The organism is Nakamurella alba (assembly GCF_009707545.1).
Taxonomy (GTDB): domain Bacteria; phylum Actinomycetota; class Actinomycetes; order Mycobacteriales; family Nakamurellaceae; genus Nakamurella; species Nakamurella alba.
The window spans coordinates 575,495-632,527 of record NZ_WLYK01000001.1 but is presented as its reverse complement, the minus strand read 5'-3'; the positions used below and the strand labels follow the sequence as shown (position 1 = coordinate 632,527).

54 protein-coding genes, 1 tRNA gene and 2 pseudogenes (2 of these 57 only partly in view) are annotated in these 57,033 nt (G+C 71.0%); 24 read left to right on the top strand and 33 right to left on the bottom strand.

Translation table 11 applies throughout. From position 1 onward, the window contains the following. Both GIS00_RS02760 and GIS00_RS02755 read left to right on the top strand, forming a co-directional pair. Positions 1-194: the final stretch of a DNA recombination protein RmuC gene (locus tag GIS00_RS02760; protein ID WP_154766852.1), read on the top strand. The gene continues 838 nt to the left of window position 1, outside the view; 194 of the gene's 1,032 nt are visible here — the last part of the coding sequence; its start codon lies beyond the left edge, outside the window; it ends in the stop codon at positions 192-194. 60 nt (positions 195-254) lie between these two features. Then, positions 255-722, top strand: a complete 468-nt coding sequence (locus GIS00_RS02755) for a DUF6542 domain-containing protein (RefSeq protein ID WP_154766851.1) — start codon at positions 255-257, stop codon at positions 720-722. Positions 723-813: 91 nt separating this feature from the next. Here GIS00_RS02755 and GIS00_RS02750 read toward each other — a convergent pair whose 3' ends face one another. After that, positions 814-1,806 (bottom strand): 4-hydroxy-3-methylbut-2-enyl diphosphate reductase, encoded by a 993-nt coding sequence (locus GIS00_RS02750; protein WP_154766850.1) that lies wholly within the window; start codon positions 1,804-1,806, stop codon positions 814-816. Between the two features lie 81 nt (positions 1,807-1,887). On the opposite strand from GIS00_RS02750, the gene GIS00_RS02745 reads away from it, so the two are divergent. The 3 genes from GIS00_RS02745 to GIS00_RS02735 are packed head-to-tail and all read left to right on the top strand — an operon-like array spanning position 1,888 to position 4,059. Continuing rightward, positions 1,888-2,469, top strand: a complete 582-nt coding sequence (locus tag GIS00_RS02745) for a lipid droplet-associated protein (RefSeq protein WP_154766849.1) — start codon at positions 1,888-1,890, stop codon at positions 2,467-2,469. A 10-nt stretch (positions 2,470-2,479) separates the two neighbouring features. Further along, positions 2,480-3,805: an exodeoxyribonuclease VII large subunit gene (gene xseA, locus GIS00_RS02740; RefSeq protein ID WP_322097392.1), complete on the top strand. Its 1,326-nt coding sequence runs from the start codon at positions 2,480-2,482 to the stop codon at positions 3,803-3,805. Further along, entirely contained in the window at positions 3,802-4,059 is a 258-nt protein-coding gene (locus GIS00_RS02735) for an exodeoxyribonuclease VII small subunit (protein ID WP_154766848.1), read from the top strand. Before xseA ends, GIS00_RS02735 begins: the two co-directional genes overlap by 4 nt. Positions 4,060-4,070: 11 nt before the next feature. Here GIS00_RS02735 and GIS00_RS02730 read toward each other — a convergent pair whose 3' ends face one another. Next, positions 4,071-4,628, bottom strand: coding sequence for a DUF4245 domain-containing protein (locus GIS00_RS02730; RefSeq protein ID WP_154766847.1), 558 nt, complete (start codon positions 4,626-4,628; stop codon positions 4,071-4,073). A gap of 81 nt (positions 4,629-4,709) precedes the next feature. Between GIS00_RS02730 and GIS00_RS02725 the strand changes: the two genes are divergently transcribed. Then, the gene (locus GIS00_RS02725; protein ID WP_154766846.1) at positions 4,710-6,119 is read left to right on the top strand and encodes a class II fumarate hydratase; all 1,410 of its coding nucleotides are present in this window, start codon (positions 4,710-4,712) and stop codon (positions 6,117-6,119) included. A 413-nt stretch (positions 6,120-6,532) separates the two neighbouring features. Here the strand turns inward: GIS00_RS02725 and GIS00_RS02720 are convergent, their stop codons facing one another. The 8 genes from GIS00_RS02720 to GIS00_RS02685 all read right to left on the bottom strand — a co-directional run bounded on the left by GIS00_RS02720 (position 6,533) and on the right by GIS00_RS02685 (position 16,522). Next, complete coding sequence (locus tag GIS00_RS02720; RefSeq protein ID WP_154766845.1) at positions 6,533-8,515, bottom strand: hypothetical protein; 1,983 nt, start codon at positions 8,513-8,515, stop codon at positions 6,533-6,535. A gap of 92 nt (positions 8,516-8,607) precedes the next feature. Continuing rightward, entirely contained in the window at positions 8,608-9,939 is a 1,332-nt protein-coding gene (locus GIS00_RS02715) for a PhoH family protein (protein ID WP_322097391.1), read from the bottom strand. Between the two features lie 246 nt (positions 9,940-10,185). Then, positions 10,186-11,670, bottom strand: a complete 1,485-nt coding sequence (locus GIS00_RS28265) for a sensor histidine kinase (protein ID WP_154766843.1) — start codon at positions 11,668-11,670, stop codon at positions 10,186-10,188. 47 nt (positions 11,671-11,717) lie between these two features. Continuing rightward, complete coding sequence (locus GIS00_RS02705; RefSeq protein ID WP_154766842.1) at positions 11,718-12,428, bottom strand: response regulator transcription factor; 711 nt, start codon at positions 12,426-12,428, stop codon at positions 11,718-11,720. A gap of 109 nt (positions 12,429-12,537) precedes the next feature. Next, complete coding sequence (locus GIS00_RS02700; protein WP_322097390.1) at positions 12,538-13,257, bottom strand: class I SAM-dependent methyltransferase; 720 nt, start codon at positions 13,255-13,257, stop codon at positions 12,538-12,540. A gap of 68 nt (positions 13,258-13,325) precedes the next feature. Next, complete coding sequence (locus GIS00_RS02695; RefSeq protein ID WP_154766841.1) at positions 13,326-14,405, bottom strand: lysylphosphatidylglycerol synthase transmembrane domain-containing protein; 1,080 nt, start codon at positions 14,403-14,405, stop codon at positions 13,326-13,328. 115 nt (positions 14,406-14,520) lie between these two features. After that, the gene (locus tag GIS00_RS02690) at positions 14,521-15,729 is read right to left on the bottom strand and encodes a DUF885 domain-containing protein (RefSeq protein WP_154766840.1); all 1,209 of its coding nucleotides are present in this window, start codon (positions 15,727-15,729) and stop codon (positions 14,521-14,523) included. A gap of 25 nt (positions 15,730-15,754) precedes the next feature. Then, on the bottom strand, positions 15,755-16,522 hold the full coding sequence (locus GIS00_RS02685; RefSeq protein ID WP_322097389.1) for an isoprenyl transferase: 768 nt from the start codon (positions 16,520-16,522) through the stop codon (positions 15,755-15,757). A 156-nt stretch (positions 16,523-16,678) separates the two neighbouring features. On the opposite strand from GIS00_RS02685, the gene trhA reads away from it, so the two are divergent. Then, a complete protein-coding gene (gene trhA / locus GIS00_RS02680; RefSeq protein ID WP_154766839.1) occupies positions 16,679-17,353 on the top strand; it encodes a PAQR family membrane homeostasis protein TrhA in 675 nt (224 codons plus the stop codon). A gap of 67 nt (positions 17,354-17,420) precedes the next feature. On the opposite strand, the pseudogene GIS00_RS02675 reads toward trhA, so the two are convergent. Beyond that, positions 17,421-17,963 (bottom strand): annotated as a pseudogene (locus GIS00_RS02675) (hypothetical protein); the annotation flags it as partial. A gap of 753 nt (positions 17,964-18,716) precedes the next feature. Here GIS00_RS02675 and GIS00_RS02670 point away from each other — a divergent pair. Next, positions 18,717-19,037, top strand: coding sequence for a hypothetical protein (locus GIS00_RS02670; RefSeq protein WP_154766838.1), 321 nt, complete (start codon positions 18,717-18,719; stop codon positions 19,035-19,037). A gap of 113 nt (positions 19,038-19,150) precedes the next feature. Here the strand turns inward: GIS00_RS02670 and GIS00_RS02665 are convergent, their stop codons facing one another. The 3 genes from GIS00_RS02665 to GIS00_RS02655 all read right to left on the bottom strand — a co-directional run bounded on the left by GIS00_RS02665 (position 19,151) and on the right by GIS00_RS02655 (position 20,341). Then, on the bottom strand, positions 19,151-19,477 hold the full coding sequence (locus GIS00_RS02665; protein ID WP_154766837.1) for a hypothetical protein: 327 nt from the start codon (positions 19,475-19,477) through the stop codon (positions 19,151-19,153). 6 nt (positions 19,478-19,483) lie between these two features. Next, the gene (locus tag GIS00_RS02660) at positions 19,484-19,816 is read right to left on the bottom strand and encodes a DUF3140 domain-containing protein (RefSeq protein ID WP_154766836.1); all 333 of its coding nucleotides are present in this window, start codon (positions 19,814-19,816) and stop codon (positions 19,484-19,486) included. Between the two features lie 111 nt (positions 19,817-19,927). Beyond that, positions 19,928-20,341 (bottom strand): acyl-CoA thioesterase, encoded by a 414-nt coding sequence (locus GIS00_RS02655; RefSeq protein WP_154766835.1) that lies wholly within the window; start codon positions 20,339-20,341, stop codon positions 19,928-19,930. Between the two features lie 182 nt (positions 20,342-20,523). Between GIS00_RS02655 and GIS00_RS02650 the strand changes: the two genes are divergently transcribed. Continuing rightward, entirely contained in the window at positions 20,524-21,021 is a 498-nt protein-coding gene (locus GIS00_RS02650; protein WP_154766834.1) for a hypothetical protein, read from the top strand. 13 nt (positions 21,022-21,034) lie between these two features. On the opposite strand, the gene GIS00_RS02645 is transcribed toward GIS00_RS02650, so the two are convergent. The 3 genes from GIS00_RS02645 to mca all read right to left on the bottom strand — a co-directional run bounded on the left by GIS00_RS02645 (position 21,035) and on the right by mca (position 24,558). Beyond that, on the bottom strand, positions 21,035-23,044 hold the full coding sequence (locus GIS00_RS02645) for a thioredoxin domain-containing protein (protein ID WP_154766833.1): 2,010 nt from the start codon (positions 23,042-23,044) through the stop codon (positions 21,035-21,037). 105 nt (positions 23,045-23,149) lie between these two features. Further along, positions 23,150-23,494 carry a hypothetical protein gene (locus GIS00_RS02640; protein ID WP_154766832.1) on the bottom strand — a complete coding sequence of 115 codons (345 nt, stop codon included), beginning with the start codon at positions 23,492-23,494 and terminating at the stop codon, positions 23,150-23,152. After that, positions 23,491-24,558 carry a mycothiol conjugate amidase Mca gene (gene mca, locus GIS00_RS02635; protein ID WP_154766831.1) on the bottom strand — a complete coding sequence of 356 codons (1,068 nt, stop codon included), beginning with the start codon at positions 24,556-24,558 and terminating at the stop codon, positions 23,491-23,493. Before mca ends, GIS00_RS02640 begins: the two co-directional genes overlap by 4 nt. 531 nt (positions 24,559-25,089) lie before the next feature. On the opposite strand from mca, the gene greA reads away from it, so the two are divergent. After that, on the top strand, positions 25,090-25,578 hold the full coding sequence (gene greA / locus GIS00_RS02630) for a transcription elongation factor GreA (protein WP_154766830.1): 489 nt from the start codon (positions 25,090-25,092) through the stop codon (positions 25,576-25,578). Positions 25,579-25,675: 97 nt separating this feature from the next. Here greA and ilvA read toward each other — a convergent pair whose 3' ends face one another. The 4 genes from ilvA to GIS00_RS02610 form a co-directional block, all read right to left on the bottom strand. Continuing rightward, positions 25,676-26,923, bottom strand: coding sequence for a threonine ammonia-lyase (gene ilvA / locus GIS00_RS02625; RefSeq protein ID WP_230312728.1), 1,248 nt, complete (start codon positions 26,921-26,923; stop codon positions 25,676-25,678). A 66-nt stretch (positions 26,924-26,989) separates the two neighbouring features. Next, the gene (locus GIS00_RS02620; protein ID WP_154766829.1) at positions 26,990-28,015 is read right to left on the bottom strand and encodes an ROK family protein; all 1,026 of its coding nucleotides are present in this window, start codon (positions 28,013-28,015) and stop codon (positions 26,990-26,992) included. A 126-nt stretch (positions 28,016-28,141) separates the two neighbouring features. After that, positions 28,142-29,305, bottom strand: a complete 1,164-nt coding sequence (locus GIS00_RS02615; RefSeq protein WP_154766828.1) for a cystathionine gamma-synthase — start codon at positions 29,303-29,305, stop codon at positions 28,142-28,144. A 76-nt stretch (positions 29,306-29,381) separates the two neighbouring features. Beyond that, positions 29,382-29,876: a hypothetical protein gene (locus tag GIS00_RS02610; RefSeq protein WP_154766827.1), complete on the bottom strand. Its 495-nt coding sequence runs from the start codon at positions 29,874-29,876 to the stop codon at positions 29,382-29,384. Between the two features lie 242 nt (positions 29,877-30,118). Here GIS00_RS02610 and GIS00_RS02605 point away from each other — a divergent pair, with 242 nt between their 5' ends. Further along, positions 30,119-31,006: a DMT family transporter gene (locus GIS00_RS02605; protein ID WP_407666781.1), complete on the top strand. Its 888-nt coding sequence runs from the start codon at positions 30,119-30,121 to the stop codon at positions 31,004-31,006. A 15-nt stretch (positions 31,007-31,021) separates the two neighbouring features. Here the strand turns inward: GIS00_RS02605 and GIS00_RS02600 are convergent, their stop codons facing one another. Beyond that, a complete protein-coding gene (locus GIS00_RS02600) occupies positions 31,022-32,386 on the bottom strand; it encodes a cystathionine beta-synthase (RefSeq protein WP_322097386.1) in 1,365 nt (454 codons plus the stop codon). A 143-nt stretch (positions 32,387-32,529) separates the two neighbouring features. Here GIS00_RS02600 and GIS00_RS02595 point away from each other — a divergent pair, with 143 nt between their 5' ends. Then, the gene (locus GIS00_RS02595) at positions 32,530-33,504 is read left to right on the top strand and encodes an SGNH/GDSL hydrolase family protein (RefSeq protein ID WP_154766825.1); all 975 of its coding nucleotides are present in this window, start codon (positions 32,530-32,532) and stop codon (positions 33,502-33,504) included. Between the two features lie 148 nt (positions 33,505-33,652). On the opposite strand, the gene GIS00_RS02590 is transcribed toward GIS00_RS02595, so the two are convergent. Then, positions 33,653-33,955 (bottom strand): hypothetical protein, encoded by a 303-nt coding sequence (locus GIS00_RS02590; RefSeq protein ID WP_154766824.1) that lies wholly within the window; start codon positions 33,953-33,955, stop codon positions 33,653-33,655. Next, on the bottom strand, positions 33,952-34,743 hold the full coding sequence (locus GIS00_RS02585; RefSeq protein ID WP_322097385.1) for a Bax inhibitor-1/YccA family protein: 792 nt from the start codon (positions 34,741-34,743) through the stop codon (positions 33,952-33,954). The genes GIS00_RS02590 and GIS00_RS02585 overlap by 4 nt, the downstream gene beginning before the upstream one ends. Before the next feature lie 386 nt (positions 34,744-35,129). Between GIS00_RS02585 and GIS00_RS02580 the strand changes: the two genes are divergently transcribed. Beyond that, a complete protein-coding gene (locus GIS00_RS02580; protein WP_154766823.1) occupies positions 35,130-35,609 on the top strand; it encodes a hypothetical protein in 480 nt (159 codons plus the stop codon). Positions 35,610-35,941: 332 nt separating this feature from the next. After that, positions 35,942-38,617 (top strand): bifunctional FO biosynthesis protein CofGH, encoded by a 2,676-nt coding sequence (locus GIS00_RS02575; RefSeq protein WP_154766822.1) that lies wholly within the window; start codon positions 35,942-35,944, stop codon positions 38,615-38,617. A 61-nt stretch (positions 38,618-38,678) separates the two neighbouring features. Here GIS00_RS02575 and GIS00_RS28260 read toward each other — a convergent pair whose 3' ends face one another. Beyond that, positions 38,679-38,801 carry a hypothetical protein gene (locus tag GIS00_RS28260; protein WP_255454593.1) on the bottom strand — a complete coding sequence of 41 codons (123 nt, stop codon included), beginning with the start codon at positions 38,799-38,801 and terminating at the stop codon, positions 38,679-38,681. Beyond that, the gene (locus tag GIS00_RS02570; protein WP_196073089.1) at positions 38,798-41,338 is read right to left on the bottom strand and encodes a putative bifunctional diguanylate cyclase/phosphodiesterase; all 2,541 of its coding nucleotides are present in this window, start codon (positions 41,336-41,338) and stop codon (positions 38,798-38,800) included. Before GIS00_RS02570 ends, GIS00_RS28260 begins: the two co-directional genes overlap by 4 nt. Before the next feature lie 370 nt (positions 41,339-41,708). Between GIS00_RS02570 and GIS00_RS02565 the strand changes: the two genes are divergently transcribed. Together GIS00_RS02565 and GIS00_RS02560 are read left to right on the top strand one after the other, a co-directional pair. Next, on the top strand, positions 41,709-42,257 hold the full coding sequence (locus tag GIS00_RS02565) for a dihydrofolate reductase family protein (RefSeq protein ID WP_154766820.1): 549 nt from the start codon (positions 41,709-41,711) through the stop codon (positions 42,255-42,257). A gap of 38 nt (positions 42,258-42,295) precedes the next feature. Further along, positions 42,296-42,369 (top strand) — tRNA-Leu (locus GIS00_RS02560). A 61-nt stretch (positions 42,370-42,430) separates the two neighbouring features. Here GIS00_RS02560 and GIS00_RS02555 read toward each other — a convergent pair. Continuing rightward, a complete protein-coding gene (locus tag GIS00_RS02555; protein WP_154766819.1) occupies positions 42,431-42,943 on the bottom strand; it encodes a MarR family winged helix-turn-helix transcriptional regulator in 513 nt (170 codons plus the stop codon). A 111-nt stretch (positions 42,944-43,054) separates the two neighbouring features. On the opposite strand from GIS00_RS02555, the gene GIS00_RS02550 reads away from it, so the two are divergent. Next, positions 43,055-43,993 (top strand): NADP-dependent oxidoreductase, encoded by a 939-nt coding sequence (locus tag GIS00_RS02550; RefSeq protein ID WP_154766818.1) that lies wholly within the window; start codon positions 43,055-43,057, stop codon positions 43,991-43,993. Positions 43,994-44,037: 44 nt separating this feature from the next. Here GIS00_RS02550 and GIS00_RS02545 read toward each other — a convergent pair whose 3' ends face one another. From GIS00_RS02545 to GIS00_RS02525, 5 genes are all read right to left on the bottom strand, one after another. After that, complete coding sequence (locus GIS00_RS02545; protein WP_154766817.1) at positions 44,038-44,451, bottom strand: hypothetical protein; 414 nt, start codon at positions 44,449-44,451, stop codon at positions 44,038-44,040. A gap of 466 nt (positions 44,452-44,917) precedes the next feature. After that, positions 44,918-45,442, bottom strand: coding sequence for a DinB family protein (locus tag GIS00_RS02540; protein ID WP_154766816.1), 525 nt, complete (start codon positions 45,440-45,442; stop codon positions 44,918-44,920). Positions 45,443-45,462: 20 nt separating this feature from the next. After that, complete coding sequence (locus GIS00_RS28765; protein ID WP_154766815.1) at positions 45,463-46,749, bottom strand: Ig-like domain-containing protein; 1,287 nt, start codon at positions 46,747-46,749, stop codon at positions 45,463-45,465. Between the two features lie 842 nt (positions 46,750-47,591). After that, the gene (locus tag GIS00_RS02530) at positions 47,592-48,866 is read right to left on the bottom strand and encodes a hypothetical protein (protein WP_154766814.1); all 1,275 of its coding nucleotides are present in this window, start codon (positions 48,864-48,866) and stop codon (positions 47,592-47,594) included. Further along, positions 48,844-49,356, bottom strand: a complete 513-nt coding sequence (locus GIS00_RS02525) for a sigma-70 family RNA polymerase sigma factor (protein ID WP_196073087.1) — start codon at positions 49,354-49,356, stop codon at positions 48,844-48,846. The genes GIS00_RS02530 and GIS00_RS02525 overlap by 23 nt, the downstream gene beginning before the upstream one ends. Positions 49,357-49,502: 146 nt before the next feature. Between GIS00_RS02525 and GIS00_RS02520 the strand changes: the two genes are divergently transcribed. The 7 genes from GIS00_RS02520 to GIS00_RS02490 all read left to right on the top strand — a co-directional run bounded on the left by GIS00_RS02520 (position 49,503) and on the right by GIS00_RS02490 (position 56,532). After that, positions 49,503-49,976 (top strand): sigma-70 family RNA polymerase sigma factor, encoded by a 474-nt coding sequence (locus tag GIS00_RS02520; RefSeq protein WP_154766812.1) that lies wholly within the window; start codon positions 49,503-49,505, stop codon positions 49,974-49,976. Continuing rightward, positions 49,966-52,128 carry a hypothetical protein gene (locus GIS00_RS02515; RefSeq protein WP_154766811.1) on the top strand — a complete coding sequence of 721 codons (2,163 nt, stop codon included), beginning with the start codon at positions 49,966-49,968 and terminating at the stop codon, positions 52,126-52,128. Before GIS00_RS02520 ends, GIS00_RS02515 begins: the two co-directional genes overlap by 11 nt. 72 nt (positions 52,129-52,200) lie before the next feature. Continuing rightward, positions 52,201-52,686 carry a SigE family RNA polymerase sigma factor gene (locus tag GIS00_RS28760; RefSeq protein ID WP_322097383.1) on the top strand — a complete coding sequence of 162 codons (486 nt, stop codon included), beginning with the start codon at positions 52,201-52,203 and terminating at the stop codon, positions 52,684-52,686. Next, complete coding sequence (locus GIS00_RS02505) at positions 52,683-54,128, top strand: Kelch repeat-containing protein (RefSeq protein WP_196073086.1); 1,446 nt, start codon at positions 52,683-52,685, stop codon at positions 54,126-54,128. The genes GIS00_RS28760 and GIS00_RS02505 overlap by 4 nt, the downstream gene beginning before the upstream one ends. A 26-nt stretch (positions 54,129-54,154) precedes the next feature. After that, complete coding sequence (locus tag GIS00_RS02500; protein WP_154766809.1) at positions 54,155-54,652, top strand: hypothetical protein; 498 nt, start codon at positions 54,155-54,157, stop codon at positions 54,650-54,652. 48 nt (positions 54,653-54,700) lie between these two features. Further along, positions 54,701-55,198, top strand: coding sequence for an RNA polymerase sigma factor (locus GIS00_RS02495; protein WP_154766808.1), 498 nt, complete (start codon positions 54,701-54,703; stop codon positions 55,196-55,198). Continuing rightward, positions 55,195-56,532: an META domain-containing protein gene (locus GIS00_RS02490; protein WP_154766807.1), complete on the top strand. Its 1,338-nt coding sequence runs from the start codon at positions 55,195-55,197 to the stop codon at positions 56,530-56,532. The genes GIS00_RS02495 and GIS00_RS02490 overlap by 4 nt, the downstream gene beginning before the upstream one ends. 313 nt (positions 56,533-56,845) lie before the next feature. Here GIS00_RS02490 and GIS00_RS02485 read toward each other — a convergent pair. Further along, positions 56,846-57,033: pseudogene (locus GIS00_RS02485) on the bottom strand (quinone oxidoreductase family protein) (its annotated part continues 742 nt past the right edge of the window); the annotation flags it as partial.

Sequence of the window (57,033 nt, the reverse complement as noted above, 5' to 3'; positions counted from 1 at the left end):
TGGTCCTGACCCACATCTCCCGGCTCGGCACCGGGCTGGAGCGGGCCGTCGAGGGTTACAACGCCGCCGTCGGATCACTGGAGAGCCGGGTGCTGGTGACCACCCGCCGGTTCGGCGAACTGGGGGTCCGCGGCGAGCGCATCACCCCGCCCACCCCGATCGCGACCGGCCTGCGGGCCGTCCGGGAGCGGTGAGCACGGGCGTGGACCGGCGAGTTCACCCGCGCAGAGCACGGTGGGGGCTACCGTTGTCCGGTGCGAACGAGCCCGAGCCCTGCCCAGGACTCCCGCGACCAGGTCGAAGAGGCCGGCGCGATCCCTGCGATCCCCGGTATCCCCTGGTGGGGAGCGGCGATCCTGGCCCTGGTGCTGACGATCATCGGCGTCGTCGTCGACAAGTTCATCTCGGTGGGACCGGCCTGGGGGTTGCGCAGCGGGTTCTTCCTCGGCGCGGTGCTCGCCGCCCTGCTGGTCCGCCGGCGCGCGGTGTTCACCGCGATGGTGCAGCCGCCGCTGGTCCTGGTCATCGTGCTGGTGCCGGCACTGAAGGTGCTGTTCGCCAACAGCTTCTACGAGGCCGCGGTGCACCTGGTCAACACCTTCCCGACCATGGCGATCGGCACGGTGCTGGCGCTGATCATCGGCGTCATCCGGCTCTTCGCCCAGCCGCTGAAGTCGAAGTCGCAGCGGCCCGCGGCCGCGCAGAGCGCCCGGCACGCCTGAGCCTGCCTGACCGCAACCTCGGGGGCCCGTCCGTGGACTCAGGGCCCGGCAGTGGTGCCGTCAGGCCGGCGGTGTAGTCAGACCGGTGCGCTCAGGCCTTCGCCGGACGCAGGTCGCGGCGGAGTTCCTTCGGCAGCGAGAAGGTCAGCGTCTCGGTGGCCGCGGTGAACTCCTCGACGTCACCGAACCCGCGCTCCGCGAGCCAGCCGAGCACGCCGTCCACCAGTTCCTCCGGCACCGATGCGCCGGAGGTGACGCCGACCGTGCGGGCGTCATCCAACCACTGCTCGTCGATCTCGTGGGCGTAGTCGACCAGGTAGGACGTCCGGGCGCCGGCGTCCAGCGCCACCTCGACCAGCCGCACCGAGTTCGACGAGTTCCGCGAGCCGACCACGATCACCAGGTCGCAGTCGGGAGCGATCTGCTTCACGACCTCCTGGCGGTTCTGCGTGGCGTAGCAGATGTCGTCGCTGGGCGGGGAGGCCATCAGCGGGAACCGCTTGCGCAGCATCCCCACCGTCTCCAGGGTCTCGTCCACCGAGAGTGTGGTCTGGGACAGCCAGATGACCTTCTCCGGGTCACTGACCTGCACGTCGTCGACCTCGGACGGATCGTTGACCAGCTGGATGGCCTCGGGCGCCTCGCCCTGGGTGCCCTCGACCTCCTCGTGCCCGCGGTGGCCGATCAGCAGGATGTCGTAACCCTCGGCGGCGAACTTGCGCGCTTCCTTGTGCACCTTGGTGACCAGCGGGCAGGTCGCGTCGATCACCTGCAGGCTGCGGCTCGCCGCCTCCTCGTGCACCGCCGGGGACACCCCGTGCGCGGAGAACACCACGAGCGAGCCCTCGGGCACCTCGTCGGTCTCCTCGACGAAGATTGCCCCGCGCTGCTCCAGCGTCGCCACGACATGCTTGTTGTGCACGATCTGTTTGCGGACGTAGACCGGGGCGCCGTAGGTCTCCAGTGCCTTCTCCACCGTGACCACGGCCCGGTCCACCCCGGCGCAGTACCCACGCGGACGGGCGAGCAGCACCCGGCGGGGCGGGTCGGACGGGTTCAGCGGCAGGGCACTCACGGCACCCATGGTAGGCACCCGCGGCCGCACCGGGGGCCGCACCGACGCCCCACGGCGCCGCGGCGGCGTGGGATGCGGCACGCTGGTGGCATGGCCCCGCACCTGCCCACCCCGATCCGCGTCGCCGCCGGCCTGGTGGGCGCCACCCTCGACCGGCTGAGTTCCCTGCCCGCCGAACTACCGACGATCGGTGTCACCGTCGCCGGCCAGGCGTTCCGGCTCTCGCTCAAGGCCCGCCAGCAGATCGCCGGATTGGCCGCCCGCGGCGACGAGTTGCTGGCCGGGCTGGGCGGCAAGCCGGAGGACAAGCCGGCCTGGGCCACCTTCGACGAGGATGAGGACGAGGACGGCCCTGCGGAACCGGCCGCGGCGGAACCGGCCGCGGCGGAGCCGGCCGCGCGGGCGGACGCGGGATCGGCCGCCGCCTCGCCGACCGCCACCAAGCCGACCGCCACCAAGCCGACCGCCACCAAGCCCACTGCCCCGGCTCCGACTGCCCCGGTCGCTCCGGCGAACGGCAACGGCAACGGGATCGGCGCGCTCAAGGAGAGCCTGGCCGGGCTGGGCGCGGACCAGGTGCAGGCCCTGCTGGACGCGGAGCAGGCCGGCGCCGCCCGCGCCGCGCACCTGACCGTGCTGGAGAACCGTCTCGCCACCCTGCGGGCCGAGTGACGGCCGACCGGTGACGACCGCCCGCCCGGGGCCGATGCCGACGAAGGCCGGCGAGACGACCCGGGAGAACCCGTGGCCGGTGCGGGCACTCGCGCAGCGGATGACCGAGTACATCGCGAAGGCCCCGCCGGCCTGGATCGAGGGCCAGATCGCGCAGGTGTCGGTACGCGGCAACCAGGCGTACCTGACCCTGCGGGACCCGTCGGTGGACATGTCGATCTCGGTGAACTGCCACCGCGCCGTCCTGGAGGACCTGCCCGGTCGCAGCGCCGAGGGTGCGCGCGTCGTCGTGCGCGGGCGGTTCGGCTACTGGGCGAAGCGCGGCTCGCTCGCGTTCCAGGTCGACGAGATGCATCCGCTGGGCCTGGGCGAGCTGCTGGTGCGGTTGGAACGCCTGCGCAAGCTGCTGGCCGCCGAGGGGCTCACCTCCCCGGCGCTGAAGAAGGCCCTGCCGTTCCTGCCGAAGGTGGTCGGTCTGGTCACCGGGCGGGCGTCCGCCGCCGAGTCGGACGTGCTGGCCAACGCCCGCGCCCGCTGGCCCGCGGTCCGCTTCCGGATCGAGAATGCCGCCGTGCAAGGCTCTCTCGCGGTCACCCAGGTGATCGAAGCGCTCCAGCGGCTGGACGCCGACCCCGAGGTCGAGGTGATCGTGCTGGCCCGCGGCGGCGGCAGCACCGAGGACCTGCTGCCGTTCTCCGACGAGACGCTGTGCCGGGCCGTGGTGCACTGCCGCACCCCGGTCGTCTCCGCGATCGGCCACGAACCGGATCACCCGATCGTCGATGACGTCGCGGACGTGCGCTGCTCGACCCCGACCGATGCGGGCAAGCGGGTCGTGCCCGATGCCGACGCCGAGCGCCGGTCCGTGGAGATGTGGCGGGGGCGCGGGCGACGCGCCCTGGTCGGCTGGGTCTCCACGGAGACCGCCCGGCTGTCACGGTTGACCTCGGCCGCCGTGCTCGCCGACCCGTTCGGGCCACTCCAGGCCAGGTCGAACGACGTCGGGCGGTTGCTGGACCGGTCCCGCCGAGTGGTGACTGCCGTGCTGGACCGCGGCGAGCGCGACCTGGCCCACCGCCGGGCCCAACTCGCCGCGCTGGGACCGGCGGCCACCCTTGCCCGCGGCTACGCCGTCGTCCAGGCCGTCGGACCGGACGGCGGCCATGTGCTCCGGGAGACGGCGGACGCCCCGGCGGGCACGGACCTGCGGATCAGGGTGGCGGACGGGGCGGTGCTGGCGACCAGCCGGGGCCGCGAGACCGACGGGGCAACCACGAACGGAACCGGCACCGGGCTCGGGGCCGACAGCAGTCATGGGAAGGACACGGCTCGATGAGCGCGAGGAAGGCCCCGGCCACCGGGAACGGTGCGGATCCGGCGGACGGGACGGCCGACCGGGCAGCGACCTACGAGCAGGCCCGCGACGAGCTCGCCGAGGTCGTCGGCCGGCTCGAGCAGGGCGGGCTCACCCTCGACGAATCCCTGGCGCTCTGGGAGCGCGGGGAGCATCTGGCCGGCGTCTGCACCACGTTCCTGGACGGGGCCCGCGAGCGGGTCGAGGCGGCGCTGGCCGAGGCCGGCGACGACTGAGTCGCGCGTCGCTACTGCTGGCCGGCGATGGAATCGGCGAGGGTCTGCAGGTCGGTGGCCGGAGCACTCCCGGTCACCAGCAGCGTCAGGCCGCCGGCGGTGCGGATCCAGGCCATCTCGTCGCGCCGGCCGGTCGTCACCTGCCAGGTCGCCCCACCGGCGTCGATCTGCCCGCTGACCGGTGCGATGGCGCCGAGCTCGGCGGACTGCACCTCTGCCACCGAACCGGTCGACTGGATCAGCGTGATGAAGGCCCCGTCCGGCGTCAGCCAGCCGGCGCGCACCGTGGGCGGGCCGTCCGGGCTGCCCACCGGGGTGGTGGTGAAGGAGTTCGGGTGCCAGTCGGCGGGCAGGTCGACCGGGGTCAGCGGGTCGAACCCGACCACCCGCTGTGCGGTCGAGAAGCCCAGCGCCACATCGGCGGTCGGCGCGACGGCCCCGTCGTCGGACGGCCGGCCGGGCGAGAACGAGAAGCCCCCGTACATCCCGACGAACAGCAGCACGACCACGACGATCGCTCCCATGGACAGCGCCATGTCCCGCATCGTCTTGTTCCGCCGGTCCGCCACCTCCCCATGGTCGCACGGCTGTGAGCAAGATCGGCCCTCGCCGGCTCGCCGCCCGGCGACCTGCCCGGTTAGCGTGAGCCCATGGCAGAACACAACGGCGCGTTCGAATCCGGCTACCGCATCGAGCACGACACCATGGGTGAGGTACGGGTGCCGGCAGCGGCCAAGTACCAGGCACAGACCCAGCGGGCCGTCGAGAACTTCCCGATCTCCGGTCGCACCCTCGAGCGCAGCCAGATCCGCGCCCTCGCCCTCATCAAGTCGGCCGCCGCGGCCGTGAACGCCGAGCTGGGTCGGCTCGACCCGGCCATCGCCGGCGCGATCACCGCGGCCGCCGACCGGGTCGCGGCGGGCGAGTTCGACGACGACTTCCCGATCGACATGTTCCAGACCGGGTCCGGCACCAGCTCGAACATGAACGCAAACGAGGTCATCGGCACCGTCGCCACCGAGGCGCTCGGCAGCAAGGTGCACCCCAACGACCACGTCAACTGCTCGCAGTCGTCGAACGACGTCTTCCCGACCTCGATCCACGTGGCGGCGACCGAGGCGGTCACCACCGACCTCATCCCGGCGTTGGAGTACCTGTCGGCCGCGCTGGAGGACAAGGCCGCCGAGTGGGCCACCGTGGTGAAGTCCGGCCGCACCCACCTGATGGACGCCACCCCGGTCACCCTGGGCCAGGAGTTCGGCGGCTACGCGGCCCAGATCCGTGGCGGCGTCGAGCGTCTCACCTCCTCGCTGCCCCGGCTGGCCGAGCTGCCGCTGGGTGGTACGGCCGTCGGCACCGGCATCAACACGCCGCCCGGGTTCTCCCCCGCCGTGATCGCCCGCCTGGCCGCGGTCACCGGGCTGCCGTTCACCGAGGCCCGGAACCACTTCGAGGCGCAGGGTGCGATGGACCGGCTGGTCGAGACCTCCGGCCAGCTGCGCAGTGTCGCCGTCTCGCTGGTGAAGATCTGCAACGACATCCGGTGGATGGGATCGGGCCCGCGGGCCGGTCTGGCCGAGATCCACCTGCCCGACCTGCAGCCGGGCTCGTCGATCATGCCGGGCAAGGTCAACCCGGTGCTGCCGGAGGCCACGCTGATGGTGGCCGCGCAGGTCATCGGCAACGACGCCACCGTCGCCTTCGCGGGCGCCAGCGGCACCTTCGAGCTCAACGTGATGCTGCCCGTCATCGGCAACAACCTGCTCGAGTCGATCCGGCTGCTGGCCAACGTCTCCCGGCTGCTCGCCGATCGCTGCATCTCCGGGATCGTCGCCGACGTCGAGCGGTGCCTCGCCTACGCGGAGTCCTCGCCGTCCATCGTCACCCCGCTCAACCGCTACATCGGGTACGAGGAGGCCGCGGCCGTCGCCAAGCAGGCCCTCAAGGAGGGCAAGACGATCAAGGCCGTCGTCGTCGAGCGCGGCCACGTCACCTCCGGCACCCTCTCCGAGGAGCAGCTGGACAGCGCGCTCGACGTGCTGTCCATGACCCACCCCTGATCCGGCCGGACGTCGATCACCGCGACACCCCGCGACGCCCTGTGCGTCGCGGGGTATCGTCGTCTCCGGGTCGGTCTTCCGTGTTCGGATGAGATCCGTTGCCATCAGCCACGTTCTACGTGGCCCACCGCACCAGATCCGCTCGGGACGACACGTCGACCAGGTCGACAACCCGCCCCGGACAGCCACACCGGCACCCGAACACCACCGGATCCGTTGCCATCAGCCATGTTCTACGTGGCCCACCGCACCAGATCCGCTCGGGACGACACGTCGACCAGGCCGACACCGCCCCGCGCAGCCACACCGGCACCCGAACGCCAACGGATCCGTTGCCGTCAGCCACGCCCCACGTGGCCCACCGCACCAGTTCCGTCCTGGCCGAGAAAATTCCCATCGACGTCGGGTGGCGGTCAGCGGCTGTGCCGGCCCCGCGGCGGCTCGTCGCCGTTCTCGTCCTCGTCGAACTCGTCGACCTCCGGGCGCCACTGGGAGGTGGGCGGGCCGGAGTCCGGATCGGGCCGGATCGCATGCTGCGGCCCGGTCGGCGGGGCCGTCGGTGTCGGACCGGTGCTTGGTGTCGGACCGGCGGTCGGTGTCGGACCGGTTACAGGCGGCACCGCCGGGGTGGCCCCGGTGGTCGGGGACGCGGCCGGAGCCGGACCGGTCGGCGGGACCGTGGGCGTCGCACCGGTGGTCGGCGGGACAGCAGGCGTGGCACCGGTGGTCGGCGGCGCGGCCGGGGTCGGGCCGGTCGGCGGGACAGCAGGCGTGGCACCGGTGGTCGGCGGCGCGGCCGGGGTCGGGCCGGTCGGCGGCCGCTGCTGGGTCGGCGGCTCGAACGGACGCGCGGCCGGGGTCGGACCCGAGGGTGGCACGTACCCCGACGGCGGGAGCTGCTCGGTCGGGCGCGCCATCGGCGGGATCTGCTCGGTCGGCCGGGCCGTGGGCGGGAGCTGCTGGGTCGGTGGCTCTCCCTCGATCCCGGGCGCGGTCGCCTCACCGGGCCAGCGGTAGTTCTGACCGGAGAACAGCTGCGGGTGGTCCGGGTGCTCCCAACCCGGCTCCGGTGGCAGCGCGGTGGTGGGCAGGTCGGAGGTGTCCGGTCCGACGGGGTCCGGGTCCGGATCGGAGGCATAGGCGTACCGGCCGCCGTCGTCGCCGTCGTCCCGCCGCCGGGCCACCCGACGGCGCCAGAAGAAAATGCCGATGCCGGCCCAGATCAGCACGATCGCGGCCAGCACGAACCACGGCCAGACCGGTCGCGAGCTGGAGCCGGTCGGCGTCACCGGCGGTGCGGCGCTGCTGGTGGCGGACGAGGTGGTCGGGATCGACGAGGTCGTCGGACTCGACGTGCTGCTGGAGGTGGACGAGGAACTGCTGCTCGCCGAACTCGACGACGAGGACGTGGTCGGCGTGGAGGAGGTGGTCGGGGACGACGAGGTGGTCGGGATGGCGGTGACCACGAACCGGGCGACACCGGTGGTCCGGGTCCGGCTACCGACGACCTGCAGGATGTGCGTACCGGCGGGCAGATCGGTCGGCACGTCGAAGGTCACCCGGACCACGCCGTCCTCGTCGGCGGTGACCGACGGCAGCGTGATCGGGTCGGAGTACAGCGTCACGGCGACGGTCTCTCCCGCCATGAACCCGGCGAAGATGACCTCCTGCGGGCGTCCGGCCTGCACCGATGGGCTCTCCACCGTGAGCGCCTCGACGGTGCGCGGCGGGGAGGCGCTGGTGGAGGTGGTCGGGGGTGCGGAACTGGTCGAACTGCTCTCCGACGAGGTCGAGCTGCTCTCGGCGGCAGGCGCCTGCCCCTCGGCGGCGGCGAAGGTGAGCGGCAGGACGACCTGTCCGCCGCCGTCCTCGTACGCGGTGACCAGCCCGCAGGCGGTGGTGGCGCAGTTGAGTTCACCGACGGTCATGTCGAGGTCGAGCTCGAACCCGCCACGCGCGTCGTAGCGCGCGGTGACGCCGCCGCCCTCGGGCGTGTCGGCGCCGTTCCGGGTGACGTAGGCCCAGGAATCGGACTCGTTGGCATCGGGCACCGAGCCGCCCATGCAGCCGGAACGGTCCCCGACCTCGTCACCCTGGATCGGGCAGACGGCGAGGAACAGCGGCTTGCCGCGGTCGAACCCGGACCCGGTGACCGCGATGGAGCCGTCCGGGGAGACCTCGGTGGCCGGGTCGGCGGTGAGCGTCAGATCCCCGGCGGTCGTGCTGCCCGGCGCGGGCGCAGCGGCCTGTACAGCGCCGATGCCCGGTGCGGGTGCCGCTGCGGGCGCCGAACCGGCCGCCGGGAGCGCGAGCCCGACGAGCAGCGCGGCCACCGAGATCACGGCGCCCAGCGCCGCCGCCCGGGGGCCGGGAGCGGGTCGATGCTTCGCAGTCACGGGGATCATTCTCCCGTACACATGCCGCGGAACACGACGACCGCCCCCGGCCGGGCCGGAACGGATCGGTCACGATCTCGATCACATGCGGGTCACGACTGGTCGGGCAGCTCCAGCATCTCGGTGACCAGCGCGGCGATGGGCGAGCGCTCGGAGCGGGTCAGCGTGACGTGCGCGAAGAGCGGATGACCTTTGAGCGCCTCGATCACGGCGGCCACGCCGTCGTGCCGGCCGACCCGGAGGTTGTCCCGCTGCGCGACGTCGTGGGTCAGCACGACCCGCGAGTTGGTGCCGAGCCGGGACAGCACGGTGAGCAGGACGTTGCGCTCCAGCGACTGGGCCTCGTCGACGATCACGAAGGAGTCGTGCAGGGAACGGCCGCGGATGTGCGTGAGCGGGAGCACCTCGAGCATCCCGCGGGCGATGACCTCTTCGATGACCTGCGGCGACGCCGTCGCGGACAGGGTGTCGAACACCGCCTGCGCCCAGGGCTGCATCTTCTCGCCCTCGCTGCCGGGCAGGTAGCCCAGTTCCTGGCCGCCGACGGCGTACAGCGGGCGGAAGACCACGACCTTGCGGTGCGTGCGCCGCTCCATCACCAGCTCGAGGCCGGCGCACAGGGCCAGCGCGGACTTGCCGGTGCCGGCACGGCCGCCGAGCGACACGATCCCGACCTCGTCGTCCATCAGCAGGTCCAGCGCGATGCGCTGCTCCGCCGACCGGCCGCGCAGGCCGAACGCCTCGCGCTCGCCGCGGACCAGCCTGACCTGCTTCCCCGCGGTCACGCGGCCCAGCGCCGAACCCGACGGCCCGACCAGCTTCACACCCGTGTGGCACGGCAGTTCCCGGGCCGCGTCGACGTCGATCAGACCGGAGGCGAACAGCGTGTCGAGCTGCTCGGTGGCGACCTCGACCTCGGCCATCCCGGTCCAGCCGGACGGCACGACGTCCTGCCCGCGGTACTCGTCGGCCGGCAGACCGACCGCGGAGGCCTTGACCCGCAGCGGCATGTCCTTGGACACCAGGGTCACCGAACCGGGCGTCTTCTCCGCCGCCAGGTTCAGCGCGCAGGCCAGGATGCGCGAGTCGTTGCTGTCGGTGCGGAATCCGGCCGGCAGCACCGACGGGTCCGTGTGGTTGAGCTCGACATGGAGGGTGCCCCCGGCATCGCCGACCGGCACCGGCGCGTCCAGCCGGCCGTGCGAGATCCGCAGGTCGTCCAGGATGCGCAGCGCCTGCCGCGCGAAGTACCCGAGCTCGGGGTGATGCCGCTTGCCCTCGAGTTCGGAGATGACCACGAGCGGCAGCACCACTTCGTGTTCGGCGAACCGGGTGAGGGCCCAGGGATCCGACAGCAGCACGGAGGTGTCGATGACGTACGTGCGGCGACCGGCCTGATCAGCGGCGGGACGGCGTGTGACCACGTGCAACTCCTCTGTGGGCGCTGGTACGCGCACCCACACTGGCGAGGGTGAGGCCGGCGGTTCCCCGAAAGGGCCCGGTACCGGCCCCCTCGTCGAGCGCTGCTGTGAGCACTGGCACGATTCGGGGCCTCCCGTGTGGCCCGCGGGGGCCGCGGTCCACGAATCGGACGTTACGCCCCACGCCCGCGAGATCCGGTCGAACACGCGAACATTCGGATGAAGATTGTGTTTCGCGGAGGGGACGGATCAGTCCGCCTCCACCACCGGCGGCGCGGAACGCGGGACGGCGGCGGTGCCGACGGCCTTGGGGAGGACGACGGTGACGGCGAGGCCACCGGCCCGGGAGCGGGAGGCCATGACCTCGCCGCCGTGGGTGCGGACGATCGCCGCGACGATGGACAGGCCAAGGCCGGTGCCGCCCTTCTCGCGGCTGCGGGAGGGGTCCTCGCGGAAGAACCGGTCGAAGAGCCGGGGCAGGCTCTCCTCGGCGACACCCGGCCCGTTGTCGGCGACGGTGACCGCCACCTTGTCGGGACCGGGCAGGACGGACACCTGGGTGGTGGTACCGGCCGGGGTGTGGGTCCGGACGTTGGCGAGCAGGTTGGCGAAGAGCTGGTGCAGCCGCATCCGGTCGCCGGCCACGGTGACCCGCGCCCCGGGCGTGGTGAACTCCCAGCTCCGGGTGGCGTCGATCGCCCGGGCGTCCTCGACGGCGCCGGCCAGCAGCTCGGTCAGCTCCACCGGCTCCCGACCGGATCGCTCCGGCCCGTCCGCCTGCACCAGGGTCAGCAGGTCCTCGACCAGCGCACCCATCCGGCGCGCCTCGAACCCCATCCGTTCCATGGCCCGGCCGACCGAGCTGTCGTCCACCAGGGCACCGGCCCGGTAGAGATCCGCGTACCCCTGTACGGCCGCGACGGGCGTGCGCAGCTCGTGCGAGGCGTCGGCGATGAACTGCCGGAGCCGCACCTCGTTCCGCGATCGCTCCGAGACGAGATCGCCGATCCCGTCGAGCATCCCGTTGAACGCGGAGCCCAACCGGCCCATCTCGGTGGCGGCGTCCTGCTCGTCCACCCGGCGCTCCAGATCACCGCCCCGGATCGCGTCGGCAGCCTCGGCCATGGTCTGCAGCGGTTTGAGGTTGCGGCGCACGATGTAGGCCGAGATCGTCCCGAGCAGCACGAGAAGTCCTGCGGTGACCAGCAACTCGACGAAGACCAGGCGCCGGACGGTGGCCGCGATGTCGTCGATCGGCGACCAGGCCACCAGGTACTGGTTGGCGAACACGGGCCCGCCGACGTCGTCGCCGACACGCAGCGCCAGGATCCGGTAGCTGACACCCGGGCGGCTGGCGTCGCCGACCGTGGTCGCCGTTCCCACCGGAGGGGTCGGACCCACCAGCGGGTTCGCGGTGGTGTCCTGGGCCGGGCTCTCCACCACCTTGGCGTAGCCGGATTCGCTGACCAGCGTCCAGCCGATCTCGCTGCGCAGCGGGGAGCTGTCGGCGGCGACGGTGCCGAGGGAGGTCAGGTCGATGCCACGGGCGGGCAGGCTGTCGATCACCCGGGCCAGGGTGCGGTCGCGATCGGCGATGAGCTCGGACCGCAGGTAGATCGGCAGCATGACGTCGACGGCCAGCAGACCGATCGCCGCCAGCCCCACGATCAGCGCGGTGAGGCGGGCCCGGATCGACCAGCGGCGCGGCGCGACGGACGGTGCCGGAGGCACCACGGTCGTCACCGGCGGGCCAGGCGGCACCGGCGCCGCACCCCCGGGGTTCACCTGCGTGGCGGGCGCAGCACGTACCCGAACCCGCGGTGCGTGTGGATCAGCGGCTCCACGGCCGTGCCGTCCGGCTCCGGCGCGTCGACCTTGCGGCGCAGGTACGAGATGTAGGTCGCGACGACCGAGTCGTCACCGTAGAAGTCGGTGCCCCACACCGCGTCGAGCAACTGCTGGCGGGACAGCACGACGTTCGCGTTGATCATCAGGTAGCGCAACATCTTGTACTCGGTCGGCGCCAGCTCGATGACCCGGCCACCGCGGGTGACCTGGTAGGTCTCCGGATCCAGCTCGAGATCGCCGACCCTGAGCAGGGACTCGCCGCTCTCGTCCGGCCGGACCCGGCGCAGCACCGCGCTGACCCGCGCGGCCAGCTCCTCCAGGCCGAACGGCTTGGTGACGTAGTCGTCGCCGCCCGCGGTCAGGCCGGCCACCTTGTCCTTCGGGGTGTCCATCGCCGACAGGAAGACCACGCCGGCGTCGATCCCGGCGGCGCGCACCCGGCGCATCACCTCGAGCCCGTCGAAGTCGGGCAGCATCACGTCCAGGATGATCAGGTCGGGCTGCACCTCGCCGGCCATCCGCACGGCCTCCCGACCGGACCCGGCGACGCTCACCTGGTACCCGAGGAACCGCATCGAGGTGGCGACGATGTCCTGCAGGGACGGCTCGTCGTCCACCACCAGCAACTTGGCCTGACCCGTCATCGCCCCGTCCGTTCGTCGTGTCGGCGTGCCGCCGTTGTCAGCGTGGATGGCACCACGCGCGCTCGTCAGCGGCGTGGGTGGTCCATCCGAGAACCATGGGAGCCCGGGATCACTTCGCGTGCGCGAGCAGCGAGGTCTGGTCCGGGTAGGGCAACGTCGGGGTGAGCCCGGAGAGCTTGAGCTCGGTCAGCCCGGAGGTCTCGATGGCGGTGCGGTACCGGCGGCGGCGGGAGTTGTCGAAGATGACCATGCCGTCCTCGGCGAGGTGCGGGATCGCGGCCTTCAGGCAGGCGGCACGCACCCGGCCGTCGACGACGACCACGTCGAACGTCCCGCCGACCTTGTCGATGGCGGCCACGTAGTCGCTGAAGTCCAGGCCGCGGTTGCCCGACTTCTCCGACGGGACGGCGGGCAGCGGCGACTCGACCGGCTCGACGACCATCATCGAGATGTTCGGGAAGGTGGCCAGTTTCGGGCCGATGTGGTCGGCGAAACCCTTGTGGTGCTCGACGGTGTGGACCTCGTCGGCCCGCGCGGACAGCCAGATCGTGCTGGCGCCGGAGCCGTACTCGAAGACGCGGATCGGGCGCGCGCGGTCCTTCAGCCAGGCGTCGACCTTGTCGATCGCGTCGTAGGTCCACCACGGCACACCGAGCCGGGCGATGGCCAGCGAGTCGTGCACCTGGAAGAGGCTGTGGAACCAGTGCCGCACCCGCTTCTCGCGCGGCGGGGCCTCCTTCGGCAGGACGTGCACCGCCGTCAGGACACGGCCGGTGGCCCGCACCGCCCCCGCGTACGTGCTCTTCACCCGATAGGCCAGACCTGCCACGCCGGTTCTCTCCTCGTCGCCATGACCCCGGCGGGACGCCCGGATCCGTCAGCTGCAGGCCAAGGTTCTCACACGGACGGGGTGACTCCGGCGGCGTCGGCGCCGCGGGTCGCGGTGTTCTCCGGATGGATGACCGCGTCCCGGCCCTTGCGCCGGAGCAGGCCGAGAGCCCCGAGCGCGACGACCCCGCCCAGTCCGTCCGACAGGATCAGTGCCAGCCGGGCGGCGATGGCCACGACCACGCCCGGCCCCTCGCCCAGCCCGCACAGTGTGTAGAACACGACTTCGCGGATACCGGCACCGGCCGGCACCGGGATCGCGACGAAACCGACCACCCAGGCCAGCAGGGCGGCGACCGCCACCTGCCCGATCTGTTGCTGGTACCCCAGGGCCGCCGCTACCAACACCGACACCGCAGCCGTCAGCGCCCAGGCCGGCAGGTAGCCGAGCACCAGCCGCGCCATCCGGGCGAAGCCGATCCGCGGGATCTGCACCCGGCCGCGGCTGACCTTCTCCAGCAGGTGGAAGACGAACCCGTTGACCGGCGGCAGGCAGAAGACGACCACCGCCGGGATGATCAGCAGCGCCAGCGCCTCGATGCCGATGGACCCGCCGATCAGCTCGAACGGCACGACCAGGGCGCAGAGCAGCACCGCACCGATCAGCATCAGGCACATCGCCATCAGGGTGGCCGTGTAGGAGGTGCGGCGGCGGACACCGGCCCGGTGGGCCAGCTCGCCGCGGCCGATCAGCGCCCACACCGACCCCGGGATGTACTTGCCGAGTTCGCCGGCGAAGAACCAGGTGACGACCTTGGTCCGCGGCCAGCGACGGCCGTCCAGCAGGTCGATGGTGGCGCCCCAGTTGAGTGCCAGGCCGGTCGTACCGGCCATACCGCACAGGAAGGCCAGGACCAGCAGCCAGACGTTCGCGGTGCTCAGGTCGTGGGAGACCTTGTCCCAGGAGCTGACCACCGCGCGGACGCAGAGCGCGACCGCCGCGATCGCGACCAGGATCCCGACGATCCGCAGCAGCAGCTTGAGCCGGGCACGCCGCGGGTTCGCGGGCGCGGCCTCCGGCTGCAGGTCGTCGTCGTCCGTGTCGGGGAGGGCCCCGGGCTCGGACGTACCGGTGGGATCGGTGCTCATGCGGTGCGGGACTCCTCGGATCGGCCGGGTCCCGGCAGCACCGGTCGACCCGGGCGAGCAGTCTATCCGCTCCGGGGCCCGGCCCGGACCTGCCGCACCCCGGGCCGGAGCGTGTTCAGACCAGCTCGGCCCTGATCACGGCCGGTGTCAGCGGTTCGTCCAGCAGCCGGCGGAACCGCTCGAAAGCGGTCACCCCTCCCTCGCGCGCCTCCAGCCACGGCCGCAGCAGCCGCTCCCCCTCGACGTAGGTGGAGCCGTACGCCCGCCACAGGGGATCGGTCATGAACCGCAACTGCTGCTTCGCCCGCGCCGGGTCGACCAGCGACCACCGGACCAGGTAGTCGGCGACCTCCGCCTCGTCCACCCCGCCGTCGTGCAGCATGATCGCGGCGTTCTGCCGCACGGTGTTCAGCGGGCGGGCGGCGATCTCCAGCGCCTCGACCAGCATCGGGTCGAAGGACGGCCCGATCCCGGCCAGCACATCGGCGGCCCAGGCGCCCCACCCCTCGCCGATCGCGGCGGACAGCGCCAGGTCGCCCAGACCCTCCGCCATCACGCACTGCGGGGTGTTGACCAGGAAGATCGTCTGCTCGAGCTGGCCACCGCGCCGGACCAGCAGGTCCTCCTTGCGGCAGTGCTCGGTGTGGTGGCCGGGGTAGCACTCGTGCGCCACCAGCACCGGCAGCTGGCTCATCCGGTGCGCGACGTCGGCGTTGACCGCGACCCGCGAGGTGTAGTCACCGAGGTAGTAGTTGAAGCCGCTCCAGGCGACGTCCCGTTCGATCTCGAAGTCGATGTGCTCGCCGGGCTCCAGGCCGGCGGCCGGTACCACCCGGTCGCGCAGTGCCGCGGCCAGGGCACGGACCGCCGGCTCCACCAGTTCCGGCGGGCAGGCCTCGGCGCCGCGCACGGCCGACAGCCGCTCGCCGACCGGCCCCGACCCGCCGAGCAGCTCCGCGATGTCCTGGTGTGCCTGGGCGTAGACGTCGGTGTCCACCAGGGCGATGTCGACCTGGAAGTAGGCGGCGACCTCCTCCACCAGCGTCATCTCCCGGCCGGCCAGCCGAGCGGCGTTCTGCTCCAGCGCGGCCAGGTGGGCCCGGACGAACTCCTCCCGGTCGGCGGGCAGGCCGGCGTCGGGCAGCGCGAAGAGCAGGTTCCGGGCCTGGTCGAGCAGGTCGTCCGCGGTCGGCATCGGTTCGTCGGCGACCCGTTGCCCGACGGCCGGGTCCCCGGTGTAGGCGTCGACGAACCCGTCGACCAGCCGGTCGAACCGCAGTCCGAGCTCGAGATATCCGGTGACGAGGTCGTCGGTGGCGGTCATGGCGGCCAACGCTAGCCCCGGCGGCTCACTCGCCGAAGCGGCGGTGCCGGGCGGCGTAGTCACGCAGCGCCCGGAGGAAGTCGACCCGGCGGAAATCCGGCCAGTCCGCCTCGTAGAACCAGTACTCGGAGTGCGCGCTCTGCCAGAGCAGAAAGCCGGACAGCCGCTGCTCACCCGAGGTCCGGATGACCAGGTCCGGATCCGGCTGGCCCGAGGTGTAGAGGTGGTCGCCGATCGCATCCACGTCCAGGCCGTCGATCAACTGGTCCAGCGACCGCCCGGCCGCGGCGCCGGTGCGCAGGTAGGAGGTCACGGCATCGGCGATCTCCTGCCGGCCGCCGTACCCGACGGCGATGTTCACCTCGACACCGGTGCGGTCGGCGGTCCGCATCTCGGCCGCCGACAGCCGGGTCGCCATCCACGGCGGCAGCACGTCCATCGCCCCGACCATGCGGAGCTTCCACGGCTGGTCCGGCGCGGCCAGGTCGTCGACGACATCGGTGATGATCGACAGCAGCGGCTGCAGCTCGTCGTCCGGTCTGCGGAGGTTGTCGGTGGACAGCAGCCACAGGGTGACCATCGGGATCCCGCCCTCGGAGCACCACTGCAACAGGTTCGCGATGTGCGCGGCGCCGGCCCGGTGGCCGTCGTTGACGTTGGCCAGACCGCTCTTCCGGGCCCAGCGCCGATTGCCGTCGATGATGACGCCGATGTGGTGCGGGAGGGCCCCGCCGGTGAGTCCCCGGGCGATGCGGGACTCGTACAGGCGGTAGACGAGAGCCGGGAGCCGCACGCGGTCACTCTACGACCAGCACCCGGCCGGGCCACGGCCACGTGACGTGGACCCGGGCCCGCCCGGTGACCGGCCGATGAGTGATCCCGGTGCATCGCCTGTGGAGTCACCCACGAACGGTCGCCGGAACGTCCGGGACCAGGCACCATGGACGGCATGACGGCCGCACTGCTCGACCGCCCCTCCCCCGCCACCAGGCCCCGGGCCCGGGGCTGGATCCACCTCTACTCCGCGTATGTCGCGGTGGCGATGGGGATCTCGCTGGTGGTGCTGGCCGCGACCCTCCGGGGCGCCGGGGCGGCGTTCGCCTGTGCGGTGTACGCGGCCACCATCATCGGGCTCTTCTCGGTGAGTGCGACCTACCACCGGCACGTCTGGGTCTCCACCCGGGCGCGCACCTGGATGAAGCGCGCCGACCACTCGATGATCTTCGTGTTCATCGCCGGGACCTACACGCCGATCGCCGCGCTGGCGCTGCCGCCGACCACCGGCAACTGGGTGCTCTGGACGGTGTGGGTCGGTGCCCTGGGCGGCGTCGGGCTAAAGATGCTGTTCCCGCACGCGCCGCGTTGGCTGGGCGTGCCCTTCTACATCGCGCTCGGCTGGGTGGCCATCTTCGTCACGCCGGAGCTGCTGACCCATGCCGGTGTCGCGCCCTTCGTGCTGATCGTCGCGGGCGGCCTGCTCTACACGGTCGGGGCCGTGTTCTACGCGACCCGGCGCCCCAACCCCTGGCCGCTGACCTTCGGGTACCACGAGCTGTTCCACGCCGCCGTGTCGCTGGCCGCGGCCTGCCACTGCGTGGCGATCTGGTTGGCCCTGCTCGGCTGATCACACCCGGCCGTTGACGACGAAGGGCGCCACCGGGATTCCGGTGGCGCCCTTCGTGTGTCGGGGATCAGCCCAGGTCGGGACCCTTGTCCCGGACCCGGTTGACCTGCTCCATCGCCTCGCGCAGCTCACCGAGCCAGCTGTCGGCGTGCTCGCCGACCAGGCGGACGGCCCAGACCAGGGCGTCGGCGCGGGACCGGGCGACCCCGGAATCGACCAGGGTGTCCAGGATCTGCCGCTCGGGCTGGCGCAGCCGGGTCATCACCGGGACGGATGCCGTGGTGAACAGCTCCTCGGTGCCGCCCTGGCGGGCGCCCCAGGAGACCTCGCGGCGGTAGCGGAACTGCGCCTGCTGGGCGATCTCGATCCGCTGCTCGCGGGTGTCCTCGCGGAACCGGGAGATCCGTCCGGCCTCGGCGGCCGCGATCGTCGCGGCGTCGCCACCGGCGTTCTCCAGTGCCGGGAGCTCTCCCAGCACCGTGATCTCGTCACGGTCCACGATCACCTCGGGGGCGCCGGTGAACCAGTCACCGGGCAGCCGACCGGCGAACCAGCCGGCGGCGTCGCTCGCATCGGGGACCTCGGGACCTCCACGTCCGCCGCGGCCACCGCCGCGCGGACCACGGGGTCCGCCCGGACCGCCGGGGCCGAAGCCGCGCCCCGGTCCGAACCCGCGGCCACCGGGGCCGCGTCGTCCGCGCGGGCCCGGGCCACCTTCGCCCTCGGGTCCGTCGGCACTGAACATCGCTTCGAAAGGATGCCTTCTCATGTCGGTACTCCTCGTACTCGTCGAAACGGGAACCTCCTGTTCTCGTTGTTGATTACATGATTACACGCTTGCAAACGTTGCACAAGTAAGAGGCAGATGTGCGTTCGTCGTGCAACGGGCGAGCGGACTGTTCCGTCCTGCTGTCGACGAGTCCGGACGATGCGAGGAGCGCTCATGGGGTCGAAGCGAGGGTCGGACGCAGCCCTGCTCGTGGCTGCTGCCGCGCTGGTGGCACTCGTCAGCGGATGTGCGGCCACACCGGGAGCGACGAGTGCCCGGGACTTCTCCGGCGTGTCGACGAACGGCCCGGTCACGAGTTCGGCGTCACCCCTGGTCGCCGGCTCCATCGGTCCGGTGTCGGACGTCCCTGTCGATCCGGCACCCGCACCGTCGTCGGATCTGCCGTCGTCGGATCTGCAATCGCCGGGGTGGCCTACCGGAACCGGACCGGTATCGGACGTCCCCGTCGATTCGGCACCCGCCACGCACACCCCGGACACCAGGAGCTCTGACAGCACCACCTCACCATCCGGATCCGGCCCGGCGGCCGGCCATCCCCGGAGTCTGGCGGACCTGGACGGCCACAGTTTCCGGTTGGTCAGGACGCTCACCGATGCCGGCGGCGCGGACCTGATGCACGACGACGCCTCGTTCGTGCTGACCTTCGGCAGCGGGACAGCCACCGGGGTCAGTCAGTGCGGGGTGCACACCTACGGGGCGGTGACCGAGGTCGACCCCACATCCGCTCTCGGCGACTTCACCCTCGACCTCGGGACGCCGAGCGGTCCCGACTGCATTCTCGGCGACGACCCGGGATCCCTTCCCATGGGGCAGTTGTCGTGGGGCTGGGATCCTCAGGCACGTCACTACTGGTTGAGCACCGGGTACGTCGCCTGGTTCTTCGCCGAGGCCTGATCCGCCGGGCGCCCGAAGCGGCCCCGAGACCCCGCGTGACCCGATCGCCCGCCCGGACTCCACTGACGGGAAGGCCGGTCGCGGCTGGTCGTCCGCTGGTGGATGTAGGCCCGTCAGTCACTGCCTGCGACGGACGCCCACCACTCCGCATAGGGCGTGGTGCGCGCCGGGTGTCGGGTGAGGTCGGGTTCGTCGTCGTCCCACCACACCGGACCTCGCTCGCCCAGGGCTTCCTTCGCCGCCTGCACCGCGGCCCGGGCCGCGGCCAGCGCCGTGTCGTCGTCGGCCCGCTTCGCCGCGGCGACCGCGCGGCGGGCGTCCATCAGCGCGTTCACCGCTTGCTGCCGCTGCTCCTCCGTGAGCAGCGGGTCGGACCGCCGCCAGAGCCGGCCGCGGACGACGAGGTAGCGCCCGTCCGGCGTCACCGGATACCCCGACATCGGCGGCTACTTCTTCGTCGGGTCGTGGCCCCAGTTCATCAGCGAATACCGCCAAGTGGTGTCCCGGATGTCACCGCTCGGTCGCTGCGCCAGGTGCCGCTTCACATACCCCACCACCTTGCGCATGTGGGCGAGGTCGTCCTCGGTCAGGTCGTCCTTGGTCTTCCGCAGGATCTCGACGATCCGCCGTCCCGAATGGTGGCCGGTGGACTCACCTCCGCCCTTGTGCTGGCCGGATTCCCTGGAGTTGTCGGTCTGCAACCACTTCTCCAGGCTCCCGGGGGACATGTTGACGGCCTCTTCGAAGTCCTTGCGGGTGTCGTCCGTGTCGCCGGTCATGTCGATCCCTCCTGGGTGGATCCGACCACGGCTGTCCGCACCGGCCGGTGATCCGTTGTCGCTTATCGGTACCCCTGCGGCCGACGATCAACGCCTCCGGGCCCCGAACGGTCAGTCGAGGTGCATGCGATCCCGGTTGTAGGTGATCTCGGTGTAGCCGTGCGGAGCGGGCACGCCGTCCTCGCCGACGTTCACCATGACGACCTTCTCGATCGTCAGGATGTTCCGCCGGGTGATCATGTTCCGCACCGCCGCCCGCAGGGTGATCGAGGTGCGTCCGAAAGCCGTTGCCCGCAGTCCCATCTCGACCAGTTCGCCCTGCCGCGCCGAGCTCACGAAGTTGATCTCGGACATGTACTTGGTGACCACCCGGCCGTTGCCGAGCTGCAGGATCGCGTAGATCGCCGCTTCCTCGTCGATCCAGCGCAGCAGGCTCCCGCCGAACAGCGTGCCGTTCGGGTTGAGGTCTTCCGGGCGGACCCACTTGCGGGTCCGGAAGGTGATCTCGTCGTCCTCGTCGGCCATACGCACTCCTCGTTCGATATGTCAGGACAATACGACAGCAGAGTCGATCCCGATTCGGCGGATCGCGACGCAGCGAAGAACCGGAGAAATCGGACGGATCCATCGGGAACCGATCGACAGCGAGTCGCATCGGAGTGTGCAACCGGCCCGCACACGACGGGCCCACCCTCCGGGAGCGACCCATGGACGAGTACGGCAGCGAGTACGGGTACGGCTACGGCACCGCGACCTACGGCTACGGCACCTACGAGGGCGGCGCCTCCTACGGCTACGGCTACGCCGGCGAGTACGGCGCCGGGTCGTACGGTGCGGAGTCGTACGACAGCGGATACGGCTCCTACTCCTACGACACCCAGATCCCCGGGTACGACGCCAACCCGATGGGCCTGCCTTCGGTGGCGGACCTCAACCAGATGGCGAACCAGGCCTACGACCAGACCACCGCCACCCTGGACGGCCAGGTCGCGCAGATGAACGAGCAGTACGCCGCCTACGGCCAGACCATCGACACCATGAACCAGGACGGCCGGTACGACGGGATCCTCGCGCAGGCCGACCAGGCCGACGCGCAGATGGCCTACGGCTACCAGCAGTACGGCAACTCCGTCTCCGCGCAGACCAACGCCGAGTCCTGGGAGCAGGCCGGTGCCCAGTCCTACTGGGTCGGCCAGGGCCTCTGACCGGATCAGCGCGTCAGACCGGTGGGGCGCCGAGCACCGACTCCAGATCGGTGACCTCGGTGACCGGCCGGTCGCAGACGAACCCACGACACACGTAGACCGCCGGCCGTCCGCCGACCAGCGGACGGCCGGCCAACAGCGGTGCCCCGGGCAGGTCCGGCGGCCCGGCCTCGATCACCGATCCCCCGGGCATCCCTGTCGCGGCTGCCAGCGCGAGAGCATCGCGCTCCGGCCCATCGGGACCACTCACCGCGATCTGCAGCGGTCCGGTGACCATCGCCTCCGCGACGGCCAGGTAGTTGCCCACGGCCCGCGGCGCCCGGTCGACCAGCGCGGCGACCGAGGCCAGGATCCGCTCGGCCTCCTCGCGCAGGTCGCTCCGCCCGGTGAGCGCGGCGGCGGTGAGCAGCGCATCGGCGATCGTGGACGGCCCGCCCGGTGCGGCCCCGTCGGTGACATCCCGCGGCCTCATCACGAGATCCTCTGCCCCATCGGCGGTGTCATACCACGTGCCGTCAGGCGCGCGGAAGTCGCCGGTCGCCGCCATCAGCACCTGCTCGGCCCGGCCGAGCCATCCGTCACCGGGTCGTGACTGGTGCACGGCGAGCATCGCCGCTGCCGTTCCGGCCACGTCGGCGAGCACCGCGGCGCCCGGACCCGGCCGCCCGCCACGGGAGGACCGACGCCACCGCCCGTCCACCAGGTGCACCCGCACCAGTGTCTCGAGCGCCGTCGCGGCGGCGTCGACCCATTCCGGCTCGTCCATCGACAGGCCTGCCTCGGCGAGGGCGACCGCTGCCAACGCATTGCTGCGCAGCACGACGATGTCGTCCCTGGACGGCTGCGGACGGTGCTGCCGGACCGCCAGCAGCCGGGCACGCAGACCTTCGAACCGCACCGGGTCGTCGGGATCGGCCGGCAGCCGCAGGACGTGCCCGCCAACCTCCTCCACCTCGGGGCCGTCGGCGGCGAACCACCGGCGCGCGGCCGCGGCGTCGGCGACACCTGCGGCCCCGGCGAGCTGTTCGTCGGTCCAGACGTAGGTGGCACCCTCCACCCCACCGGTGTCCGCGTCCAACGAGGCGGCGAACACCCCCTCGTCGGTCCGCAGCTCGTCGAGCAGGAACCGGGCCGTCGACCGCGCGACCGCTGCCGAACGGGCGGATCCGGTGAGCCGGGCATGGTGTGCGTACAGCCGCAGCAGCAGGGCGTTGTCGTCCAGCATCTTCTCGAAATGCGGTACATGCCAGGCACTGTCGACGCTGTAGCGGGCGAAGCCGCCGGCCAGCTGGTCATGGATGCCGCCCCGCGCCATCCCGTCCAGGGTGACCTCGACCGCCTGCAGCGCCTCCGCCGATCCCGTTCGTTCCGCGTGGCGGAGCAGGAACTCGCAGATCATCGCCGGCGGGAACTTGGGTGCACCGCGGAAGCCACCGGCGATCGGGTCGATCGTCGACACCACCGACCGGGCGGCCAGGTCCAGGGCACCCGGTCCCGGTAGCTCGCCGCCGGTGGGCGCATCGGCGGTCTCCCGGAGGCTGCGCGCGATGTCCGCCGCCGCGTCGGTCAGCCGGCTGCGATCACCGGTCCAGGCCTCGCGGACGGCGGTGAGCACCTGCCGGAACGACGGCATGCCGTGGCGCGGCTCGGGCGGGAAGTAGGTGCCGGCGTAGAAGGGAGCGCCGTCCGGGGTCAGGAAGCAGGTCATCGGCCAGCCGCCCTGGCCGGTCAGCGCCTGGACCGCGGTCATGTAGACGGCGTCGACGTCCGGCCGCTCCTCGCGGTCCACCTTGATCGCCACGAACCCGGCGTTGATCTCGGCCGCCGTCGCCTCGTCCTCGAACGACTCGTGCGCCATCACGTGGCACCAGTGGCAGGCGGCGTACCCGACGGACAGCAGGACCGGCACGTCCCGCTCGCGGGCCTCGGCGAACGCCGCGGGCTCCCACTCCCACCAGTCGACCGGGTTGTCCGCGTGCTGCAGCAGGTACGAGCTCATCGCCGAGGCGAGGCGGTGGGGCATGGAAGAGAACTCCTGCGGGTCGACGACGATCATCTCCCCCCAGTGGTACCCGGGAAAGATGAAAGCCGACCGCCCAGCGACCAGTGGCGAGTTCGCCGGTCTGACTCAGGCGCGGCCGGCCGCCGGCGGGTCGTCGGTGCCGGCGGGAGCTGACGGTGCGGCGTCGCCGGTGGCGGCGACGGTCGCGGTGGCCTGCGCGGACTCGTCGCGACCCTCGGCCGTCGGGGTTTCCGGGGCGGGCGGGTCGAAGCTGGTGGGGACCCTGCGGATGTTCTTGGAGAACGACCGGGCGAGGAAATAGCAAGCGACGCACAGCAGCACGATCACCAGCAGGCCGATCGGCGCGGCCTTGCCCCACTCGGGGCCCTTGCCGGTGCTCGGGTCGACCTCGGCCGGCGTGGTCTCGACCACCAGCAGGTGGACCCGGGCCAGCAGGTCGGAGCCGGTCACGAGCGGACCTTCTCCCGGATGCCGGCGAACAGGTCGTCCTCGGGCAGCGAGGTGTCGACCAGCGCCCTGGCCAGTTCGTAGTCGTCGGTCCCCCAGACGGAGGCCTCGACATCGCGCGGGATGGCGAACCAGTGCGACTCCGGATCGATCTGGGTCTCGTGCGCCTTCAGCGCCGCGTCCCGCTGGTCGAAGAAATCGGCGGCCGGCACCCTGGTGGTCGTGCGCTCGCCCGGGTCCTGCCGCGGGTGGCCGTCGGCCTCCCGCTTCTTGTCCATCTCGGCGAACCGGGCGATCCACTCGTCGTACGGGCCCTCACCGGTCCGCGCCCGGACGGCCTCGTTGATGGCGACGATCTTCTCCCGGGAGAAGCCGGCGTTGTAGTAGAGCTTCAGCGGCTGCCAGGGCTCACCGGCGTCCGGGAAAGCATCCGGGTCGCCGGCCGCCTCGAAGGCCCCCATCGACACCACGTGACACCGGATGTGATCCGGGTGCGGGTAGCCGCCGTTCTCGTCGTAGGTGGTCATCACGTGCGGGCGGAAAGCGCGAACCACCCGCACCAGGGCCTCGATCTCCTCGGCCGGGTCGCGGTCGGCGAAGCTGCCCGGCGGCAGCTCCCAGGTGTCCTTCGGGCCCTCGTGGTAGCCGGAGTCCTCGTAGCCCAGCCAGGTGTGGGCGACGCCGAGGATCTGTGCGGCCCTTGCCATCTCGGTCTGCCGGAGGACGGGGATGTCGATCCCGCCGTGCTGGAACTTAGGGTTGAGGATGTCGCCGCGCTCGCCGCCGGTGCAGGACACCACCATCACGCCCACGCCCTCGGCGGCGTACTTGGCCAGGCTGGCCGCGCCCTTGCTGGACTCGTCGTCCGGGTGCGCGTGCACCGCCATCAGCCGCAGCGGCGCGGCGGCGGCGGCCACCGCACGTGCCTCGGCCGCGTCGACCAGCTCCTGCGGCACGCCCGCGGGCAGGTCCGCGCCGGCCTCGACGACAGCCGCCGGATCGGTGCCGTTGACGCCGTTCACCGACGCGGCCGCGGCATCCTGAGGGCTCGTTGTCTCGCTCACCATCGCTCCAGATCGATCTCGGTACAGCACCGTCGGCACCACACAGTCCCGACAACAGCAGACGCACCCGCCGGTTCCCCGGCGCCCGTCCGGAACCATTCTCCCCCTCGCCGGGGACGACCCGGACCGCACCGGCTCAGCTGCCGGTGAACACCCCGGCCGGCACCGTCCCGGCCGGCGGCCTTCGCGAGCAGGACGACGGTCGGCGCAGGTCAGGTACCTCGGAGCGGCCGGCGGTTTCCGTGCGATCCGGGCCGGACAGGACGAACTGGTGTTAAAATGTCCGGGAACTCGCGGCCACTCCACGCCCACGTGGGATGGCCGCGAGATTTTTTCGATCGGGACACGGGCGCACCAGCGAAGGACGCCGCTCCGGGATCGGGAACGCGACTCGCGACCGCCTCGGGTGGGAACGGCCGCATCCCCGACCTCCGCGGAACCGCCTCCGGCGGTGGCGGCACCCCACAGCGGTACCGGGCACGGAGCCCGCGTCACCGGTCCCGGGCACAGACAGAAGGATCAGGAGGAACGGCGATGACCAGCAGCACTGCGTGGCTGACCCAGGAAGCGCACGACCGGCTGAAGAAGGAGCTGGACGACCTCGTCGCCCAGCGGCCCGTGATCGCGGCGGAGATCAACGACCGCCGCGAGGAAGGCGACCTCAAGGAGAACGGTGGCTACCACGCCGCCCGCGACGAGCAGGCGCGCCAGGAGGAGCGGATCCGCAAGATCCAGGAGCTCCTGCGCAACGCCGAGGTGGGTGTGCGGCCGGCCGACGACGGTGTCGTCGAGCAGGGCATGCAGGTCACCATCTCCTACGACGGGGACGACGACGACCAGGAGACCTTCCTGCTGGGCAACCGCGAGGAGGGCGCCCACGGGTCGCTGCAGGTCTACTCGCCGCAGTCGCCGCTCGGCGCCGCGATCCTCGGGGCCACCCCGGGCGAGAACCGCGAGTACCTGCTGCCCAACGGCCGCACCCAGAAGGTCACCGTGGTCGCGGCGACGCCGTTCGCCGGCTGACCGGGTCACTCCAGCCAGCACCAAGCACCAGCAACGCCCGCAGGCAGCAGCCGGCGGGCGTTCTGCTGTCCCCGAGGGCCCGCTGCAGCAGGGCCGGTCAGCTGTGGTCCAGCACCCGGACGCTGATCTCCTCCAGCACCTCGAGCAGCTGCAGCCGGTGCTCGGCGCCGCGGCACTCCAGCCGTAGCGCCACCTCGACGTCACCCAGCGCCAGACCGGAGCCGAGCCGGGACTGCTCGACGTCGACCACCGACGCGCCGAGCCCGGCCAGGGTGGACAGCAGCCGGGCCAGCGACCCCGGGCGGTCGGAGATCTCGATCCGCGCGGACAGGAACCGGTCGGCCGCGACCAGGCCGTGCTCGGTGACGTGCAGCAGCACCAGCGGGTCGATGTTGCCGCCGGACAGCACGGCCACCACCGGCGGCGCGAACCGGGCCGGGTCGGCCATGATCGCGGCGACCGAGGCCGCACCGGACGGCTCGACCACCAGCTTCGCGCGCTCCATGCACAGCAGCATCGCCCGGGACAGCTGGTTCTCGCTGACCGTGACGATCTCGTCGACCAGGGTCGAGACGTGGCTGTAGGTCAGGGCGGTCGGCTCGCCGACCGCGATGCCGTCGGCCAGCGTGCTCATCCGCTGCAACCGGACCGGCTTGCCTTCCGCCAGCGAGCCCGGCCACGCGGCGGCCTGCTCGGCCTGCACCCCGACCACCCGGACGTCGGGTCGCAGCTCCTTGATCACCGCCGCAATCCCCGAGATCAGGCCGCCACCACCGGTGGCCACCACGACGGTCGCGACATCCGGTACCTGCTCGAGGATCTCCAGTCCGACGGTGCCCTGGCCGCGCAGCACGTCCGGGTGGTCGAACGGGTGCACCAGCACGGCTCCGGTGCGGGCGGCGAAAGCCCTTGCCTCGACGAGTGACTCCTCGAGGGTCTCGCCGACCAGGTGCACCGTGGCGCCGTAGGCGCGGGTCGCGGACAGCTTGGCGATCGAGGCGCCGACCGGCATGAACACCGTCGCCTCGATGCCGAGCAACGAGGCGGCGAGGGCGACGCCCTGGGCGTGGTTGCCGGCGCTGGCCGCCACCACCCCGGCGGCGCGCTCCTCGTCCGTCAACCGGGAGATGCGGGTGTACGCGCCGCGGATCTTGAACGAGCCGGTGCGCTGCAGGTTCTCGCACTTCAGGTAGACCGGCCCGTCCACCAGCGCGGCCAGCGGCCTGGAGGACTCCATGGGGGTGCGGCGCACGACACCGTCGAGCCGCTGCGCCGCCTCCCGCACCTGCGCCACGTCGACGGTCATGGTGGCGGCGTTTCCGGCCGCCGGCTGGGAGTCGCTCATGGACGCCCATCCTGCCAGCCGCGCCCGATCCGTACGCACCCGCGACCGGGCCCGGCCGCGGCCGGGTCAGCCGCGGTGCGATCCGGGGCGGTAGATCTCCGGCCGGTGCACCACGGCGGCGGCCCCGACGATGCCGGCGTCCCCGCCGAGCACGGCCGGCACCACCCGCGGCGAGGAGCTGTAGCCGAGCGCGGCGTACCGGGCGTAGCCGTCGTCGATCGGGTCGAAGAGCACCCGGCCGGCCTGGGCCACTCCCCCGCCGATCACCACGACGTCGAGGTCGAGCAGGGTGACCGCACCGGCGACCGCCATCCCGATCGCCTCGCCGGCGCGGCGGAAGGTGGCCAGCGCCACCGGGTCCCCACGGCGTGCGGCCGCGGCAACCGCTCCGGCGTCCCGTTCGTCGACCGCCTGCCCGGGAGCACCCGCCATGCCGTGCTGCGCCGCCCAGCGGGCGATGCTGCGCCCGGATGCGATCGCCTCCAGGCAACCGCGGCCGCCGCAGACGCACTCCGGCCCGTACGGATCGACACTCACGTGACCGATGTGCCCGGCGTTGCCGGTGGTGCCCTCGACCGCCTTGCCGTCGATGATCAGCCCGCCGCCGACGCCGGTGGAGACCACCATGCCCAGGACGTTGCGCCGGCCCTGGGCGGCGCCGCGCCAGTGCTCGGCGACCGCCACCGCGACCGCGTCGCCGATCATCCGGATCCCGGTGATCTCGTAGCGGTCCATCAACCGGTCCCGTAGCGGGAAGTTGCGCCAGCCCGGGATGTTCACCGGAGAGACCGTGCCGGCGTCCCGGTCCATCGGCGCGGCGGTGGCCACCCCGACCCCGGCCAGCCCGCCGATCTCCTCCGGCTCCAGCCCGACCGCGTGCAGCGCCGGGTCGATCGCGTCGCACAGGGCCCTGAACAGCGCCTCGCCGTCGCCGTCGGGGGTGGGCACCCGGTGGCCGGCGACGATCTCGCCCTGCGCACTGACCAGTGCCGCGGCGAGTTTCGTCCCGCCGATGTCGATCGCGAGGGCGAACCCGGCCGGATCCTGCGGCGCCGGCACCTCGCGGGTGCGGGTGCTGCTCTGCGCGCTCATCCACCGCCTCCTGTCCCGATGCATGCCTGCGGTGTCGCCATCGATTGTGGCCGGGATGCGCACCGTCCGTGGCGTTTCCGCCAGGTCGGACGGGGCGCTCGGAGTGCGGCCCGGCCGGCGTGCAGGTCAGGCCAGGGCGTCGGTGAGATCCGCGAGCAGGTCGTCGAGGTCCTCGATGCCGACGGACAGCCGGATCAGGTCGTCCGGCACCTCCAGGCCGGTCCCGGCGACACTCGCGTGGGTCATCAGGCCGGGGTGTTCGATCAGCGACTCGACCCCGCCGAGCGACTCGGCGAGGGTGAACAGCCGGGTCCGCGAGCAGACCTTCACGGCTTCCTCGCGGCCGCCGCGGACGGTGAACGAGACCATCCCGCCGAACCGGCTCATCTGGCCGGCCGCGACGTGGTGGCCGGGGTGGGTGGACAGACCCGGGAAGTACACGCGGCCGACCTTCGGGTGCTCGGACAGCATGTCGGCCACCGCGTCGGCGTTGTCGCAGTGCCGGTCCATCCGGACGGCGAGGGTCTTGAGTCCGCGGAGCGTGAGCCAGGCGTCGAACGGCCCGGCCACCCCGCCCATCGACTTGGCGTGGAAGGCGAAGTCCTCGCCCAGTTCCGCGTCCGCGGTGACCAGCGCGCCGCCGATCACGTCGGAGTGACCGCCGATGTACTTGGTCGTGGAGTGCAGCACCACGTCCGCGCCGAGGGCCAGCGGCAGCTGGAGATACGGTGTGGCGAAGGTGTTGTCGACGACCAGCCGGGCTCCGCGGTCGTGCGCGAGCCCGGCCAGCCCGGCGATGTCGGAGATGCCGAGCAGCGGGTTGGTCGGCGTCTCGCACCAGATGAGCTTCGTCCGGTCGGTCATCGCCGCGGCCACCGCGTCCAGGTCCGACAGCGGCACCTCGGTGTAGGTGAGACCCCAGGGCACGCCGATCTTGTCGATCAGCCGGAAGGTGCCGCCGTAGGCGTCGTTCGGGATGATCAGGTGATCGCCGGGACGCAGCATCGCCCGCACCGCGGCGTCGGCCGCCGCCATGCCGGACGCGAAGGCGTGGCCGGACCGGCCGCCCTCGAGATCGGCCAGCGCCACCTCCAACGCGGTGCGGGTCGGGTTGCCGGCACGCGAGTAGTCGTAGCCGGCGCGGGTCTCGCCCGCGACGTCCTGTGCGAACGTGGAGGTCTGGTAGATCGGCACCGCGACCGCGCCGGTGGTCGCCTCCGGGTCCTGGCCCGCATGGATGGCCCGGGTGGAGAAGCCGTCGGTGGTCGGGGGCACGGGCGCGGACGTCATGCCGGTCAGGGTAGTGCCGCCGGAGTCCCTCTCCGGCCGCGGCTCCGGCGGGGTGCCGGGGATCCGCCGCCGAGTGTCAGGTGCCCGGCCAGACCGTCGCCTGCGGGGCGGTGCCGATCGCGGCCGGGGCCGGGGCCCGGCGGACCCAGCGTTTGGTGGCCGGCAACAGCGCCAGTACCAGGACGACCACCCCGCCCCAGTACAGCGGCCACTGCTCGACCGGGGACCGTACGGTCCCGATGTCGTAGGAGAACTGGGCGATCGCGGTGATCACCACCGAGACCAGGGCACCGAAGACCAGCAGCCCGCGGCCGCGGCGGAAGAGCAGCAGCAGGGCGCCGAGCACCATCAGCACGGTCGCCGCGCCCCAGCCGACGATCGTCAGCGCGGCGGGCGCCGGCCAGTCCTCGAGATCGACCCCGGCCCGGATGGCGCTGTCCAGGCCGCGGTAGCTGAAGCTGCCCAGCATCCAGCCGGTGATCCCCGCGCAGGTGACCGCCAGCCCGGCGCCGAGTGCGGCCGCCAGGTCGTCCTGCTGCGCCAACTCGTACGGTGCGGGCAGTTGGGTCATCGCGTGCTCCCCGGCTCGGGACTGCCGGGGGCAACCCGGTCCGCTCCCAGTGTCGCGCACGGGCGAGGGGAATGTGGTGCCGCCGGGCGGATTCGTCCGCATCCGGGCCCTCCGCCGACCGGCAGCGGGGTCGGCAGGGCCGGTCCGGAAACCCGGCGGCGGCTGTCGGTGACCGGGGCTACGGTCACCCGGTGACCGAGCGCACCGTCCAGCCGCAGCAGTCCCCGCAGGCCCCCGCCGGGGTGGGCTGGCAGGCCTGGGCGGCGGTGTTGGTCACGGTCATCTTCTGGGCGTCGGCCTTCGTCGGGATCCGCAGTGCCTCCGAGGGGCTTCGCCCCGGGCCGCTGGCGCTGCTCCGGCTGCTGGTCGCCGCGGTGGTGCTCGGTGTCCTGGTACTGGTCCGGCGGGAGAAGCTGCCCCGCGGCCGGGACTGGTGGCTGGTGATCGCCTCCGGCGTGCTGTGGTTCGGCGTCTACAACGTCGCGCTCAACGCCGGCGAGCGCGAGGTCGACGCCGGGACGGCCGCCATGCTGGTCAACATCGGCCCGCTGGTGATCGCGCTGCTGGCGGGATGGCTGCTGCGGGAAGGGTTCCCGCGGTTGCTGGTGGCCGGCCTGCTGGTCAGTTTCGCCGGGGCGGTGATCGTCGGGATCTCCACCTCGCTGCACACCTCGAACGGGAACAGCGTGCTGGGCGTCGTGCTCTGCCTGGTCGCCGCCGTCACCTACGCCGCCGGGGTGGTCGCGCAGAAGCCGTTGCTGGCCCGGGTGTCGCCGCTGATGGTCACCTTCCTCGGCTGCGCCCTGGGTGCTGTGGTCTGCCTGCCGTTCGCGCCCGCGCTGGTCTCCGACGCCGGCACCGCCACCGCCGGGCAGCTGTGGACGGCCGTCTACCTCGGCATCTTCCCGACCGCACTGGCCTTCACCACCTGGGCCTACGCCCTCAAGCGGATGCCGGCCGGCCGGCTCGGGGCGACCACCTACGTGGTGCCGGCGATGGTGATCCTGATGTCGTGGGCGCTGCTCTCCGAGGTGCCGCCATGGGGTGCGGTGATCGGCGGCGTGGTGTGCCTGGCCGGGGTGGCCGTCGGCCGGATCAGCCCGCGCCGCAAGGCATCCGGGCCGGGCTGATCGGGGAACGCCCGGTCAGGAGGCGACGAACGCCAGCAGGTCGGCCCGGGTGAGGACGCCGGCGGGCTTGCCGTCGTCGACCACCATGACCGCGTCCCGGCCCTCCAGCGCGTGCCGCAGGGTCGGGATGTCCTCGCCGGACCCGACCAGCGGGAACGCCGGGTCCATGTGTGCGGACACCGCATCGGCCAGCGCTGCCTTGCCGGTGAACAGGGCTTCGAGGAGCGCCCGCTCGGACACCGAGCCGACCACCTCGCCGGCCATCACCGGCGGCTCCGCGGACACCACCGGCATCTGCGAGACCGAGTACTCGTGCAGGATCTCGACCGCGTCGCGGACCGTCTCGGTGGGGTGGGTGTGCACCAGCGAGGGCAGCCGCCCGCTCTTGCCGCGCAGCACGTCGCCGACCGTCGCGGAGCCCTCGTTGGAGACGAAACCGTAGGAGGCCATCCAGGTGTCGGAGAAGATCTTGGACAGGTAGCCGCGGCCGCCGTCCGGCAGCAGCACGACCAGCACGTCGTCCTCGGTCAGCCGCTCGGCGACCGTGAGCGCCGCCGCCACGGCCATCCCGCAGGACCCGCCGACCAGCAGCCCCTCCTCCCGGGCCAGCCGCCGGGTGATCTCGAACGAGTCGGAGTCGGACACCGCGACGATCTCGTCCGCCACGGTGCGGTCGTAGGCATCGGGCCAGAAGTCCTCGCCGACGCCCTCGACCAGGTACGGCCGGCCGGTGCCACCGGAGTAGACCGAGCCCTCGGGATCGGCGCCGATCACCTGCACCCGCCCCTCGGACACTTCCTTGAGGTAGCGGCCGGTGCCGGAGATGGTGCCGCCGGTGCCGACGCCGGCCACGAAATGCGTGACCCGGCCCTCGGTGTCGGCCCAGATCTCGGGTCCGGTGGAGGCGTAGTGGCTGGCCGGGTTCGCCGGGTTGGCGTACTGGTTCGGCTTCCACGCCTTCGGGATCTCGCGCACCAGCCGGTCGGACACCGAGTAGTACGAGTTCGGGTCCTCCGGCGCGACCGCGGTCGGGCAGACGACCACCTCGGCGCCGTACGCGCGCAGCACGTTCCGCTTGTCCTCGGACACCTTGTCCGGGCAGACGAACACGCAGCGGTAGCCGCGCTGCTGCGCCACCAGGGCCAGGCCGACACCGGTGTTGCCGCTGGTGGGCTCGACGATGGTGCCGCCCGGCTGCAGCGCCCCGGATGCCTCGGCCTCGTCGATCATCCGCACCGCGATCCGGTCCTTCACCGACCCGCCCGGGTTCACGTACTCGACCTTCGCCAGGACCAGCGGCCGCAGCCCCCGGGTGAGCGAGTTCAACCGGACCAGCGGGGTGTTCCCGACGAGTTCGACGACGGACTGGGCATAGCGCACGGGGCGGCTCCTCGGGAGTGCGGCTGTCCCGCCAGCCTATCGGCCCGCGGCAGGCGTTCCGGTGACGGACGGCACTGATCAATCGGTTTGCCCACGCAGCGAGGACAGGCGCAGGATGATGAGCAAGACGAAAGGAGTCGGCGGTGCGCGGGGTGCTCTCTGGTCCGGTGAAGGCAGGGCTGATCGGGGTCACGACGGCCGGTGCGGTCGCCGGCATGGCGGGTGCGGCGTTCGCCGCGCTGGTCCGCCAGGGCCGGGTCGCCACGTCCGCCATCGAGCGGTACGCCCTGGACGCCGCCCGCGAGCAGGGGCTGCTGCCGGTCGGCGACCTGCCGCCCGGGTACGCGCCGTCCGACCTCCCGGTGCCGTTCGCCGACGGGGTGTACCTGCCCGGCGCGGCTGAGCCCCTCTCCGAGCCCGTCGCCGCGCCCGTCCCAGAGCCTGTTCCGGTTGCCGACGCGCCGGATGCCTTGACCTTCGCGATGCTCGGCGATTCGACCTCCGTCGGCTACGGCTGCCGCACCGCCGCGGAACTGCCCGGGGTGCTGCTGGCCCGGGGCATCGCCGACGCCACCGGACGGCCGGTCCGGCTGATCAGCCACGGCAAGGTCGGCAGCGGTGCCGACGACCTCGCCGGCCAGGTGGCCCGGACGCTCGCCGACGGCGTCGACGTCGCGGTGATCGTGACCGGCGCCAACGACATCCGGGACAAGGTGTCCCCGTGGCACTCCGCGGACAGGCTGGGCGATGCGGTGGCGGCACTGCGCGCCGAGGGGGTACCGGTGGTCGCCGGATCGTGTCCCGACTTCGGGGTGATCGTGCCGATCCCGCAGCCGCTGCGCAGTGTGCTGCACGGCTGGTCGCACCGGCTCGCCGCGCTCCAGGAGCGGGCCACGGTGGCGTCCGGCGGCCGGGCGGTGTCGATGAGCCGGCTGGTCAGTCCCCACTTCAACGGGCACCCGGAGTTCTTCTCGCCGGACCGCTTCCATCCGTCGGGAACGGGCTACGCGAAGGCCGTGGAGGCGCTGCTGCCGGTCGTGCTCGAGGCCTTGGAGTCGGACGGCCCGGTGGCCGGCGGCGCCGTCGACGGCACCGCGCGGCTGCCCGAGACCGCCTGACGCGGCTCGCGTTCCGGCCGACCCGCCGTCCGCTGCCGGGGTGGTGCACCTGGGTGGCCGGTCGCCGATCGGACCGGGACCCGGTGGTGCCGAGATCCCTTGGAGCAGCCATCCTGTGGTGCCGTGATCCGGATCCGGCCTGGCACGATCAGGCCGTGACACCGAGCCGGGTGGCGAGTGCGTCGGTCAGTCTGCGGATCAGCGCCGGGTCGACACCGGACCGTGCGGCGTCGGCGAACAGCACCTCGAGCTGGTCGACCAGGGCATGCGCCCCGAGGTCCGGCACCGCCGGCACCGGCCGGCACTCCTGCTGCGCCGCCGCGGCGGCCAGGTCGTCCAGCGCGGCCCGGGCGGCCGGGATGCGGTCGCCGTGCTGCCAGGCGGAGACGGGTCGGGCCCGGAGCCGGCGGATCAGACCGCCGGGCTCCGGGCCCGTGAGAGCGTGGGTCACTCGCTGCGCAGGTACCCGAGGAGACGCAGGATCTCCAGGTACAGCCAGACCAGGGTGAGCATCAGGCTGAACGAGAAGTACCAGGCCATCCGGGCGGGGGCGCCGGCGGTGATGGCCTTGTCGATCTGGTCGAAGTCGAGCAGGAACGACAGGGCCGCAACGGCGATGATCACCAGCGAGATCAGGATGGAGAACCCGCCGCCGTTGGACATCGCGTTGTCCGGGGAGAACAGGCTGAAGATCAGCCGGAAGACCACCAGGACCAGCACGCCGATCAGCGCGCCCACCATGAACTTGGTGAACTTCGGCGTCACCTTGATGGCGCCGGTCTTGTAGACGACGAGCATGCCGCCGAACACACCGAGGGTGCCGACCAGCGCCTGCAGGCCGATGCCCTCGTAGCCCGGGATGGACTCGAAGACGCCGGTGATCGCGCCGAGCAGGATGCCCTCGACCGCCGCGTAGCTCAGGATCAGCGCCGGGTTCGTCGACTGCTTGAAGATGATGACCAGCGACAGCACCAGGCCGACGATCAGCGCCGGGATGGCGAGCACCCAGGTGCTGGAGAAGTACATCGTCAGCACGGCGGCGACGATGCCGACGCCGAGCGTGGTCGCGGTCTTGGCAACCACGTCGTCCAGGGTCAGGAAACGCTCGCGCGCGGGCGCCTGCCCGGGCGGCTGGTTGTACATCTGGTGCAGGTAGTCGGCGCTGGGCACCGGCGGGGCCACCGCCCCGGGCCCGGCACCCCTGTTGAGATTCCGGAATGCGGGATTGCTGCTCTGCACGGTGACGCTCCTCGGATGTCTTGTGCTGTTGACCTGTGCTGTGGAACTGGTGCTGTGGAACTGATGCTGTGGAACCGGTGCTGCGTGCGACTCGTTCTGCAAGGGTCCGGCGGTTGCCCACCGATCCTCACACCTGTACGAACGCAGACGCTACGGCGCTAGTTCCCGGCGCGCAGCAAGATCATCAGGACCGCCTCCGGCATCACCCTGGAGCCTGACCTGGGGTGACCCCGACGCTGCCGGCCCTGACGCGGCGGGGTCCTGCCCGGCGTGAACCCGGCACCCGGCGGGTACCGGTCCGTGCAGGACCGACGTCGGGGTGCATCCTGTGCAGCACGACCCCGTCAGCACCTGGCGGGCCGTCGGGGAACAGCTCCATCGAGACCATGGACATCGAGAGATCGGAGACGGCCGTGTCGATCGCCGCCAAGTTGCGCCGGGCACCCCTGCGGGTCGCCAGCGGCGCGTTCATCCTCAACTCGGGCCTGACGAAGCTGAAGGCCGACGAGGAGACCTCGCAGGGTCTGCACGGCTTCGCCACCGGCACCTACCCATTCCTGAAGCGCATCCCGGCGTCGTCCTTCGCCAAGGTGCTCGGCGCCGGCGAGGTACTGGTCGGCGGCATCCTGCTCGCTCCGATGGTGCCGGCCGGGCTTGCCGGCCTGACGCTGGCCGGGTTCGCGTCCGGGCTGCTCGGGCTCTACGTGAAGACCCCGGGCATGCACGACGGGAAGATGCGGCCAACCCAGGCCGGCACCCCGATCGCCAAGGACAGCTGGCTGGTCGCCATCGGCACCGGCTTGGTGCTGGACGCGGTGACGACCCGGGAGAAGAAGGTCGTCAAGGTCAAGGCCGGAAAGGACTGACGCCCCGGGCGGGCCGACCGCCCTGCAGCAGTCCGTCGACGGCGCCGGATCCACGGGTCCGGCGCCGTTGCCGTGCCCGTGTGACGCGCGCGTCACACAGCCGGGCTAGCATCGGTCGTGGGTGGCGGCAGTCGCCGCCCGATGTCCGGAACCGGGAGCGCGCACCGTCGAAGTGCCGGTGCGAGGTGCGACCAGCGTGGCGGTTCCGGCGGGGCCCCGCGGGGGTTCCCGTTCGTCAGGGCAGGGCGGGTTCGGCAGTGGCCGGACCCGTGGTCGGCACAGGAGTTGGCCGGCACCTGCCTCGCCGCCCGCACCCCGGAGGATCCGCCCCGATGGTCGACCTGCCCCTGCTCCCGCACGCCCCCGGCTCCGATCCGGCCGCCCCCGTCGGTCTCGGCTCGCTGCCGGAGGCCAGCCCTTCCTCGCTGCGCCGGGCCCTGCGCCGCGCCCGTGACGGCGTCACCCTCGACGAGACCGAGGCCGGCATCCTGCTGCAGGCCCGCGGCGAACAGCTCGACGAGCTGTGCGCCGTCGCCGCCCGGGTCCGCGACCAGGGCCTGCTGGCCGTCGGCCGGCCCGGCGTCATCACCTACTCCCGCAAGGTCTTCATCCCGCTGACCCGGCTGTGCCGGGACCGGTGTCACTACTGCACCTTCGCCACCACCCCGGGCCGGGTGCACGCCCCGTTCCTGTCCATCGACGAGGTCCTGGAGATCGCCGAGCAGGGCCGGCAGATGGGCTGCAAGGAGGCGTTGTTCACCCTCGGCGACCGGCCGGAGGCGCGCTGGAAGGCGGCCGAGCAGTGGCTGGACGAGGCCGGCTACTCCTCGACCCTGGACTACGTCCGCGCCTGCTCGATCCGGGTACTGGAGGAGACGGGCCTGCTCCCCCACCTCAACCCCGGGGTGATGAGCTGGCAGGAGATGGCACGGCTGAAGCCGGTCTCGCCGTCGATGGGCATGATGCTGGAGACCACCTCGCGCGCGGTCTTCGAGGAGAAGTCCGGCGCCCACTTCGGTTCCCCCGACAAGGATCCCGAGGTCCGGCTGCGGGTGCTCGAGGACGCCGGCCGGTCGTCGATCCCGTTCACCACCGGCATCCTGATCGGCATCGGCGAGACGCTCTCGGACCGCGTCGACTCGATCTTCGCCATCCGCCGCCCGGCCCGCGCCTACCGCGGGATCCAGGAGGTGATCGTGCAGAACTTCCGGGCGAAGCCGGACACCGCCTTCGCCCGCCGGCCGGACGCCGAGCTGGACGAGCTGGTGGCCACGCTCGCCGTCACCAGGATCGTGCTCGGCCCCGGGGTGCGGCTGCAGGCGCCGCCGAACCTCATCGACTCCGAGTACCGGCGGATGATCGACGCCGGGATCGACGACTGGGGCGGGGTCTCACCGCTGACCCCGGACCATGTGAACCCGGAGCGGCCCTGGCCGCAGATCGAGGACCTGGCCGCGCGCACCGCCGAGGCCGGGTTCACGCTCTCCGAGCGGCTCACCATCTACCCGGAGTACGTGCTGGCCGGCGAGCCGTGGCTGGACCCCCGGCTGCGCCCGCACGTCGACGCGCTGGCCGACCCGGCCACCGGTCTGGCGCTGGAGGGCGCGATCCCGCAGGGCCGGCCGTGGCAGGAGCCGGAGGACGTCGTCTCCACCGGACGCACCGATCTGCACACCTCGATCGACACCACCGGCCGCACCGGCGACCGGCGCAGCGACTTCTCCGACGTCTACGGCGACTGGGATGCGTTGCGGGAGCGGATCTCCGCGCCCACCGCGTTCGACGCCGACGTGCTGACCGCGCTGCGCCGGGCCGAGGCCGACCCTGGGTCGCTGGACGGTGACGACGCGCTCGCCCTGATGACCGCGACCGGCGCCGAGCTGGACGCCGTCTGCGCGCTGGCCGACGACCTGCGCAAGGAGGTCAACGGCGAGGACGTCACCTACGTGGTGAACCGGAACATCAACTTCACCAACGTCTGCTACACCGGCTGCCGGTTCTGCGCCTTCGCGCAGCGCCGCACCGATGCCGACGCCTACACCCTGTCGGTCCAGGAGGTCGCCGAGAGGGCCCGCGTGGCTTGGGATCTCGGGGCCACCGAGGTGTGCATGCAGGGCGGCATCCACCCCGACCTGCCGGGCACCGCGTACTTCGACATCGTGCGCGCGGTGAAGGAGGCGGTGCCCGGGATGCACGTGCACGCCTTCTCCCCGATGGAGGTGATGAACGGCGCCACCCGCACCGGGATGTCGATCCGGGACTGGCTGATCGCGGCGAAAGAGGCCGGCCTCGACAGCGTCCCCGGCACGGCGGCGGAGATCCTGGACGACGACGTGCGCTGGCTGCTGACCAAGGGCAAGCTGCCCGCGGACGCCTGGCTCGAGGTGATCACCACCGCGCACCAGGTCGGTCTGCCGTCGTCGGCGACCATGATGTACGGGCACGTGGACACCCCGCAGCACTGGGTGTCGCACCTGGCGCTGCTGCGCCGGACCCAGCGGGAGACCGGCGGTTTCACCGAGTTCGTGCCGCTGCCGTTCATCCACACCAACGCGCCGATCTACCTGGCCGGACTGGCCCGGGCCGGGGCGAGCTTCGACGAGAACCGGGCGGTGCACGCGCTGGCCCGGATCATGCTGCACGGCAGCATCCATCGCATCCAGACCTCCTGGGTGAAGCTGGGTGTCGACGGCACGCAGGCGATGCTGCGCAGCGGTGCCAACGATCTCGGCGGCACCCTGATGGAGGAGACGATCTCCCGGATGGCCGGGTCCTCCTACGGCTCCTACAAGACCGTGCAGGACCTGGAGGAGATCGCCCACGGCATCGGGCGTCCGGCCCGGCAGCGGACCACCACCTACGAGCCGGTGGACGAGGCGCGGCACGCCGCCGCCCGGGCGTTCCAGGGCCTGGCGAAGGTGGAAGGCGCGAAGAAGGAGCGCGGTCAGGCGATCCTGGACGCGGCGGAGCGGACGCCGACGCTGATCGGCGCGAACCTGCTGGGCTGACGGCGGTCCCGCCGTGACGGGTGGGTGGTGGACGACACCACCCACCCGTGGCCGGCTTTCCTCAGCGACCCCGGCCGACCCCGCCCGGTCGGGATCGCTGTCGCTTCAGGTACTCCCGGAGCAGGTACCCGCCGACCAGGACGAAAGGGCCTGCGCCGGCCACGATGTGCCAGAAATGGTTCACCCGGCCACCGGCTGACCGGCGGATGCCTCGGTGCGCGGCAGCGGTACCCCGGCCCAGTTGGTGTCCAGCCCGGGGCTGGGCCGGCCGAGCAGGTAGCCCTGCCCGAGCACCCCGGCCGGCAGCGCCGCGAGTTGCCGTTCGGTCTCGATCCCCTCGACGACACAGGACAGCCCGAGCTCGGCGGCCAGCGCGGCGATCGACCGGACGATGGTGGCACTGGCCTTCTCGTGCGGCATACCGGCGGTGAACGACCGGTCCACCTTGAGCGATGAGATCGGCAGCGTGGCCAGGTAACTCAGGCTGGCGTAACCGGTGCCGAAGTCGTCGATGGCGATGCCGACACCGGCCTCGTGCAGGGTGCCGAGCTGACGCATCCCGGACGACCCGGTCTCCAGCAGGATCGACTCGGTGAGCTCCAGGGTCAGGTCGGAGGGCGAGAGGTCGTGCCGGCGCAGCGAACTCAGCACCAGCTCGGACAGATCGGCCTGCTGCGCCTGCCGGGCGCTGAAGTTGACCGCGAGCTTGGGCGCCGGGCCGTCCGGGTGCGTCCGGTGCCAGACCGCCAGGTCGCCGAGCGAAACCTCCAGCACCGTCGCCCCGAGCGGGGCGATCAGGCCCCGCGCCTCGGCCACCGGGACGAACTGGTCCGGCGGGATGTTCGCGCCGGACGAGTCGATCAGCCGGGCGAGCGCCTCGAACCCGACCAGCCGACCGTCGGTGAGGTCGTACTGCGGCTGGTAGGCGACCGAGAGCCGGGCACCGGTGGCCGGTTCCAGGCCCAGCGCCTCGCGCAGGGCGTGCTCGACCCGGTCCCGGCCGGCGACCTCGGCCCGCAGCGAGTCGTCGAAGATCTCGAACCGGTCCCGGCCGTGCTGCTTGGCCAGGTACATCGCGGCGTCGGCGTCGCGCAGCACGTCGTCGGCGATGGAGTCGCGGCGGGCGAAGGTGAGCCCGACGCTGATCGAGACGGTGAGATCGTGCCCCTCGTAACGGATCGGCAGGCCGACGGCGGCGATCACCCGGCGTGCGACGTTGACCGCGAAGCTCTCCCCGCCGACGCTGACGGTGTCCTCGGCGTCGTCCGGGTCCTCCTCCCGGGCCGCGGCCTCCAGCACGATCACGAACTCGTCACCACCGACCCTCGCCACCGAGTCGCCCTTGCGCAGCGACCGCACCAGCCGCTCGGCGACCTCGCGGAGGACGGCGTCGCCGGCCGCGTGACCGGCGGAGTCGTTGATCCGCTTGAAGTTGTCGAGATCGCAGAACAGCACGGCGACCTCGCCGTCGTCCCGGTCGACACGGGCGATCGCCGAGGCGATGCGGTCGACCAGCAGACTGCGGTTGGGCAGGCCGGTGAGCGGGTCGTGCAGGGCGGCGTGCTGCAGTTGCTGCTCGGCGTTCATCGCATCGGTGATCTCCCGGACGATGGACAGGGACGAGACGACGGCGCCGTGCACGTCCCGGGAGAACGGGGTGGACCGGCGGGACAGCCAGCGCTCGCCGCCGTCGCCGCCGCGCATCCGGTACCGGACGGTGACGCTCTCCCCGTCCGGCAGCTCGAGCACCGCCCGTTCGGCGGCACGGAGGCGACCGACGTCCTCGAGTGCGACCAGATCGTCGAGCCGGTCCTGGGTGTCGGCAGGACCCTCCGTGCTCCAGCTACCGCTGCGGCCGGTGGTCACGATGCCGGTGTCCCCGTCGGCGGGCCAGTCGAGCATGTCCAGCACGCTGCGCGAGCTCCAGGTGATCTCACCCGTGCGCAGGTCGGTGATCATGGTGATGTCGGGGCTGGCGGCCAGCACCGCCTGGTTGAACGCGATCGCCTCGGCCAGCTGTGCCCGCCGCGCCCGGTCCTCGGTCACGTTCTCGGCGAAGACCACACCGCCCGAGATCTCCCGCTTCTCACCGAAAATCGGCTGGATGCGGAGTCGGTAGGTCTTCCGGTCCACCGGGTGGAAGAAGTCGGTGTCGACCGAGTCGCCCGCCAGCACCCGGGCGAACATCGGCTCGACCATCGCGAACACCTCGTCCTGCAGGATGTCCGACAGCAGCCGCCCTTCCAGCGAGCCTTCGACCGGTAGGTCCTCGAGCACCCCCTCGGCCAGCAGCACCCGCATGTCGCGGTCGTAGAGGACCACCGTCGTCTGCGGCAGGGTGGAAGCGAGCTGCCGGTAGCGGGCCTCGCCGACCACGTCGAACATCGACGGGGACCGGAGCAGCACCGAGTAGCGGCTGCGCATGCTGAGGTAGGTGATGCCGACCGCGGCGGCGATCACGTCGATCAAGACGCTCGACCAGCCGTCGAACGAGCTCCGCACGGCGGCGAGCCGGACCGGGTCGTCGTCGACCAGCAGATGCAGCGCGTGGTGGCTGTGGTGGGCGGCGCAGGTGAGGAAGATGCCGGCCGTGGCCAGCGCGAGCAGGTTGGTGCGGATCTGCCCGGTGTGGACCAGTCCGCGCAGGATGGTCAGGCAGATGCCCAGATACGCCAGCGCGGTGATGATGTTGAAGGCAGCCGTCAACTCCCAGCCGCTCATCGCACTCCCCGGTCCACCGTGTGTCTCCATCCGTTCTGCGGTGCCCTCCTGCGGCGGTCACACGGAGGGCCGTCCGGCAGAAGGTGATTGCGGTGGTCAATATGACAGAAACGGCGTCGTACAACTACTCTTCGCAACCGAACCCACCCGTCCGATGCTCCGGGCGTTCGGTGGGCACACAGTTGCCCGAGCAGGTCATCCACAGAGTCGGCGAACGAGTGACGCCCGTCAGGCCGTCGGAGTTCGCTATGGCGCGGTTCGTCTGCCGCCAATCGGATGTGATGCAGCAAACCGGACATGGCGCCACGGCTGGCCGTGGCACAGCGCGCACGGCAGGTGGGTGGCGGCGGTGGACGGGTACCGATCGGGTATGCGACGACTCATCGTCACCGAGAACATGGCCCTCGACGGCATCGTCTCCCCGATGGGGGACTGGTTCGACCCGGCCGCCCAGGACGACGAACTGCTGGCGACCAACCATGAGCACCAGGCGGCCGCGGACGCGCTGGTGCTGGGCCGGCAGACCTTCGAGGAGTTCCAGGGCTTCTGGCCGTTGCAGACCGACGACCGGACCGGGGTGACCGACTACCTTAACGGCGTCGACAAGTACGTCCTGAGTACGACGCTGGAATCCACCTCCTGGCAACGGTCGACGATCCTCCGCGGGCCGGCCGCCGAGGAGCTGGCCGCACTCAAGGACCGGCCCGGTGCGGACATCGTGATCACCGGCAGCGTGACCCTGGTGCAGTCGCTCTGGGACACCGGGCTCGTCGATCTCGTCCGCGTCTTCCTCTACCCCGCCGCGCAGGGCGGCGGGCGGTCCCTCTTCCCCGACGGCACCGGCCCGCGCTTCACCCTCGTCGATTCCAAGGTCCACACTTCCGGCGTGGTGCTGTTGACCTATCAGCCGGCGGGCTGAGCAGAGCGGGCCTGCCCGATAGAGTCGACGGGCCGTCGGCCCCCGTAGCCCAACTGGCAGAGGCGGTCGCCTTAAAAGCGATGTGTTGCGGGTTCGAATCCCGCCGGGGGCACATCGTCGTCATCGGTCGCGCCGCCGGCAACACCGTTCCGGGAACACTCGGGGGCAGACCTTCATCCTGGCGAGCCCGCACGTCCTGAGCGGCGTCGAGGCGCCGCCGACCGTGGAGCAGATCGCCGCATGTGATCCCGGACCCGCCCGAGGATGTCGGCCAGGGTCTCGATGTCCGATCGGGACAGCGGCGCGAACAGCATCTCGTGGACCAGCGCGATGTGGCCGGGAAACACGTCGGCGAGGACGGCACGGCCGGCATCGCTGAGCGTGACCGTGGTGCTGCGCTCGTCGTCCGGCGACTGGGCACGGGTGATCAGTCCCCGCTGCTCGAGCGTCTGGGCCTGATAGGTCAGGCCGCTGCGGCTGTAGACGACCCCGTCGGCCAGATCCGTCATCCGCCGACTGCCGGCCGGGCTGTCACCCAAGGTGGCGAGCAGTTGGAACTGCACATAGGTGAGCTCCCCCGCCACGCGGAGCTGTTGCTCGACAGCGTGTTTCAACAGACTGCTGGCCTCGATCAGGGCTAGGTAGCCGGACAATTGCACGGCGTCCAACGGGGGCGGGGTCGTCATTCACCGAATCTATCAGTGCTACTAACTCGAAGTATTTGCTTCTGATTCGAAGCACGCGTACGGTCGCAACCAGTCGCTTCGAATCCGAAGCACTTAACGGAGGAGCACACCATGAAGGCAGTCCGGTTCCATCGCACAGGCGGACCCGAGGTCCTTCGCTACGAAGAGGTCGACCGGCCGATCTCCGGCGCGGGACAGGTGCTCGTCCGGGTCGCCGGTGCGGCCTACAACCCGGCCGACGGCGGACTGCGCGGCGGTTTCTTGCCGATCCCGATCACGCTGCCGCACACACCGGGCTACGACGTGTCCGGCACGGTCGAGGTTCTCGGGGACGGCGTCAACTCCCTGGCGATCGGCGACCGGGTCGTCGGGTTCCTTCCGATGACCGAGAACGGCGCGGCCGCCGAGTTCGTCGTCGCGCCGGCGGAGGCCCTGGTGGTGGCGCCCACCCGTGTCGCTCTTGAGGATGCCGCCGGCCTGCCCTCGGTCGGTCTCACCGCACACCAGGCCCTGTTCGAGGTGGGCAGGTTGTCTGCGGGTCAGCGGATCCTGATCAACGGCGCCGGTGGTCCGGTCGGCGGCTATGCGGTGCAGTTGGCGAAGGGCGCCGGCGCGCAGGTGATCGCCACGGCCAGCCCGCGCAGCCGGGACACCGTCGCCGCCGCCGGTGCGGACGAGATCATCGACCACACCGAGACTTCCGTGCTCGACGCGGTGCCCGAACAGGTCGATGTCCTACTCAACCTGGCCCCCATCGACGAGCAGGGGTTCGCTGCGATGGTCGCCCTGGTCCGGGACGGCGGTGTGGTGGTGTCGACCACCCCGAGGGTGGCCACGCCCGGGGACGCTTCGAGAGGCGTGAGGGCGGCGACCGTGTACGTCCACCCCGACCGGTCGGTACTCACGCAACTGGTCGACCTGGTCGACAACGATGCGCTGCACATCGACATCGCACAGCGCGTCCCGCTGGCCGAACTGTCGAGGATCCACGAGCTGGCCGAGACCGGTGGTGTCCACGGCAAGATCATCGCCGTCCCGTCGACCGTTTGAGGCGTGACGTCGGCCGTGCCCGGCCTTGTCGATGGCCGGGCAGGCTACGGTCCCAAGGAAGCAGCCGCGTCCCCGGCCATCGCGGACCGTAGATGAAACGACCCGTTGCTCACGGACCTGCAGCCGTCCAGTTCGATCGACACCGCCACGGGTGCGGCGTTGTCGTAGCGCAGGATCACCACGGCCAGTGCACCGGTCGCCGCTGGACAATTGCTCACCCCACCCTGCGTGCCACCGATTCCCGGGCCACGTAGGGCATCGACCAGTGCGACGCGCTCGGCGGTCCCCAGCTCGCGGGCGAAGGCAAGTTCGCCGGAACGGGACCACGACCTGTTCGCCGGGTCGCCGGCCGGAACGTTCGCAGCGATCGGATTGTCGAGCACATCACCGGCGTTCAGTCCGAAGTACCGGCACAGCAGGACACTTGACGGTTCGTCGGGGACGACGGACTCGTCCACACCGGCATGATCCTGCGGAAACGTCGCACGGTCCGGGACCGACGCCGGGCACTGCTGCCACGACGACCACGGATCGCCGGCTGGGTCCACGGTCCGCGGTCCCCCTCCGACGGTGATCCAGACGACCCCGGCTCCCAGCAGGACGACCACGAAGGCGAGCGCAGGCATCCAGCGACGTCGGCCCGGTCGGACGTCCACCTGCGGAACGCCGGAGAAGGCGGGACGCCGCACAGGTGACGCTCCGGCCGGCGACCGATCGGCAGCCGATCCGGCGGCAGTCTCCCGGGACCGGATCCGACCGCTCATCGTTCCTCCTGCATGAAATGGGACGCCTGCACGCGTAGGACGCCGACACGGAACCCGCCTCGGGCGACAGGACATTCCTACTCCCGGCGCCGTCATCGCACACGATGGAACCGGCACGCGGTAGAACTGTGCGCTTGCGGTCCGATGGGGCCTCGGCCGGTCAGCGGCCGGTGGCGCCGTCGATCTGCTCGCGCAGGATGTCCGCGTGGCCGGCGTGCCGACCGGTCTCCTCGATCATGTGCGCAAGCGCCCATCGCACACTCGGCGGCTGCTTCCCCGGCGCCGATGCCGGGAGCGGTGCGGCAAGGTCGGTGCAGGAGTCGAGGACGGAGTTGGCCCGGTCGACGACGTCCCGGTAGCGCGCAACGACGTCGTCGACGCTGTCGTCGTCGGACGCTTGGAAGGTCGCCGGCCAGTCGGTGACGTCCTCGCCGAGGAAGAGCCAGCGCTCGACGTTCGTCAGGTGGTGCAGCAGCCCGAGGACGTTCGTGCCGGACGGCACCCCCGCGGTCCGCACGGCCGGCTCCGGTGCCCCCTCGACCTTCTGGGCGACGGAGTTCCGCAGGTAGTCGAGAAAGCCGCGCAGCACGTCACTTTCGGAGCTACCTGTACGAGGAGGTGGGGTGTCACGGCGGCGTCGGCGAGCAGGCTGGGGCACGATGCGATCGTACGTGGCCGACCTCATCCGCCGTCCCGCCCTCCGGCTCAGCGGACGACTGCGACCTTCACCGATGAACCCGTGGAGCGGACGACATTCGGGCTACTGGGCAGGAAGTCGGCGCGGATGGTGTGGGCGCCGACCGAAAGGTTCGCCGGCAGCACGAACCTGGCTGTCCCGGACGTGACCGCCACGGCTCCCAGCCGGGTGGCACCGTCCCAGAACACAGCGGTCCCGGTGACCGCCGCGGGCGTGTCGTACGCGGTCGTCGCCGTGACGGTGACCCGGGCCGGGCCCCCGTACCGCTGCGTCGTGGCCGATGCAGTGGTCGTGGTGCGCGAGGTGACCTTCTGCACCTCCACCGTGAAGGCCTCGCTGGTCACTCCCTTCACCGTGGGATCTCCGGTCAGGTGGCGAGCCGTGATCCGGTGGAATCCGACCGGAAGGCTCGCCGGCACCCGGAACTGTGCCTTTCCGTTGACCACCGGCGCGGTCAACAGCTTCTTGCCGTTCTCCTCGAACACGATCGTGCCGGCGGCGGTACGTCCGCTGGACCAGACGGCCGTAGCGGTGAGCAGCACCGGATCCGAACCCGAGTAGACCTGCGACGACCGACCGGTGATCTGCACCGCTGAGGCCGCTCGGAACACCGGGAACGGGATCTCGGTGGTGCCGGTCAGCGATTGCTGTCCGCCTGTCGGCACGAACACGGCCGAGAGAAGGCCGAGACACATCGGCATCTTGGACGGCAGGGTGAAGAACGCCTTCCTGTCGGCGACCTGAGCTGTGCCCAGCAGGAGTCTCCCCTGCGGGCAGAGGTACTCGAACCGGACCGATCCGTCGGCAGTCGTCCCGTTGTAGGCAAAGATCTCTGCGACCACCTGCGCCGGCGCCGCAGCGTTGTAGACCTGTGCCGGCGCCGACAGTGTCAACCTGGTGATGGTGTCCTGCTGGATGGTGGCAGGAAGGAGCCGTCCGGCAGGCGCGGTCACGTGGCCTGCGCGGTCGAACACCCGGAACTCGACGTCCTGGCTGTAGGGCTTGCCAGGGACCGGAGCGGCATAGGGAAGCCACGGGCCGCCGTTGATCCGGTACTCCGCGCGACCCACTCCCGAGGTCTCGTCGGCCGCGACGAACCCCATGAGCAATCCCTCCTGCCACACCTCCATCGTCGGCGCGACCGTGTCGACGGCGGTGGTCAGGATGCCGCGAGTGTTGTCGACCGGCACTCCCTCGACAGCGGCCCGGTACTCCAGCGCGTGCACCCCTTCGCCCATCGGCACGCCGGCCGGCGGGGACGCCGTCCACGAGCCGTCGTCCAAGCGGTACTCCACGTCGGCCGTCGCACCCTCGGGGAGGAGGAACCGGACACCGGGTTGTGTGACGTACCAACCGTTCTCACCGTTAGGCGGACCACCACCGACGAGGGCCGTGATCGTCGGGAACACCCAGTCGGGATCCCCTGGGACCGGCACCGCTGCTCCGGCAGCAGGCGCGGTGGCGATCTGCAGTCCCCCTGCGAGCGCCAGCGAGAGCGCGAGTCCGAGCGCGCGCGATCGCGAGGATCGTCGACGGGAGCACTTCATTGTTGGTTCCCCTCCGTGGCATGTGACGGCGAAGGCACGAATCGCCCCTTGACCACAGGTATACCCGGTTCGTCACGATTGAAAGCACCGGGGTCGTGCATCCCATTGCTCAGCGCGGTCGGCGGCCCTGCATATCCGATCGTCCGGCGACTGGGGCTCACGTTCCGGAATCGGCTGCTCACCAGACGTTGTCGCCTTCTCCCGTTCATTTCGATGGGCGTGGTCCAGCGATACCGAATTGGATCGGATCACTGTCAGGCCGGAGAGTGAATTGACAGGAGTCGAGTCAAGCCGATCAACAGTCGCTATTGACCAGGGCGTTTGAGTGCGGTAAAGCGACCGGGATCCTGCACAGAGGTGTTCCGAGCGGGAACCTGCGGACGGCAGGCCCTACATGCCTGTCACCGGTGCTCCCGACAACCTGTGGAACTCTGTCGGCCCGCGGCGTCGGCGGACGAGGTAGGCATGTGTGCCGGCTACTCGACACCAGGCAGGGTCGCCGCCGTCTCGGTTCGTGGACTGCATGCCGTGGACGCCAGCCGCAATGCGATCGCCCGACTGACTCGGCAAGCCTGCACAGGATCTGCCCGTCAGGAGAAGATGATCGAGCCGTCGCCGCGGATCTCCATCGAGAACCAGTCGGAGCGCAGTGGCGCGGTTCTGCCGTCCGGGAAACGCATGTCAACCAGAACGAGGACGATCGCCGCCCGGTACGTTCCCGGGGCCAGCGTGCCCGGCCTCTCTCCGGCTCCCTGTTCCTCGGTGGGGCAGGGGCCGCCCATCAGATACTCGACCTCGGCGAATCGATGCGCGGACCCGGCGGGGATCTCGATCGGCGGGATCAGGCCCGGGACCTCGACCGCCTGGTTGATCCTCCTGCCCGATCCGGGATCGACAACGGCCAGACCGTTCGTTCCGCTGAGGCCCACGGTCATGTCGGCCGAGGTGCTGTTCGTCAGCGACGGTGCACCGTCCTCGACGTCCGTCCCGATCCCGAGGTCGGCGGCCGGTTGCAGGCCGGCGATGTCGTCCCCGCAGTCGCGGCCGTCTAACTGGTCCGTCGATGAGTCCGTCGGCGGTGACGATGCGACGGAGGCCGGGTCGACGGTCACCGACCCGTCGGCCGCCACGGCGATCCGGAAGTAGTCGGATCGCACCGCGGCCAGCGTCTGCGCGTCGAACCTGACCGATGCCAGCACGGACACCAGAACCGTTGCCCGGTAGCTGCCCTCGGGAAGAGCTGCAGGTGCGGCGTCGCACGCGACGACGTCGGCCTTCGACAGGTCCAAGGCCACCGGCGTCCCTGGGGTGAGCCGGGTCGGCCCCGAACCAACCAGCACGGCCGACGTGCGGTTGATCCGCCGCCCCTCGTCGTCGACGACGACGATGTCGACCACGGGCTCGAGGCGCACCACGAGCGACCGGTCGGTCGTGACTGCGATGCCGCCGCCCCCGGCCGGCTCGAGGGAGAGACCGGTGCCGGCAAATGTCGGCCGGACCTCGACATCGCTGCCGCAGTCGGATCCCGACGGCACCGGGCCGAGTAAGGGCTGGTGCCCGGCCGTCGCCGCCGTGTCGGTCGGCGTTGCCGTCAGGGTGGCGGTGCTGGTGGGCGTACCCACGGCGGGTGCGGTCGCGGAGCCATCGGATCCGTTCTGGCGTAGCAGTACCAGGGTCCCGGCCACGACGACGGCCACTGCGGCGGCTGCGAGTGCCGGGATCAGCCATCCGGGCCGGGGCGCCGCGCGCGGGACGTCCCGGATCGCCGGCCCACGCGGAGGTTCCGGATCATCGGCAACGAGCAGTGACCGGGAGAGCGCGTACTCGAAGGCAGTGCGGCGGTCAGGTCGTTCCGGTCTGGGCATCCTCGTCCTCCTTCGTTGCGGCGTGGTGCCCGTTCCTGAGCAGGGCGAGCGATCTGGCGGCGATGCTCCGCACGGTCGCCCGGTCGATGCCGAGGATCGCGGCGATCTGCGGATCAGGTAGATCCTCGTAATAACGGAGCACTACCACTGCTCGCTGCCGTGGCGACAGCCGCTCCAGGGCGCCGAGCAGGGTGAGCCGGTCGACGACCTCATCGGCAAGGTGACCCGATGCCGCCCGCCCGGCTACGGCGGACGTCGTGTCGACCACCCGCTCGGTCGACGCCAGGACCCGGTGCCGGTCGATGTGCAGATTCGTGAGCACCCGGCGCGCGTACGGATACAGCCCGCCGATCTGTCGGCGCAGGCGCCCGCGCCGGAGCAGAACGAGCACCGTCGACTGCACCAGGTCCTGGGCCGCGTGGTGCTCGCCCGTCAGGCGATAGGCGAGTTGGTGGAGATGGTCGCCGTGCACGCGGATCAACTCGACCACGTCCCCATTGCTCATCACCACCCCCTGGATCGCCTGCCCTTTACCGTTCAGACGGATCGAACCACCCGATCTGTGCCGGGTTCGCAGGAATCGTGTCAACGAAATCGGCGGCTGCTCCGTCTTGATGGTGAGGGAGGGAGGTGAGGGTGGAGGCCCAGCACGTGCGTGCGCTGTTCGACTCGCAGTGGCAGCGGACGGTCGCGCTCGCCGGTCAGCTGCGCGCGGCGGACCCGGAGGACGTCGCGGCCGAGGCCTTCGCCCGGCTCTACTCCAAGCGTGGGTCGGTGCGGACCACCGACGCCGCGGTCGGCTACCTCCGCACCACGGTGATCAACCTCGTCCGTGACCGTGCGCGCCGACAGCAGCTGGACGCCCGCGAGCGGTCGCGGGCCGCTCCCCCGATCGCCGAGGTGGTGGACCGGGACCCGGCCGTCATCGAGGCGGTCGGTGCACTTCCCGAACGCCAGCGCGAGGCCGTGGTGCTCCGCATCTGGCTCGACCTGTCCGAACGCGATGCGGCGGCCGCCATGGGCGTGTCCGCCGGTTCGGTGAAGACCCATCTGTCCCGGGCGCTGGCCGCGCTCCGCCCCGTTCTGGAAGGAGACCGACATGTCCGATGACCTCGAGACCCGGCTCCGCACCGCGCTCGACGAGCACGGCGACACTTTCAGCAGCGACCTCCGGTGGGACGACATCCTGCGTCGGTCGTCGAAGCGATCGCCGAGGCGCTGGATGATCCCGCTGATGGCCGCGGCGGCAGTAATCGTGGTGGTGGCCGTGACCATCGGCGTCACCCGCAGCGGCGGTGACTCGGATGTGGCGAGCAGCGGGAGCAACCGGTGGACCGTGGCATCCGATGCGCCAGGCCTGCCCGGTACGGGAGTTTTCCCGGGGAACCCTTGGGACGAGGGAGTCAACGACAGCTCAGTTCTCGCTGCGTGGGCCCTCCACTCGGATCAGCTGGTGGTGATCACCTTCGGCAGCAGCAGTTGCCCGGAGCTCGTGCGGGGGATCAGCCAGACGGCACCGGGCGAGCTCACACTCGACACCGAGACCGTGCCAGACGGAAATGCGTGCACTGCCGATCTCTCACCACACACGACCTTGATCGATCCGCCACCGAACATCGGACCGGCAGTACCACTCACCATCGTCGTCGGCGATCAGCGGATCGACGTGCCGGCCCGGGCAGATGGATCTGGATCGATCATCTCCGAGGGTCTGGGTTTTCCTGAGCCGGGCTCCGTTCCAACCGGGATGCCCATGTCGTTCACGGATCCCTCGGCCGCCAAGGATGTTTCGATCGAATGGTCGACCAAGGACGGCGCTCTTGTCGTCGTCACCTTCGGCAGCGGTACCTGCCCCGAGCTGGTCCTGCAGATCACGCAGACCGGGGACAACGAGGTCACTCTCATCATCGGAAATCGGTACCAGGTCGCGCCAACACCGACGTCCTACTCCTGCACCGCTGACCGGGTTCCCTACACCACGATCATTCAGCCCCCAGCCGGAATCGACGCCGAAAGGCCGCTGGCAGTGGTGTGGGACAACGAAAGAATCACGCTGCCGGCCAAGACTTCGTCGCCCGCGACCGGTTCGGTCATCAGCCAGGGACTCAACAACTCCGACCCTTCCCTACCCGAGCAGACCAACTTCGTCGGAGCCGGGCCGGATGCCATCGCAGTGGCCTGGTCGCCGACTGCAGACGTCTTGATCCTCACCACCAGAGGCAGCAGCAGCACAACGGCGGGTTGTCTGCAGACGGTCGCCCGGGTCGAACTCACTGATGCTGACACCATCACGATGATTCTCGATCGGGAGGTATTCGCCTCCACCGCATCCGCGCCACCGACCTGCCGCGCCGACCTCGCCAGCACCACCGCTGTCATCGATCCGCCGCTTGGGGTGACGCCGGACAGGGCCTACACGGTCATCGTCGGGGGAAATCGGGCGCAACTCCTCCCCCGAGCCGGCGGCACGCCGACCGCCGTTCCCACGACTCCCACACGGCCTCCTGGAACGGTCCCCACACGGCCCACGGGAGCGGTGGTCGGCGGCGACGGTCTGTCCCCCGTCGGCCCGGTGGTCACCACCGACATCTGGGGCGAGCCAATCAAGAAGGTCGCCTCCGTCTCCTGGGCCGCAGAAGGCGACTTCCTTCTGGTCGAGTCCTTGGGTAGCGGTAGCTGCCCCAACCCTGTGACGAAGGTCGAGGATCTCGGCGATTCCCGGGTGTTCATCCTGGTGGAGGCGTACCACGGCCCCGAGATGTGCACGGCGGATCTGTCTCCGACGCCGTATCTGCTGGCACTGCCGCCGGGATTCACATCCGACCAGACACTCAACCTTCTGGTCGGCAACCAGGAAGTCTTCCTACCTGCCAGGGAACCCGGCTCGTCGGCGACGCCCAGAGCCACAGGATCCGTCCTTCCGGAAGAAACGGATCCAGAATCCTCCGCGACGACCGTCTCCACCGACGTCGAAGGCAGCCCGATCAGGTTGGTCGACTCGATCTCCTGGGCTGCGGAAGGAGATCTGCTGGTGCTGAGGACGTCCGCCACTGGGAACTGTTTCAAGAGCGTCACGAGCGTGGAAGATCTCGGCGATGCGAGGGTGTCCATCCTGGTGCAGGCTTCCTCGTACTTCGGTACGTGCAACGACAACTTCGTCAGTCGCCCGATACTGATCGCGCTGCCACCTGGATTCACGGCCGACCGACCACTTGAACTGCTCGTGAACAACCAACACGTCCTGCTGCCGGCCCGACCCTGACCCGACTGCACAATCCGGCTCGCTGGTGACATCACCTATTCGGAGGCGCAGAGTGTCGGGGCAGGAGGGCGGGTGGAGTTCGAGGTGTTCGTGCAGCGGGAGATCGCCGGTCTCACGCGGTTCGCCGGTGTGCTCACCGGCGACCGCCAACTCGCCCACGACGTGCTCGCCGACGCCCTGATCGCCGCCCATGCCCGCTGGTCCCGCATCGCCACTCTCGACCACCCGCTCGCCTACGTCCGCCGCATGGTGACCACCACGTTCCTCGCCGACCGGCGGAAAGTCACCCGCCGCCGTACCGACCCGACCGACGATCCGACCATGCTCGACCAGGCCGTGCCGGATCCCAGCGAGACGGTGCAGCGCCGTGACGAGACATCCCGCCTGCTGGCACTACTCCCCGATCGACAGCGCGCCGCACTGGTGCTCCGCTACTACCTCGACCTGCCCGACCCGGCCATCGCCGACGTCCTCGGATGCGCACCGGCCACCGTCCGATCCCACATCTCCCAGGCGTTGGCCGCACTTCGGGCCGGCTCGGAGCGGAGGCTGTCATGACCGACCACGACCTCCGGACCGCACTGGCTGCCGAAGAATCCCATGCGCCGGATAGCTCCGCCGTGCTGGCGACCGTGCGTCGCGGGATCGATGTACGGTTCCGCCGCCGCCGGCGGATCGCCGTGCTGGCCGCCGCAGCGGTGGTCGTGCTGCTTGCCGGCACACTCGCGGTGGCTCAGTTCCGCCGGGAGTCGGTGGTCGAACCGATCTCGCCGCCGACGGAGACTTCCATGCCCGTGTCCCCCGCGCAGCCGACCGGTGTCACCGAGCCGTCAGGAGTGACGGCCGAGCAACTCGCCGCCGGTCACTGGTCGGCCATTCCTGACGCACCGATAGCGCCTCGCTTCTCGGCAGCCTCGACCTGGACCGGCAGCGAAATGCTGGTGTGGGGCGGACTCTCATCCGGAGCTACCGGCGATGACCCGGCAGGAGACGGCGCGGCCTACAACCCGGCCACCCACACCTGGCGGACCCTGCCCGCTGCCCCGATCTCTGCCCGCTACTCACCCGCGACCGTCTGGACCGGCAGTGAGTTCCTGATCATCGGCGGAACCGGCGCGGACGGTCCCGAAGGCGACGGCGCCGCGTACACGCCCTCGACCAACACGTGGCGGACCCTGCCGGCAGCCCCGCTGCAGCCATCGACCAGCCAACAGTTGATCATGGTCGGAGCAGAGGTGATGGTGGCGTCCGTTCCGCCGTCGGATGCGGCGAGCGGGATCCAGTTGGCGCTCCTCGACCCGACATCGATGACGTGGCAGACACTTCCGTCACCGACCCTGCCGGCCGGCCATGTCCCGTTCGCCATCGAGCTTGCCGGCGACACCGGAGGCGCCTACCTCTGGGCCTTCTGGGAGTCGAAAGCGCCCTCGGGCGGGGCACCGGAGACATCGGCCGGCAGTCAGACTGGGGTCGACGGGTTCCGCATCGGCGTCGCGACCAGGGCGACAGCGGTGGGAATTCCTGAGCAGCAACGGATCCGTGCGCCCATCGAGACCGGCTCCGGTCTGCTGCAGCCGCCTTCTCCACCGCGATACCCGCCATTCTGGAGCGTCCCGATGCCGTCGTTGGGACCCGGGTTCCTCTTCGATCCGGCCACGGGCGCATCGACCGACATCGCAGCAGGTCCATGGGACGACATCAACCAGTCGTTCGTCTGGACGGGAGCGGCGCTGATGTCCGTCAACGGCACCTCGATCGACGCCTCGCCAGACGGGCAGACGAACACAACTGGTCTCGCGGCCACCTGGGACCCCACCACCGACGAGTGGACCGAGCTTCCTCCCGCTCCTGCCTGGGGACCTGCCGTCCAGGTGTGGACGGGGACCTCGCTGCTGATGTGGGGTCCGTTGCTGGACCCGTCGGCCACCGGGTGGATCGGCACTCCGCCGACCACGGTGTCACCGGACGCACCGTCCGGTCTCGAGTTCATCCCCGGATGATCGCCACCCCCTCTACAGTTCCGCGCATGGACCGGTCGCGCTGGTTTGCCGCGGCGATGACGGCTGCACTGCTGTTGGCGGGATGTTCGAGAAGCACTGCCGCAGATGATTCGTCGGCGGTCGTCTTCGACTTCCAGGGCGATGTACAGCAGCGGGAGGAGTGGGACGGCGGTGCCGTGGTCGTCGTGCCGCCCCCGGCCGATGCGGATCCGGACGTCGACGTCGACCTCGCGATGCGGACGTGCGTCACCGGCAAGTCGGTGTGCGGGGCGAGTTCGGGGTTGGTCGTCCGGATCGGAGTCGCCACCACCCATGGCGCCGGGACCTACAGTTCGACCGAATCCATCCCGCTGATGAAGGACCGGCTGGTCTACGAGGTCATCTCGCCCGGGTTCAACTGCCTGCCGGCCGGAGCCGCGCAGGACGACGGACCGTACACCTGCTCATCAGTCGCCTGGATCGATGCGGCCACCGGCGACAACATCTACGGGTTGAGCGGCCCCGGCATCGGCCCCACGCACTGATCGGCACCGCCACCCAACCTTTTCGCAGCGGTCGGGTGTACTCGTGGTGTGACCCGCCCCGAGGCCCCGGTGTCCCTGCCGGACCGCGCCCCGACGACCTTCGACGCCTGGGTCGCGCCGCACCTGGCGGTGCTGTCCGCGATCGCGGTCCGCGAGGTCGGCGAGCACGATGCCGACGACCTGGTCCAGGAGACCCTGCTCCGCGGCTGGCAGCAGCAGGACAAGTTCGACTCGGCCCGGGGTTCGAGCCGCGCGTTCCTGGCCTCGATCCTCTACGACCGCGCCCGGCGTCACCGCACCCGGCGCCGTCCGGACCCGGAACTCGAGGTGACCCATGTCGGGCCCGTTGATCCGGAGCATCTCGACCTGGAACGCGCGGTCGGCACGTTGCCGCGCCGCCAGCGCCAGGTGGTGACCCTGCACTACATGGCCGGGCTGCCGATCGCCGAGATCGCTGTCGCCCTCTCGATCAGCGTCGGCTCGGTGAAGTCCCACCTGTTCGACGCCCGCACCGCCCTGCGCACCGCCCTCGAGGAGACCCCGTGATCACCGACGACTACCTCGACCGGGCGCTACAAGGCTGGGGCGACTCCGGCATCGCGCACGCACCGACGGTGGTGCCCGAGTTCCCGCGGGAGCGCCGGCACATCCGTTGGGGCACTTCAGCGTTGCTCGCTGCGGCGGTGGTCGCACTGTTGCTGGTGGGATTCACCGCCTACCGCTTCGTCCGGCCGGCGCAAGACGTTTCCACTGCTCCTCCGGCATTGTCGGGGAGCGCGACGGAATCGGCGCCGGCCGCCGAGGCGCCCGACCCCCGGTTCCTGCTGTATGGCATCCGCTGGCGCATGACCTCCGCGGTGATCGACGGCGAGCCGAGGATCGCCGGGAACGACGGCGCCACACTGGAGTTCGGCGAGAACACAGCAAATGGGTCGAACGGATGCAACAACGTCTGGACCCACATCAGCGTCTCACCGGACACGATCCGGTTCTCCGGATTCGCCACGACGCAGGCCTTATGTCCACCCGACGAGTTGGTCGGCGATGTCTACCCCGGCGTGATGTCCGGAAACACCCGTTGGGCTGTCAAGAATGACACCTTGACCCTGACCGCCGCGAACGGTGACGTGTTCATCTACTTCGGTCGCCGTGACCCGCAAGCACTGCTCTACGGCATCACCTGGCGAATGACCTCGGCCACGATCAACGGCGACATCAAGGACGTGCGCGGTCGGCAGCTGACCCTTGCGATGGGCCCGGGGCTGGCCGACGGCCACTACGGCTGCAACACCTTCTCGTTCGTAGGGACCACGGTCACGGCCCGCACCGTGACCTTCCCGGCGACTGGGAGCAGCACCGCCATGGCATGCGCGCCCGACATGGTCGTGGGCGACGTCTATCCAAGGCGACTGCAGGGTGACACCGAGTGGACCGTGTCCGGGAATGTACTGACGCTGATCACGCAGGACGGCAGCTCCTTCACCTTCACCGGAACGCGGAGCCTCGCCGCCGAGGTATACGGCGTGAAGTGGCGGCTCGATGCCGTCATCGTCGATGGCATTCGTCGCACCCCCTACAGCACGGCCACCGTCGAGTTCTCCGACGGAAAGGTCAGTGGCACCGAGGCCTGCAACTACTTCGACGGAACCGTCGTCGCTGACGATCGGGAGATCACCATCGGTCCGCGGTTCATGTCAGAGGCGCCTTGCCGTGTCGAACTGCTCGAGCCGGGACAATCGCACCCGGACTCCACCACCGCGCAGCGGTTCTCGTTCGGTGACGCCCAGGTGACGTGGTACCGCGTGCGGGACACCCTCTACCTGAACGATGTACGCGGAACGTTCCAGTGGGAACTCACCCCCTGCATCAGCACCTGCTGACGTCTGGCATCAGTCGGACTCTCTCGTCGACCTGTCCAACCGCCGCAGCTGCATGACCGTCCACACCCGCCACGCCAGGAACGCAAGCCCGACGACGGCCCCGATGAACAGCCCGCCGACAATGTCGCTGCGGGTCACCGACCCATTCTGCAACCAGGCGTAGAGCACGAGTACAACGGCCGTGACAACTCCACTCAGCAGCAGGGCCGTCACCCAGCGCCAAGCGGGGATCAGCAGCAGATGATGCGGTTCCCGCTCGTCGGTCTCGTCCATGTTCTCCGGGTACCCGAAGACGGCGGACCTGCAACGGTCGGGGCACCAGCACGACCCGGTCGGTCGTCGGCTCGTTCCACACCTTCCCGACCAGTCCCAGCGGCACCGCTCTGGCCTCGACGCGCAGCTCCTCGCCCATGACGAACTCGGCCAGGTCGGACAGTTCGTCGACGATGTCGCGTGTCGGCACCGAGCCCTGCCCGCTCCCCACGATCTGCAGTCGCGCCG

Bases quoted from the DNA above. Each gene is read 5' to 3' on its own strand.
- GIS00_RS02750 (WP_154766850.1), bottom strand. From the start codon at position 1,806: ATGGGTGCCGTGAGTGCCCTGCCGCTGAACCCGTCCGACCCGCCCCGC.
- GIS00_RS02745 (WP_154766849.1), top strand. From the start codon at position 1,888: ATGGCCCCGCACCTGCCCACCCCGATCCGCGTCGCCGCCGGCCTGGTG.
- GIS00_RS02735 (WP_154766848.1), top strand. From the start codon at position 3,802: ATGAGCGCGAGGAAGGCCCCGGCCACCGGGAACGGTGCGGATCCGGCG.
- GIS00_RS02725 (WP_154766846.1), top strand. From the start codon at position 4,710: ATGGCAGAACACAACGGCGCGTTCGAATCCGGCTACCGCATCGAGCAC.
- GIS00_RS02705 (WP_154766842.1), bottom strand. From the start codon at position 12,428: ATGACGGGTCAGGCCAAGTTGCTGGTGGTGGACGACGAGCCGTCCCTG.
- GIS00_RS02695 (WP_154766841.1), bottom strand. From the start codon at position 14,405: ATGAGCACCGATCCCACCGGTACGTCCGAGCCCGGGGCCCTCCCCGAC.
- GIS00_RS02690 (WP_154766840.1), bottom strand. From the start codon at position 15,729: ATGACCGCCACCGACGACCTCGTCACCGGATATCTCGAGCTCGGACTG.
- trhA (WP_154766839.1), top strand. From the start codon at position 16,679: ATGACGGCCGCACTGCTCGACCGCCCCTCCCCCGCCACCAGGCCCCGG.
- GIS00_RS02665 (WP_154766837.1), bottom strand. From the start codon at position 19,477: ATGTCGGGGTATCCGGTGACGCCGGACGGGCGCTACCTCGTCGTCCGC.
- GIS00_RS02660 (WP_154766836.1), bottom strand. From the start codon at position 19,816: ATGACCGGCGACACGGACGACACCCGCAAGGACTTCGAAGAGGCCGTC.
- GIS00_RS02655 (WP_154766835.1), bottom strand. From the start codon at position 20,341: ATGGCCGACGAGGACGACGAGATCACCTTCCGGACCCGCAAGTGGGTC.
- GIS00_RS02650 (WP_154766834.1), top strand. From the start codon at position 20,524: ATGGACGAGTACGGCAGCGAGTACGGGTACGGCTACGGCACCGCGACC.
- GIS00_RS02645 (WP_154766833.1), bottom strand. From the start codon at position 23,044: ATGCCCCACCGCCTCGCCTCGGCGATGAGCTCGTACCTGCTGCAGCAC.
- mca (WP_154766831.1), bottom strand. From the start codon at position 24,558: ATGGTGAGCGAGACAACGAGCCCTCAGGATGCCGCGGCCGCGTCGGTG.
- greA (WP_154766830.1), top strand. From the start codon at position 25,090: ATGACCAGCAGCACTGCGTGGCTGACCCAGGAAGCGCACGACCGGCTG.
- ilvA (WP_230312728.1), bottom strand. From the start codon at position 26,923: ATGAGCGACTCCCAGCCGGCGGCCGGAAACGCCGCCACCATGACCGTC.
- GIS00_RS02620 (WP_154766829.1), bottom strand. From the start codon at position 28,015: ATGAGCGCGCAGAGCAGCACCCGCACCCGCGAGGTGCCGGCGCCGCAG.
- GIS00_RS02615 (WP_154766828.1), bottom strand. From the start codon at position 29,305: ATGACGTCCGCGCCCGTGCCCCCGACCACCGACGGCTTCTCCACCCGG.
- GIS00_RS02610 (WP_154766827.1), bottom strand. From the start codon at position 29,876: ATGACCCAACTGCCCGCACCGTACGAGTTGGCGCAGCAGGACGACCTG.
- GIS00_RS02580 (WP_154766823.1), top strand. From the start codon at position 35,130: ATGGACATCGAGAGATCGGAGACGGCCGTGTCGATCGCCGCCAAGTTG.
- GIS00_RS02575 (WP_154766822.1), top strand. From the start codon at position 35,942: ATGGTCGACCTGCCCCTGCTCCCGCACGCCCCCGGCTCCGATCCGGCC.
- GIS00_RS02570 (WP_196073089.1), bottom strand. From the start codon at position 41,338: ATGAGCGGCTGGGAGTTGACGGCTGCCTTCAACATCATCACCGCGCTG.
- GIS00_RS02565 (WP_154766820.1), top strand. From the start codon at position 41,709: ATGCGACGACTCATCGTCACCGAGAACATGGCCCTCGACGGCATCGTC.
- GIS00_RS02555 (WP_154766819.1), bottom strand. From the start codon at position 42,943: ATGACGACCCCGCCCCCGTTGGACGCCGTGCAATTGTCCGGCTACCTA.
- GIS00_RS02550 (WP_154766818.1), top strand. From the start codon at position 43,055: ATGAAGGCAGTCCGGTTCCATCGCACAGGCGGACCCGAGGTCCTTCGC.
- GIS00_RS02540 (WP_154766816.1), bottom strand. From the start codon at position 45,442: ATGAGGTCGGCCACGTACGATCGCATCGTGCCCCAGCCTGCTCGCCGA.
- GIS00_RS02530 (WP_154766814.1), bottom strand. From the start codon at position 48,866: ATGCCCAGACCGGAACGACCTGACCGCCGCACTGCCTTCGAGTACGCG.
- GIS00_RS02515 (WP_154766811.1), top strand. From the start codon at position 49,966: ATGTCCGATGACCTCGAGACCCGGCTCCGCACCGCGCTCGACGAGCAC.
- GIS00_RS02505 (WP_196073086.1), top strand. From the start codon at position 52,683: ATGACCGACCACGACCTCCGGACCGCACTGGCTGCCGAAGAATCCCAT.
- GIS00_RS02500 (WP_154766809.1), top strand. From the start codon at position 54,155: ATGGACCGGTCGCGCTGGTTTGCCGCGGCGATGACGGCTGCACTGCTG.